The organism is Prevotella sp. oral taxon 376, from assembly GCF_003043945.1.
In the GTDB taxonomy this organism is placed as follows: domain Bacteria; phylum Bacteroidota; class Bacteroidia; order Bacteroidales; family Bacteroidaceae; genus Prevotella.
Window position 1 is genome coordinate 1,957,843 of the sequence record NZ_PYXG01000001.1, and the last position, 55,299, is coordinate 2,013,141.

Below are 55,299 nucleotides of genomic sequence, written 5' to 3' on the forward strand. Positions count from 1 at the left end.
GCCTTGAATAAGGCAAGCAAGAAAGATGAGGCGCATTCGGTATATGCCAAACTTATCTATCAGAAAGAACTCTTCAAGAGCGATCTGCCTTTTGAGACATGGAGTCTGGATAAAGCTCTGGATGAGGCAGAAGCCGCCTATAAGATGAATCCTCTTCCTTTCTATTTGCATCAGCAGGCGCAGATTGTTTTCTCAAAACAGGACTACCAGAAGGCTTATGACATGTTCATGGGACTGGCGAAGACCAATCTGCGTAATGGTGAGCTCTTTTATGAGGCTGCGCAATGTAAAACGCAGATGAAGGCACCTCGTACAGAGATAATGGCACTCCTTGACAGTGCCATCGCTGCCTCGCCGCAACCTCTGAATGCAGTCGGGGCTCCTTATGTTCTGGCTCGTGGCTCTGAATACTTCAATGCCGGGGAGTTCCGGAAAGCCGTAACTGATTTTAACCAATACGACTCCCTGATGCAGGGGCGTCCAATCAGTAGTGAGTTTTATTATACTCGTCAGAAAGCAGAAATGCAGATTCGCCAGTATCAGCAGGCCTTGGATGATATCAATCGGGCAATCCTACTTACCCGTGATAGCCCTACACTCTGGGCGGAAAAGGCTTCACTCCACTTGCGTTTCAACCAATTGGAAGATGCTATTAAGAGTGCTACGGTCTGTACGCAGCTGGAACCAGATTATGCCGATGGTTATATTTTGCTGGGAGTAGCCCAGATGGCTAAGAAGAATAAGCCCGAAGGTGAGAAGGCCTTGCTCAAAGCGAAGGAACTCGGCGATCCGCGTGCGGATGAATATTTGAAGAAATACAGGTGAAAATTTGGTATTATCACGCAAATTGCTTACTTTTGCACACGATTTTGCAGGTTCCGTAGCTCAGTTGGATTAGAGCAACAGCCTTCTAAGCTGTGGGTCTTGGGTTCGAATCCCAACGGAATCACTTTAATAGTTAGAAAATCAGGCTTGTTAAAACGCATAACAAACTGATTATCAGCTGTTAAAATAATTATCAAACAAGATTATCACTTTGTTTACACCCTGCCAAAGGCGGACAAAAACGGACATTAGGGTACATTCTCGTAACAAAATCGTACCAAAGCGTCGTACCAATTTTGAAAGTTAAAGTGATATGAAAAAAATAGCAAATACAAGGATTGTCTTTGATAGGCACAATACTGCATCTAAGAAAGTTGCAGTACCCGTTTATGTTGAAGTTACCTTTGTCAAAGTCAGGAACTTCTATAACACAGGTGTAAAGGTGAAAAAGGATCAGTTTCGCAATGACAGAGTATGTAATTGCGGCCAGCAGGTAGAGTACAACAAGCGCATTGATATTGTTCGTAACACGATTATTGACTATATTAATACAAAATTAGAGAACAATGAGGCGTTTACTCTTGCTGGGCTGAAAGAGTATATGAGTAACAATAGTATTGTAGGTCGCAAGGACGCCTTTCTGTCGTTTATGTATCAACGCATCTATGAGCGCAAAATAACAGATGGAACAAGGAAAGGGCATTTGTCTGTCTATCATGTCCTCAAACGCTGGGGAAGAATAAAGGACTTCTCTGATATTACACAAGGCAACATCCTATTGTGGAATGAGCTTTCGATTACCAACGCCATAAAGACAAAGTCCATTTACAATTATCACAAAGTATTGAAGCTATACATCCGTGAAGCAAAGTTATTCGGTTATGTAAAAGAAAACCCGTATGATGTTCTTCATTTTAAGCGTTCAGAGAACTCTGATAGGCGTTTCCTATCAATAGAGGAGCTTGATAGGCTTAAGGCGGTAAAACTTACAGAATTACCCTTAATTAAGGCGAGGGATTGCTTTCTCTTTCAGTGCTACACCGGACTTGCTTATGTGGATATGTGTAATTTCGATTTTGAGAGTATGGCAAAGGAGGTGGACGGAGCATATAGGGTGAAGAATGAACGTGTAAAAACGGGGAATGCGTATAATATCACACTACTTCCTCCTGCGATGGAAATATTGAAGAAGTATGAGTATCATCTACCTATACAAGAAATGCATGTCTATAATAGGAATTTGCAAGCAATTCAATATCGAGCAGGAATAGAAAAGCATATCAGTTCGCACGTTGGAAGACATACTTTCGGGACTGTGTGCATTAATCAACACATACCTATAGAGGTCGTAAAGGAGTTTATGGGACACAAAGACATCAAGACTACTGCTATATACGCAAAGATATTGGATAAGACGGTGAACAAGGAGTTTGATAAGCTCAAAAACGTATTCTAAAGAACGGAAAGGGTGAACGAATATAGCCCACCCTTTCTCTGTTTAATACATATATTTATATCTTTCTACCCTAAACTCGTTACTCTTATCATAATGACACGAATTTATCTCGGGGCAGAAACCTCGATAACAACAACTTGGGACGCAATACTTTGCAAGTATAGGCTCAATATCGGCTAACTTTGATATTACTCCATTCCAAATCTTTCTCGTTTCCTTAGAAGCATTTATACACAGTCTGACCTTAGAAATATTGATGATTTCCTGCGCATTGAGAGAAAGCATAAGGTTTACCGGCTCGCCTTGCTTCATTTCGTTGCGATCAAGTCCGGACTTGGTTATATCTGGTCGGCTTGTTGATACATACGGCTGTGCGTGAACGTGTCTTACTAAGTGCCCCATTACCCAATAAGGAATATCGAATAAACGTACCTCAAAATGCAATTCCCTTAGCGGACTGTGCTCCGCTCTTATAATCTGTATCTTAAACTTATCACTCGGTTCGTGGTCGAGTGGTGGCAAACGTTGCGTGAATCTTGCAGCATTCACAACGTCGAGCCAAGAGGACTTTCTTTCTACTTCTATCTTCATATTCGCAAATAAATCTTAATCAAAAAACACAGTTTGCTCATTGACTTGTTCATCATCAGTAATCTTAATTGGTACTGGCTTGTCAAGCCTTACCATGACTTTTATTCGTGAGAATTGAGAGGCATCTATTGGCATGAAAGCACAATTGGTGTCTTCTGATACAAGATATTTGCCGTCCCACGACCAGTGTGCTCCATGACAATCTACAAATGTTCCCTTGTTTGGCGTAAGTGTTCTTAAATCAGCCTTTCTGCCAACGTTAGAAACATTACTATACAATTCGTTGTACTCAGGGCGCATTGCTATGACTTCCCTGAATAAATGTAGATTATAATCCTTCAGCTGATTCATAAAAGCCGGCAGGTGTTTTTTAAGATAATCCTCTATAACAGCATTGTCAAACCATGTCCTTGGTCTGAATTGCAGTATATGCTTGTCTATAAACTCTTTTGTGAACTTACTCTTTTCAACCATGACTATCGTTCCACCAAAGCCAAAATCTTCTCGTAAGGCAAAATCAGCATCTTTATTATTGTGAAGAAACGGTATTGGTAAATACACCAAGTCCACAATATTACATACTTTTGAGACACAGCCCAACGAAACGTTAAGGGTTTCCTTATGCTCCGCTTTGAAATCTCTGATAAAAGTACCATAAGATTTAGCCCTCATCGTTGGTCCTGTGCATGAATTTATTTTACCATACTTGCACCTTCGGACATAGTTTCTTAACAGACACATCCCTTGTGCATATAAATTGCATCTTTCTGGACACTCACACAAATACATAAAGCCCCTTGCTCTATCTGTTAATTTTTCTCTACTAAACAAAGAAGAGCCATCGCTAATATACGAATATATTTCTTTCATTATATCTCTGTTTTTGTAATCGGTTTCCTTTTTATCTTATGGAATCATCAAAAGTTTTCCATACGTATTTACAGATAAATTCTTTAGCTTCGCGGTAAGACTTGTAACAAACATTGTCAAATGTTGCAAGACCATTAGAAATAGACATATTACTCCATGATATAAAAAATCTGCGTTGTGGATAAAATAACTTATCTCCATTCGCTAAATTTTCTTTCTTCACTATTCGGTAATGGGGTATATTACAATATATTACCAATACAATTATAGATAACAAGATTGCTACTGTAATTACCAACACCAATATTTCAAATAGATTATTAAATACTATCATATCGTTTTTATTAATGTTTACACATCAGATTAATCGTCTTGTTGGTTTCCTCTTTTAGAAGAGAATCAAACCTTCTACAAATATCACTAAGTCTTGTAACATCGGCTTCGTTATTCAAATCAAGATTTAGCTCTTCTATGATGATGTTTTCAATACCTAATTTTATATTGCTATTATTCATTTCTAACCACATGGCACACACCTCTCGTCTTGGATAGGCAATTCTATCCCAGAACCATTGCTTAAAATCAGACCATGTGTATATAGGTATGTTTATTCTTATGCGTTTCATTGTTATAACATCTTAAATTTTCCACATTTCTTGCACCTAAAGCCAATAGTACCATGTTCATTGTTAATGTACCCCGTTAAATCAGGAGTTGTTTGTACATAATCGTGCTTGCAAAACAAACGCTTTAGTATTTTCATTGTCAGTTCGCTTTATAGTTATATATAGGCTTGATAATCTCTACAATATCCGCTGTAGGCTCTATCGCTTTCATAATTTCATCGATAGGCTTGTAAACCTGTGGAGCTTCGTCTATGGTAGCTTCATTTACAGAAGTAGTATAAATGCCATCCATAGACTTCTCGTAATCATTCATTGATACAGTTTCCTTTGCCTTACTTCGGCTCATTAAACGTCCAGCTCCATGTGGAGCAGAATGATTCCAATCCTCATTACCCTTTCCAATACATATCAGAGAGCCATCACGCATATTGATAGGAACAATGAACTTCTCTCCTTTCTGTGCACTTACAGCACCCTTGCGAAGTATCATATTCTTTGTGTCAATGTAATTGTGAATGGTCTCAAACGTGCTGACAGCGTGCAAGTCCATTTGCCCCAATATCAGTTCAGCAATAGTCTTTCTGTTCAGAGAGGCAAACCGCTGGACAATCTCCATATCGTTGATGTAGTCCTCGAAGTCCTTGCCCTCTAAATATGCAAGTTCTTTTATAAACTTTGGTTGACTTAACTTTTGCAATTCGGAGTTGATATCCTTTTCACGACCTTGTGCCTTTAGGACTGCTATCAACTCTTTCTTTTTATCAGCCAAGCTGTTCAATTTCTCATAAGCAAGATTCTGATAATAGTTACATACACCTACGCCAAGGTTACGACTACCTGAATGGATGACAAGATACAATCTCCCATCTTCGCTCCTGTCCACTTCTATAAAATGATTACCACCGCCGAGAGAGCCAATGGAAAGAATAGCACGCTCCAAATTAACGTGTTCGGCGCATCTTAAATTCTTGAAGCTAAAAGAATGTATAGGAATAAGATGGATATTGAAACCCGATGGCACGTGTTTATGTATCACCATATCCAACTCTTTTAAGTCAACATCTTGCTCTTGTAGTTCTACAACTAACATGCCACATCCAATATCTACCCCCGTGAGATTTGGGGTAATCTTATCAGTGATAGTCATAGTCGTGCCAATCGTACACCCCTTTCCTGCGTGCGAATCGGGCATAATACGAATTTTGGCATTATGATACGGTTCAAAATCAGCTAATGCCTTAACCTGCTCGTAAGCCTCATTTTCAAATGTTTCGGCAAATACTTTTACTTCATTACCGATGCTGTTCTTTATTATCTTCATTATTCTCGCTTAATAATTTCCATGCTTCATACGAAATCGTTTCTGGGTAACGAGTAGCAAGGATTTCTCTCAAGGAAGCCTCTGCAAGAAGAGATATTATCTTTTTACGTTTTGCTTTATTCATATCCCCAACGCTTTCTTTAGTCGTTCCTTGTAATCTTTATTAGCGGCTTGCTGCGCTTCATAGAGCGTTGCAAAGAACTTGTCGCCAATAGAAAATATACCCAATATTTTTACGTCCCAAACATCATTGTAAAAATCTATCCCATAATCAAAAAATGGTGTGCGAGACTTGTACTTTTTCTCGCTGTCCTTTTCCCATTCCAAATTGGGTAAATTCTCAACCACGGTCTGTTTACCTGCACCATAAGCATAGTTAATCGCTCGCTTTACATTAGCAACCGACACCGTGTTTCCGAAGTTTGCCTTACGGTCTACATAGTGCAGAATTCTATCTAATATCTTTTTGTATTCCATATCTACTCCTTTCCTCGGTCTTCAATGTGAAATGTTGTCCATAGTAGCGTCATACTTTCCACACGACATTGACCGTCTTTAATTGTTTTGTCTTTGAAATATTCTTTTAGCTTCGCCATTACCTCATACTGTTCGCAATCTCTTTTGTCAATAAAGAAATCTCCCTTATCGGCAAAGCTCTTGCCATCTTCACGGTTCTCCCACGAACGAGTATTAAAGATTTTCTTCAAGCCGGCTATTGCCTGCTGTTTTGTTATTTCCATACTATCCTTCTATTTTCAAGGTGTTGGTAAGAAAGTCGCTGATGTAATCATTGGATCTCTTCACGGAAGCAAGACAACTATCCCAGTTATTGCAAACTACATCGTCCACTCGCTTTACCATTTCATTTATCAACTCACAATACGCTTTCAGATTCTCAAAGCGTTCTTCGTCAATGGAAGTATCGCCTATAGGCTCTATGTTACCAATCAACTTGTTTACAATGTCTATTAGTTCCATAATCTTGTAACTTTCTTATTATTTGAATATGCTGTTTATTAGCAATACTGCCGCAACTCCCCATCCGCTGAACGCTATTGTATATGCTATACATCTTGTGATAGTAAATCTTCTCAAAGCGTCTGCATAACGGTTCTTGAACTCAATCGCATCGCCAAACTTCCTCTCAAAGGTTTCCGTACAAGCATCGGACAATATCCTTTCTATCTTCCTGCGTCCTTTCTCTGTAATAATTGGGCCAAATTCGTCGTTCTTATATAAGCCATTCTCGTGTGAGAATACATTGGTATAGAAAACTGTATCTCCGTTGTATTTATCTTGGAATCCGACTCTAATATCAATTCGGAACACACCATGTTCTTGGTAATACTTCTTCGCCAAGTCGCGGATTTTTCCATCGTTCAACTCGGCTTTTTCTTGAAGTTCGTTATACTCATACTCGCTTAATTGTACAATTCTGTTTTCCATACTAAATTTCTTTTAGGTTAAACAAATCTGCCTGTGTCATACCCTCAAACCAATCAGGGTTAAAAGGGTTGCAGCAGTAAAGTCTTTTGTACTGATCCTCGGATATTTTCCACAGGCTTTCATTATACTGGAAAGCCCATCCCGTTCCGAACTTCTCTACCATCTTATCACGCGCTTCTTCGTAGCTTTCGGCTTCCTCTATGTGGTAGCAGTTGTGATACTTGGTATCACTCATCATAAATGTAAAATAAAATCGTTCCATATTTCTTTTCTTGTTAGGTTGTATTTCTTCTGTTTCAAACGGATAAGTTGCACGTATTCCTGCCACGCTTCCTTTCCATATAATTGAATAATAATTTTTCTATAGTCCTTTTCTTTCAGGGATGGTAGAATTGATTTGCTCATTTTTATATCTTTTTACGGTTCCTTGAAATAATGCCCAAGTATTTTCTTCTATCACTTTGAGCTTAACCTGCTCTTGTCTTACAATGTAGGCAAAGGCTTTTCTTTGCCACTTAGTATTGCGCCTAACCTTGAACAGTACCTTTGTAAGCGCATATTCTTTGTTATAAACGAGAGTTGCTCCTTTGCAAGCCTTCTTAATCTTGCGTGGAATTAATTTGCTCATAACTTATCTTCTTTATAAAGTTCGCAAGCTGGATTAGTAACTTTTATTTTCAACAGTCCGTTGAAAGTTCGGTTGCTCTTCCGCTTAGCACAATATTGTATCACTTTACTCTCGCATTCCCATCTTTCCCGATATGCGCACGTTCGACAGAATTTTGTCGGTTTCAGGGTGGCTTGTGGCGAGATATCAAATAATCCATTCATAACTGAATTTCAATTTTGTTGTTTTCTAAAATCTTTCTGTAATACTCATTCTCTTCTTCGAGTTTGGTAATGATACATTTCAAGCGTTTAGCCTCTGCATTGTAGCGTTCACGCTCAAAACTCTCATAGGTCGTGTTATGACAGGTGCAGCGTTCAATATCGTTACTTACAGCTACTGCCATACACCCGGGAACAAGCACCTTCCCAACGCCCTTAATATTCTCATAATGGCATTTCATATCATAATATCACCACCTCTCGATTTGGGTATTCTCCCTCGACTTCTATATTTTCAGCTTCTCGCCAGCCGCAGTATTCACCGCCGTAGTCTCCATTTTGGATAGACACTTCAATATCTCCATACTTTTCATATGCCTCTTGAAGCCTTTTCTGTAACTCTGATATTGTCATAATTCTTCTTTTTCAAATTCTGTTTTTAATAATCGGCATGTAAAAAGTCGACCATTGCGACTTCCATCATGGAAAAATGATTTATAATCATTGTAAAGTTTGGAAGACGGATTGAACGAAATAAATATATAGTTATCCGTTCCATTCAAAACATCCATCCCGTTCAAATAGACCTTTCCTGTCTTTGACAAGTTGTTTCCATTCACAAGAGGCTGATAGTACAGTCCCGTTGCCTTGTGTCTAATTCTGTAGGGTTTCATATTGAATATTGTTTATAAATTAATTATCAAACCAAAAAACAAACCTTACCTCTTCCTTTCTAAAAGCTCTCATATAAGCTAAGAGTGCGTCGTAGTCTTCGTTAATATACGACCCAAGAGGTTTTCGTGCTTCTTTTATAGCTGTTTCTAATTCGTCTTGAGTAACCCAGCTGTGAGAGTGTGCATCGTATCGCCATAGTTCATAGTCTTCCTTTGTCTTATAAGATATATCATCAGGCAACCCCTTTGGTTCAAAAGCCTTAATACTTCCATTATTGCGGACGTTTGCCAACGCCGCAAACATTTCATATGCTCGCGATCCATCAAAATCCATGGAATGATTCCAAGAACAATTCCTGCTTCTTGTTTCTACGTGTCCGTGTATATCACAACCCATAATTATTAAATTTTATGTTCTACCATTTGTTTACTTACCCACTCAACGGCATTTTCGTGCATGTCATTGGCTTTTATGTCATCAATCTCATTGAGTTCCCATTCACAGCCAAGACATATTTCTCTCTCGACATCTATATCGTGGAACACCATATCGTTTGGGTCAGAATAGAAGGCCATCGTTTCGTAATAGCGTTCATTTCCGACGGTGTTAAGGGTGAGTCTTCCCCAATATTCGACCATTAGTCTTCCAACTGTGCTAACAACCACTTTTTGGTTTTCGTATTCCAATAAGGTGTTTCTTCTGAAAAGACACCTGTCAGAACAAATGAAATATCCTGCCCAGCCTCTTTCTGTTCTTTTTAATTGTTTCATAGTTATATCGTTTTTTGCACACTCTTTTTCTTGCGAAAATCGTTACTTTTTGACGAGTTTTACTTTCAGTTTCTTGCTCGTGCGCTTACGCTTGCGTGGGTATGCAACATGTACGCCTGCAGTAGGTAGGCTTGAATTATGTAGTATCGTCTCAAAATCTAAATTACTCTTTCTCATAATAAATTAAGCATTAAAATTGTCAAGATAAGCAAGTGGATTAGGTTTCTCAACTTTGTGCGATAGTCTCTTTTTGTGATTGTAGATAACATGCTGGAAGCTCCTACTTACTTTGTTGTCTATGATTGTATATTTGCAACCAAGATTAACCCATCCAGACCAACATCCGCTCTTTGGGTTATACCAAGCAACGAAATGTCTATGATAAGGTTTGTTTGTGTATTCGCTTGCGGTCGTGTCGTTGAGAACGGGGATGACGCACTCTGCTACCATTTCACTCTTGCTTACTTCCTTGTCGTCCACCATTCCTTTTATATATCTGCTTGCAGAAGCCTTGCTCATCCCAAAAGACTTTGCTAAACAACGCATAGATTTCGGTGCTTTAGAACGGTTACACGAAAATTTATTTTCTTGAACCAACTCGTTCCGTTTTTCGGCACTGAAAACATTGTGAAGCAATGTTCTTCGTAAAAGAGTAATGACTTTGCGAAGTGATACTTTCGTTATCTTTTCTCTGTTATTTACAAAGACAGAATCTTCTGACACAACATCAATCTTCCGAACATAATCTTCGGCTGATTTATATTGACCTCGTTTACCTCTTGTGATGATAAACTTACTCTTGAATGGTTTTGCAAAAAGACAGTTCTTCTTCTCATTATAGATAAAGAGCTCACTTTCTTTTGCCATTTCAAGTAAAGACTTCGCTTTGTAATAGGAAACACAGAACAACTCACCAAAAGCCTTTATACTCAAATTATTCAAATATAAGGTAGAATTCTCGTGCAAGGCTTTGACTATTGCAGCCAAAGCTATCATTTCAATGGCATGCTTATCAAAGCGATGTCTTTGAAGTAAATTAACCGGCATGTTCAATGTCTTATACATACACAAGTATGAGGTCTTACGCCAAAGGATAGCCTCTACTCTATTCCTTTGGCCGCCTCAATTATCTTTAATGTGAATGTCCTGTTGGCAGCGTTGATGTAGAGGAAATCAACTGCTGCAAAGATACAAATATCTAACAAACATCTATTGTGTTTCGCCATAAATCTATTGTTTGTTAGATATATTTAACAAATATCTAACGAAAATATTATGTGCAATTCTCACCTTTCAATCTGCTTTATCGTTAATTAATAAACTGATTTATAAGGGTTTTGCGGTATGATGTAATATTTTAAAAGTAATTATTATTCCCCAAACAGGCTACATTATCAATCTTAATCTTTCTAAATACAGATAGATTTTTGTTAGATTTTCTTGCACATGTTTAGACTTTTGTGTACTTTTGTCATCGCAATATGATTGCAAGAGGTATTTGACTTATTGGGTCAAGAAGGCCGAAAGGTGGTTGTGTATAGCAGAAATGCCGAGACTACACAAGAGACCAAATAGGTTATATGACGATAGTGCGTACAGTCCTTTAACGCATTGAGTAGCCTGATTGGGCGACAGGAATCGCTAAGTCATACAACGAATATAAAAATAGCCCACACTGTCATTTATGTGGCTGCAATCGAATTGGGTGTGGGTACATATAATATATAAATAAACTATTAAATGAACACGGAAAGTAAATTTTTGAACATCAAAGAAGCTGCAGAGTATTTAGGTTACTCCGCTGGCTATTTATACAAGTTGGCAAGTCTAAAGAAAATCCCGTCATACCAGCCAACGGGAAACAAAATTCTTTTTGATAAGGAGGAAATAGAGAAATGGGCAAAGAACGGAAGCCATGAAAATCAAAGATGACACAGAGCCAGTCTACCTTATTGACTTCTGCCGAAGAAAAGAATGTCAACAAATCAAAGTAGTAGAGACAAACGACGAGGAAATCCATGCGTTCCTAACAGGTATCTTTTCCAGCAAGCGAAAGAAAGGCAATGCAAGAATAGAAGATGGGACATTAGTAAGGGTACGCAAAATAGCAAAAGACGGCTCTTGTTGTGAAAGATTGCTTAACATGCCAATCTATAACATAAGCCCTTTACAGGCGAGAATTTACACACAAAAATGTATTAGATATTATTTTGAAAAACAATGAACATAGATTTTACAGAAAACAAATACGGGCACTTCGCATTAAGCGGAATATATCTGCTAAGGTGTTTCAAACATCTTGGCTTAGGGGCATGGGGGCTTGCAAGACTCTTTCACGAAAGAGTGATTAAACGCTACCCTCTTGCTATCATATTAGCCGTAATACTCTCTTCTATAGTCTTGTGTGCCGTACAGATAGGTAAAGCAAGGGCAGAGAGGGATAATGTTAGCCATGAACTGTATGTAACCCAACAGAAACTTGATAGCTTGAGTGCAAGATGAACGTACTAAGCCTTTTCGACGGCATGTCGTGCGGCAGGATAGCCCCGAAAGAGTTAGGTATCACGCCTAATATCTATTACGCTTCCGAGATAGACAAACATGCCATAGCGCAGACACAGCTCAACTTTCCCGACACGGTGCAACTCGGAAGTGTTACAGATGTTGATGTAAGCAAACTCGAACCGATAGACCTGCTTATCGGCGGAAGTCCCTGCCAGTCTTTCAGCTTCGCTGGCAGGCGCAACGGAATGACTACTACCGAACACGAGGAGGTATTAACGCTTGAACGCTATCTCGAATTGAAAGAACAGAGCTTCGAGTTCGAGGGGCAGAGCTATCTGTTTTGGGAGTATATGCGTATTCTGACCGACATTCGCAAATACAACCCGAATGTTTTGTTCTTCCTTGAAAACGTGGAAATGGGAAAGAAGTGGGAGTCAGTGTTAAGCCACGCTATCGGTCTGTACGGCGTGCATATCAACTCGGCTTTGGTTTCAGCACAGAATAGAAAGCGCATCTACTGGACAAATATACGTACACGTAAGGAAGGCTTGTTCGGGGAGATTTATACCGATATTCCCCAACCCGAAGACAGAGGTTTGCTATTGAAAGATATTCTCGAACAGGAAGTAGACGAGAAATATTACCTAAGCGACAAAGCTGTTAGTGCTTTGATTGCACATAGAGAACGCAACAAAGAAAACGGCAATGGCTTCGGGGCTGTATTTCACGAGCCGCAAGAGAAAATGGGTGCACTGAATGTTGGAGGTAAAGGTATGTATGATTTGGTAAGCATATACCAGCGCCCGAGAGGCTTCAATGCAGGTGCAGAATATACGGACAAATCACCGACATTAAGCACCCGTTCATGGGAGCAGAATAATCTATTGTGTATCTCTTCCAACCAAAAGCATGCTACTATCTCCGAAAACAAAAGCACGCCGCTTGTTGCAGCTGGTGGAATGGGTGGTGGACATGTGCCGATGGTGTCGTATATAGAAAAGAATATCAGACATGCGGACGAGAAAGCTCACGCCATGTTGGCGACAATGCACAAAGGCGTACAGGCTAACGGAACCACATTAATAGCAAACGAACGGGACTTTATGCGCATCCGCCGCCTGACGCCCACCGAGTGCGCCCGCTTGCAGACTATCCCCGAATGGTATAAGTGGGAGTGCTCCGAGACGCAACAGTACAAGATGCTCGGCAACGGGTGGAATATAGAGACTATTAAACACATTTTCAGTTTTATGAGCTTATAAACAATATGACAATGGAAAAAGAAAAGAAAATAATTGCCTATAAGGGCTTTGACAAAGATTTGAAATGTCGCGGATTTCAGTATGAAGTCGGCAAGGAGTATGAAATTGATGGCGACATCAAAGTTTGCGAACGAGGCTTTCATGCCTGCGAAAGTCCTTTGGAAGTGTTTGACCACTATGACATGTTGAACTCTCGATTTGCAGAGGTGGAACAGTCAGGGGAAATGGACAGAGAAGATACCTCTACTAAAGTCTGCTCCTCTAAGATTAAGGTAAAGGCAGAATTGAAACTTGCAGATATTATCAAACTCGGTGTCGAGTGGCTAAAAGAAACGACCTTACCGGGAAAGGTGGCGACCAAAGGTAAGCTGAATGATAATGGCGGGGACTATGCCCAGATTGGTTCCAGCGGGGACTCTGCCAAGATTGGTTCCAGCGGGGACTCTGCCAAGATTGGTTCCAGCGGGGACTCTGCCAAGATTGGTTCCAGCGGGGACTATGCCAAGATTGGTTCCAGCGGGGACTATGCCAAGATTGGTTCCAGCGGGGACTATGCCCAGATTGGTTCCAGCGGGGACTATGCCAAGATTGGTTCCAGCGGGGACTCTGCCAAGATTGGTTCCAGCGGGGACTATGCCAAGATTGGTTCCAGCGGGGACTCTGCCAAGATTGGTTCCAGCGGGGACTCTGCCAAGATTGGTTCCAGCGGGGACTCTGCCAAGATTGGTTCCAGCGGGGACTATGCCAAGATTGGTTCCAGCGGGGACTATGCCAAGATTGGTTCCAGCGGGGACTCTGCCAAGATTGGTTCCAGCGGGGACTATGCCCAGATTGAAAGTACAGGAGAAGACTCTGTTATAATGGCCGCTGGCTACAACTCTATTGCGAAAGCAAAAAAGGGGAGTTGGATAACACTTGCCGAATGGAAGAAAGACCGTGAAGACGGAAAATGGAAACCTGTCTGTGTAAAGACCGAGCAAGTTGACGGGAAACGCGTCAAGGCTGACACTTGGTACGAGTTGGTTGACGGAGAGTTTGTAGAGCAACAAGAATATTAAATTAATTAAAAACAATGGAAGCAATTAAAAAATTAATCGGAAAGAAAGTGATTGTACGCTCTTACGGAGCAGGTGTGTTTTTCGGAACATTAAATGAAGTCGAAAAATGCGAAGACAAGTACACGGTAGAGTTACTTAACTGCCGTAGGCTTTGGCAATGGGCTGGAGCGTGCAGCATTACACAACTCGCAGTAGATGGCACGAAAAAGCCCAACGAATGTCGTTTTACAATTACAGAGAAAAGCATTGTTGTTGCATCTGTTATCGAAATACACGAGTGTTCAAAAGATGCTGTTAAGTCAATCGAAAGTGTAGACGAATGGAAGCAATAGATAAGATTAATGCGTTTTTGCGCATAGACGAATTTCCTTCTGGCTCTGGCTATGGCTCTGGCTCTGGCTCTGGCTCTGGCTCTGGCTATGGCTCTGGCTATGGCGGTGGCTATGGCTCTGGCTCTGGCTATGGCTCTGGCTCTGGCTCTGGCTCTGGCTCTGGCGATGGCTCTGGCTATGGCTATGGCTATGGCGATGGCTCTGGCTATGGCGATGGCTCTGGCTCTGGCTCTGGCTCTGGCTCTGGCGATGGCTCTGGCGATAATATTAATTCAATAAACGGGAGTGCTGTCCACACAATAGACGGCATTCAAACTATAATAGCTCAAGTTGTTGGGCAGTATGCTAAAGGGTTTATATTGGGCGGCGACCTCACGATGACGCCTTGCTATATTGCTAAATGTGGCAATTCCTTTGCGCATGGAGAAACGCTAAATGATGCCTTTAGGGATGCAAGGGTGAAATTTGAAGAGCGTGCCCCTCTTGAAGAACGAATTGCACGATTCAACACTTTGTTTCCAGAAAATGACAAGCCCATTTCTGGTAGGGAATTATTTTCGTGGCACCATATCCTTACAGGCTCCTGCCTGATGGGGCGTGAGAATTTTTGTAGAGAACACGGGCTTGACATTGATGCCGAATATACTATTGCAGAGTTTATTCGCCTCACGGAGAAGGCTTACGGAAAGGAAGCCATTAAACAACTCAAGGAGAGCCGTGGCATTTAGCCACGCTCTTCTTGTATATCTTAAGAATTAAAACAATGAAACATAAAGATTTAGCAAAAGAGTACGCTACAGCAAGATTACAAGGTAGGCTTAGCGGAAACGAGGTGTCCTTTTCTGACAACAAAGTCTTCACCGAAGAAGATATCAAGGCAGCTTTCAACGCAGGGCGTGAGAGCGTGGTGGAGAATATGCCAAAGTTGAAATGGGAATGTGAATACCCATATACGGCAGACGAGGCTCGCACTCCAATAACCATTTTTCATATCTTTCATAATGACGATGGTTTCCATCTGGCTGGATATGGACTTGGACTTAGTAAAATGTTCGGCACATTGGACGAAGCTAAGCGTTTCGCTAACGAGGACTACAAGAAACGTATTAAACAAGCATTAGGGTTATGAAAAGAATATTAGATGCTTGTTGTGGCAGTCGTATGTGTTGGTTTGACAAACATAACTCCGAAGCACTGTTTATGGATATTCGCAAAGAAACAACGACACTATGTGACGGGCGTACATTGGAAGTCAATCCTGATGTTGTTGGCGATTTTCGTAATATGCCATTTGATAATGATAGTTTCCATATCGTGTTGTTTGACCCGCCACATTTGAAAAACATTGGCAAATCATCATGGCTTGCAAAGAAATACGGTCGGCTATTCCCAACATGGGAGGACGACATTAAACAGGGCTTTGACGAGTGTATGCGAGTTCTTAAGCCAAGCGGTACGCTTGTGTTTAAGTGGAACGAGCAGCAAATACCGACAGATAGAATTATCGAGATTATAGGGAGGAAACCGCTGTTCGGACACACATCAGGCAAAGGGCAGCATACCATTTGGATGTGTTTCATTAAGCAAATTAAGATATTAGTATAGAATAGCATGAAAATTAAGAAAATAATATCACAGTATCGCAGAGATTTTCAAGCGATATATGAGTGTGAGCATTGCGGATATACGAAGAAAGGTTACGGATATGATGATGATTTTTTCCATAACGAAGTTATCCCAAACAAAGTATGCCCTAAATGCGGTAAGAAAGCGGCAGACGATTACCGTCCGTTAGCAACGAAATATCCTGACGGAATGCAAGTGTGAAAACTTATACGCAATAAAAACAATACTGCACTAAGCCAGATAGGTTACGCCCGTCTGTGCCTCGCTTCAAGAACCTGAGAAGTTCTGGCGAATGTCGGAGGCTGCGCTATCGGCCATACGGGCATTTATTAAAACTCAATATTAAAAAGATGAAAACATATGTAATCACATTATCAAGGTATTTCCCCGCTAATCATAGTAAGGCGGGAATGCCTACTGATTTCAAAGAAAAATTCCTTAAGGGAGAAAAGATACACACCATTCGTTTGAACTACCCTCTGTGGGAAAAGCGCATTGAGGAAGTGCAAGGAGGCAAAGCCGTGCTATCAATAAGGCAGTGGGCAGGCAAGCCAGGACACAGCAAGCAAATCGAAATCGCACGGCTGACAGCTAAAGACGGAGCAGGAATACAGAAACTTTGCTTCCCTAACCGCTTAACAGCGTGGGTTGATTATCCCGAAAGAACATTATCCGTTGATTTCAAACACCTTGCAAAGAACGACGGACTTTCCCTCGCCGACTGGTGCGACTGGTTCAGACTCTATGACCTGTCAAAGCCCCTCGCGATTATTCACTTTACGAAATTCAGATACTAAGATGAAGATACTCGTACAATTTAGCGGAGGCAAGGATAGTCAAGCATGCCTCATAAAAGCTGTGAACGATTATGGTAAAGATAAAGTAACAGCCGTGTTTTGCGATACCGGCTGGGAGCATGCGGTAACCTACGACCACATACATAGTGTTGTGGAGCAACTCGGCGTACCACTCGTTACGCTCAAAAGCAAGAAGTACAAAGACTTCGTAGACATGAGTATCAAAAAAGGGCGTTTTCCATCATCGCAGAGACGGTTCTGCACCTCGGAACTGAAAGTTATACCGATGATAGATTATATTCTTTCGCAAGATGAGAGTTTCATTATCATTCAAGGCATCAGAGCAAGAGAGAGTAAGGCGAGAGCAGGCTACGCCATGGAATGCTCATATTTCCTGGAATATTTCAACGATGAAGTAAAAGGCTTGTATCACAAGAAAGCAGTACTCGAATGGTGCAAGACGCACGATGCGAGTGTGCTTCGACCTATATTCAAATGGTCGGCACAGGAGGTCATCGATTACATCCTCGCCAATGGCCAGCGACCGAACCCTCTATACGAGCGTGGCTTTGCACGTGTAGGCTGTTTTCCGTGCATTATGTGCCGCAAGCGTGAAGTCCAACTTATTTCAAAAGATAAATGGGCTTCTGAACGCCTAATAAAAGCGGAGCAAAGAATGAAAGATGAAACGAAGTGTGGCTCGTCGTTCTTTTCGCCTGGTTACATTCCTGCACGTTTCTGCTCCAACGGGCAATATCCAACAGTGCAGGAAGTGTTCAAATATGTGAACCGCAACGACGCCCAGCTTGATATGTTCGAGCTGGAGGAAGGATATAGTTGCATGAGCCTTTATCATGGATTATGTGAATAAAAAATAAAATTATGAAACAGATTTGTACAACAATGGAGCAGAGCAAGAAGCTCCAAGAGTTAGGTATATCGGTAGATACCGCTGATATGTTTTATCCTTTAGGTTCGTCATTTCCTGAAGTGTGTGATAGCGGAGATAATTTACAAGTGGATTATCCCGCTTGGTCGCTCGGAGCATTGATTGCGATACTTCCTGATACTATCATTCGGGACGACAAGTCCTGTTGTGGCTTGTCAATCCTCAACATGGGTGTTTATTATCAATCCTTGAACGGGAAAGAGATTGTGCACGGCTGTGAAAAAGACAGCATTTTTGAGAATTGCATTGATATGGTAGTGTGGCTGGTAAATGAACGACATATAAAAACTAAATGATCATGAAGCGAGAAATTAAATTTAGGGGAAAACGAATCGACAATGGAGAGTGGGTATATGGAGACTTACTGCACGTTAAAGACAAAACGCACATACTATTTGCCGATGAGGAATCAATGGCTATAGATTGTTTGAAAAATTACAAAGTCAGCCCCGAAACCGTTGGACAGTACACTGGGCTAAAAGACAAGAACGGCAAGGAAATCTACGAGGGGGATATTATTGGCCTTTCATACCGGGATGGTTGCCTTATTGCAGAGGTTGTATATAATGAAGAAGAAACAGCCTTTTGCCTTAAATTAATAGATCGTAAGGCTATTGGCACTCGCTCTTTGGGTAATTGGTTAAGTTTAGGCTATGAGTGTGCGATTATAGGAAATGCACACGATAATCCAGAGATGGTGAAAGGAGGTACAAAAATGAGAAAGATATTTACAATGTGCACCTCTATAGAAGAAGCTGACGAAATTGGGCACTTCATAATGTCGAAAGGATATGAGGGTGTACAAAATGACAGTTACAGATACTGTCGAGAGGAAATGGAATTTTATCTAAAAAGGAATAGAGCTGTACATAATAGGAATTTCGTTTTTGTTGGGGCTAATAGAGATATGATGATAGTATCTTATTGTAAAAAGATTATGAAGAAAATGGGACTTAAATATATCGAAAAGCCTCGTGTCTTCAAAGAGTTGTTAGAAGAAAATGAGTATGTACAAAAGATTAACATGAGGGGAAAATAAAGATATTATGACACGAGAAGAAATAATACGGCAAGGCGCACCTGTCGGGCCTAACTGCTTTGAAACTGACAGGGAGGAACAATGGTACAAGGCAGGGCTGCACGAGGGGGCAACAGCCACTCCCTGGCATGATGTGAAAGAGGAATTGCCGGATATTAATATTCCTATTTTGGCATTAACACACAGTGGGAATGTTGTAACTACATCGATGTACATTCCAAGAGACGTTAATGGAAACATTTTAGGTGATAAAGAATGGAAAGGAAATCACGCTTTCAAACGAAGCATTACGCATTGGATGGAGATTCCGCAATTACCAGAGAAAGGAGGCAAATGATGACAAAGGTAAGAATTGTCCCCGCAGGAATATGCTCCTACGAAGTATAGGTGAAACGCAAGTGGTATCTGCCGTGGCAGACGGTCTATGACCGAGGTCTCGGTCTCCCATGGCGAGGCTCGTTCGCAGATGCAAAGAGGATGAAAGCTGGAATTTTGGATGAGTATGGATGAAAGGACTGTTATAGCCGTTCGTCAACGAAGACAGGAGAAGTCGGCGCAGTCCGCTTAGTCTCTACAAAGTCCACGATATATCCGACTGCTTCCGCAATCAGCTCCAGCGTGTCAAGACCTGCCGAGTAGGACCCCTGCTCAATACGGCTTATGTGCTGCTGCCTTAATCCCGTAAGCGTCGCAAGCCTGGACTGGCTAAGACCTCGTGCAGCCCGTATCTCGGCAATGCGACGGCCTATGCGTTTTCTTGTCTCTTCCTTGTCTGTCATATCAGTTCCTTGTGATTTTCGTACATATATTCGCCTATCTCTCTCATGATCCTCGCAATCTGCATGTAGTCGCTTACGGGCTCGTCATTGAGCCATGTTATCTTCTGGGTCTCGTTGAACTTGCCCTGCTCAAAGCGAACCACGATTCCGTTCCTGGTATCAGTGAGCACCCACCATCCCGGGCGGGTGCTCTTCTGTAGGATAAATCGACTCATCAATAATACACCTTTTCTGTACGGTGTACCATATCGCCTACAGGGTCATCCTCTGTTGCCGTAGAGGTATCGTAGACTTCATACCAAAAATTCGTATTTCTATAATCGCATTCGTTATCTCTTTCGTCAAGAGGGGTTTTACCTTTAACCTGGCCGTCAGACCAAGCTATGGCATCAGCTTTGTCTTCAAACATGGCAACCGAAGAACTTTCAACAGGATTGCAAACGAATACCAAATACTTCATAATTCTGACTTGACCGTGATGTCGAGGGCTGAAAACATTTTCTTGTTTGTATAAATCAACTCTTCATAAAAAACTAAACGGAGGCTGGGACTAAATGTCCCAGACCATGATTTGCATTTTGAAGCCGTCAGGTTTTTCAAACTCTACGCAGGCATCGAAGTCTTCGGCCGGGGTCTGCGCAAAGCCCACACAGAAGTCTTCTGCGGGCTCTACCGTGCCGTTGTATGTCATTTCTTCAAGTTCGGCGAGCAAGGAGTCGACAGCGTCCTCGTCGGCCAAATTGTATGTGCCATACCCTGCGCCGCCTTGACCCAGGGTTACGATCATCGGTGTATCGCCGATGTGGCTCTTGATAAACTCTACTACCTGTTCTCTCGATATCGTGATATTCTTCATATTTTCTGCCCGTCATGCCGATAGCGAAGCGTTAAGATGGTTATTTCAAAGTTCGTTTTTGTAACTCTCGACAAGAGTCAACTCTGGATTCGGTACGATGCACCACCCAGTCTGTGGATTGTATACTGGCTTTTCTAAAGTCTCATTATAGGCAAGGCAGTCGAAAATGTCGAAATCTTCTTCAATCTTTACTTTGTTCATGTCAACCTCTACAGTATATATATAGCTGTGGTCGTAATAGTTACCGCAATCATCAAGCCCAAGCGCAAAAGCCTTGGCTTCTTCAATATTTTTCGAGAAATACAAGTAACTCGGGTTGACTGTCTCTTGGTGTGTGCCGTGAAAGAATTTCATTTTCTCGTGCCGCTTATAGGTTGCCGCCCTTTCTAAATGGTTATTGTTTTATACTGCAAAGATATAAAATATTTCCAAATACACCAAATATTATGTAGATTATTTTTGTTTTTAACCAAGATTTAACGCTTTTGGCGTTGTTTGTTAACTAAATTAACGATAATCCCCGCCTATCCATCACGGACGGGTGGGGCAAGAAAATAAACTAAACCTATGAAAAACTATGAAGAAAACTATATGATGCGTCTTGCCTTTAGCAGCAGCCAGACAGTCGCACCGATTATGGCAGCAGCCAGACAGCCCATGGCGATGCCCCCCAGGTCCATCTTCAGTTGCTGCCATTTTGTGAGCCTTTTCTCGTGCGTTGTTTCAGCATCCACTTTGTTCCGGATTCCATTGGCTTGCCGGTTGCTTACACGGGTACTGTCATTGGTAATGGAACTCTCTTTCTTCTCGCTTTCGTGGTGTGCACGCCGCCGTCTATATGCCTTGACACCATGAGCTTTAATGTTCCCGTCCGGGTCTATCATCAGTTCTCCTCCCTCGTTGGCGAACTCAACAATCCCAAAGTCCGTAGTGTATTGCAGCTTTTCAGTACTCTCGACAACAGAATGTATTGTGCGCGCGCTGTCAGCTTCCGTCTTTGTCGTGTCAACACTCTCTATCGACATTCGCTCCGTTATGGCTTTCTTCGTGCGACACCCCGAAAGCATGGAGATAAGCATGCACACGAGCAATCCCCACGCAAGTCCCGTAATCCTTTCTTTCAATTTTTTGTCCATACGCATAAAATTAGCGGCAATCTCAACAAATGTGGGACTGCCGCTAATTTTTCTACAAGTTCACTGTTACAATATCTCCATTGAGATATCTTCACTTATCATAGAGGCCACATTGATAGGTGGTAAGATGAGTGCCCAAAAAGGGGTGCCCTCCGTCTTGCAATACAGCACGCCACGAGCAACGCCCACGGTCTGTGCCGCCAGATAAGACAGGGTTTCCTTTGGAATGGTTACGACCGTGCCTTTGAGCATGGCTTTCCAGTCTTCGGGGTGTATGTCAAATTCACAACAGACTTCTATAACAAGAATAGGCTGATTCTTGTTTGCAAACAAGAATCGTGCAACCGGAGCTATTTTATGTTCGTCCGAAATCTTGAACTGAAGCCGTGTCTCCAGCGAAAAGGCATCTTGCCCCTGCGGCATATCCTCCACGAATATGGCGAACTGCTCGACATTTATCTTGAACATTCTGAATCGTATCATCACGCAGCCCCTTTCTGATTTGTCGTTACCTCCCAAGGCTGCATGTCCCGCAAGCAAGTCTTATTGCCAAACTTCTCATTATATAAATGGTATTCGCTTGCCATGGGAAGGTTTGCAATACAGACCCCCTGCTCATTGACGATATACTGCTCTATAGGAATGAACTCTATAGACGGTACATAGCCGAATGCCAAGGACAGCTCCGTAAGCTTGCTGAGCTTATGGTCATAATCGCCGTTCAGAAGTTGCGTAACATATCCGCTCGAAACGCCAAGATGCTCCGCTAACTGCTTTCTGTTCCTACGGGTCCTTTTCATAAAGGATTCTGCGCAGTTATACAACGAGATCTGGATTCTTGCTTTCCAATAATCCGGTGATTTCAATAATTCTGCTCGTGTCATAGCTTTAAGTATTAAAATTCCTAATCTGCTTTACTAATTTGCCAATATCCCTTTTTTGGTCTTTCTTGAATCCTCCAGCAACGACATATACGCTTGGTTGCTGGAGAATGACATAAACGCGGATATTGTCTTTCTTGAACTCAAAGATGTCTTTCCTTTCCACATTCTTAATACTCCTAAATTTACTTCTTGGAAGCAATGTCTTTGAAAACATATCCATATATGCATAAATTGAATCAAGACTTTTCAAGTCCCTTGGGAGATTCTTTAGCTTTTCTACGAAGATGTCAAAATGACATATATCATCTATTAGCAATTTGTAGAAAACGAAACCGTTCTCATTATTTACAATTTCCAATATTTCCGTGGAAAATGAGGTCATAACTTTTTAGCTGTAACTAAATTCGTTTGCAAATATAGCCATTATTTTCAAACATGCAACCATTTTCGCCTTTGATTAAATCATTATTAACAGATTTAACATTTACACGGCAACGACATCTATATTAAAAACGCCAGTCCCACAATGTCAAAGAACGCCTTTGTTATTAATAATATGTTAAACTATTCTATCGTTATATAGATCTTTTCCTTTCGGGCGTTAGCCGCTTTCAGGAGATCATACAGCCTGAAAAATGTCTCTTTCGAGTCCACCACCATGCCGACCTTTTTGTTTTTTCCCACCAACAAACACCCTTCAGTGTCTGCGGGAGTGTTGCCCACATGAATGAGTACTCCTGCGTACCCTGGGACACCACCCAATCGGGGGAGTCTCCCGCCAATCTCCTTGTACATTGGCTTTTTGGAAAATCTATTTGACACGATATCGATGCTCACGGGGTATCTTCCCGTAGGTATTGCCGTCATCCCGTGTACTTTTATCTTCGCAATTTCCGTTTCCGTCATATCAGACCGTAATCCTCGGTCTGTATCTTCAAGTACATCGCAAAAATACTTTCCGTCTACATACAAGTTGCTGACCCTGTATGCCGGATTTCTCGCAACTATTTTACTTACCAGCTCCATTGTTTACCTCCTTTTTATCTATTGTTACTTTTGTCATTTTGGCCACCGCAGCCATTCCGGCTGGCACGCCGATGAGATATGGGTATATATCCGTCCACCATGCAGGCTCCACCGCACCGCCGCTGACCAATGCCACATGGATAGCCACGGCTGTACCGCTAACAGCGACACCAAGCCTTACAATCCATTTAAAAAATGTCGGCGTTGTTGCTTTCCACCGGGACGCAATAACCTTCCACCACAGAGATACATTTTTCATTTTTTATCCTCCTGTACTTTTACTGCTAATTCAGTAACCTTCACCTGTATGTCATTTACCTTGTTCATAAGCTCGTTCATCTGCTTGTCCGCTTTCTCCGAGTTCCTTTGATACAGATCTTTGTCATTCTGAACTTGCACCTCGAGCACGGCTATCCGGGAGTTTACTTGTATCCACCCTGTCAGTGCCATCAAGAATACGGCAGATGTAAAGCTCACCATTACCTTGTTAAACCATTTTTCCATTTTCTCCTATCAAAATTAATATTTAAATTTTAATTATTTTTGTGAAATTACTCCATGAAGCTCAACAGCTGGCAGTAGTAACCCGTCTCAGGGGTGAAGCATAGGGCGAACTGCGCCGTGTCGCCGCTGGCCATGGCGTGCGACGACCCCTTCCACTCGTCGCCGTTGTTGTCGACGATGATGCCAGACTCCGAGGACGCCGGGGGCGTGGTTGCATGCTTCCTCGAGGAGAACCAGAAAGTGTTCGAGCCTCTGCGGGCTATCACCCTGAACGGCATGCAGAACGGTTCTGTCGTACTCTTGATGCCCAGCTGCTTCCTTACATCCGAGAGCGTGGGGTAGAACGCCCGCACATTACTCCCCAAGGGGCTGTAGAGCAGGAATGTCGTGCCGAAAGAGAAGTCCAGGACATTCGCCTTCGAGAGGTCCTCATAATCGCCTTTCTCCATCACGCCGCCGTGCACCTGCAATCCGCCCACGACCCGAATCCCGATGTTTCGGTTTATCACATTGTCGGAGATAATCTGCGCTGCGGGGAAGTACATGTTATTCCAGTAGGACGCAGACATCCTGCGGTAGACATACATGGCGGAAGCGCAGTTGGTATCGTCCTGGAGCGTGGGGTCGCTGCCGCGTCCGAGCCCCACCTTGAGGTCGGCTGCAAGAGAGCCGGCGTATGACTCCCATTGTTCGAGCTTCATTGACGAGCGGTTCACATACATATAGTTCGCCCGGTTGTTCATGCTCGTCTGCGTCCACTTCGAGTAGTCGCCGACAAAGAAGCCGTTGTTTCCGATTTCAAAAGGCCCGATCTTACCCTCCTTGGCGGTTACCTTACCGCTGACTTCCGAGTCCACGAATTTTGCGTGCTTCGCCTCCAGATAGTCTGCGTCTATATGGTCCGAGGTTATTTTCCCGTCCTTGAAAAGAGCGACCGATTTACCCTCGGAATCTATCATCTGTGTGTTGCCCTTGAGGGTTATGGACTTGTTCGGTCCGTCTATGTGTACTCCTGCCCTTTCAAGCCCCGTCTTCATGTCAACTACGGAAGAGTCTACACGACCTATGGAAAGGTTTACTTCCGCAAGGTACGCCTCCGCGTCCTCCGGTGCGGGCTGCCAGTCGGAGAGCATGTTCCCGGAGGTAAGCATCGGCTCGGCAATATGCATGCCGCCGTTGCGGATATTATAGGTATTGCACTCTATCTCCGAGACCCCGGACGGAACGGTAAAGGTCTTGGAGAAACGCTGCCAGGTATTTGTCAGCGCCGGCTTGACACTCTCCACGGCGATATGCTGCCGCTGCCCTTGCTGGTCTGTATATACTATCTCAAGAGAGGCGCCACGGTCCATCGTGGCGGGGTCGCCATGTACCCACACGGAGGCGGTGTACTCCTTGCCAGGCTCCACGGCCGCTTTGAAAAATACGCCCTTGTATAGGTCTTCTTGCACGCCTGTCAGTGAGCAATCCACGCTGTTGTGTCCACCATGCTTGTTGGCGGGGTCGATTATCGCTCCCGAGCTCAGCCTGTAACAGTCCTCCCGCAACTTGTCGAACGCCGTGCCCTTGAGCAGGTTCCGACCGCCCCCGGCCATGCCCTGCACCCTGGCGGTTATCTCGCCCAGCTGCCCGTTGATGTCCAGGGCGGCCATGGTCGAGAAGGTAACGGGCACCGTGCGGCGGTCGAGGACAGAGCCGTCAGCTCCGAGTAGCTCAACGATGAGGTTGTCCGGGTGGGGCACATGCGAGTAGTCCTCCAGCACATAGGTGGCGGTAGAGATGCTCCCGTAGCCCATCACGGTGTCAGCGGGGGTGCCCGTGTCTCCCCGGTAGCGTATCTTCATGCCATCGGGCGATGTGTCCCGCAGCTCGATGTCGGCCCCCGTTACATGCTCAACCTGGTAGGAGAGGCTTGCCGTGAGCTTTCCGCTGCTGTCGACCACGGCCTTTTCGGTAACGGCTCTCAATCGATGAAACTCGGCGGCCTTGCCAGGCTTGCCGTCCGGTCCCTGTACCTTACTCCAAGTGTAGGCGGAGGGCTCCAGGGGTGGATAGGGCTTGTCCCAGACGGCCACGCCGATCCATTTTCCGGGGGTCGTTCCGGCGACCATGTCTTCCGGGGCTGGCATATAATCGGTCAATGGTCCGTACTCTATCTGTATGTCATACCAGTAGGAGTCAGGGTCTTTGGTGATGCCATCCTCGAGATAGACAAACGCCCGCAGCCATATTCCCGGCATGGCGGCTATCCGACCGTTGATTTTCTTCGAGAACGACGCCTCCCCGTCCTTTTCCGTGCCGTCGGCCTTTAGCGTAGATTTTCCATCGGCAAACAGGAGATTCGACCAGACCGTGGTCCCGTTCTCCAATTTGGGGGATATGTTCGATTTCATCTCACCACTTTTGGCGGCGGCGCTGATATGGTATTTTGCCCGGGCGGAGAGGATAAACGGGACCTCTGCGGGCTGGTTCTCGATAAACCCGTCGTACAGCGTGATGACTTTCTCGTTCTTGTAGGCGGGCGGCTGGTTGGCATAGTTCCTGTCGACGCCCTGTATCTTTCTCGCCTCGGCGAGCTTTCCGGCTTCCGCTGGCGTAAAGGTCTGCCCGCCATCGTCGGAATAACGGATGAAGGTGTATGAGCTTATGGCATCCCCCTGGTCGCCCTTGTCGCCCTTGTCGCCTTTCTCTCCCTTGCTGACCTGCTTCCGCCAGACAGTCGATCCGTCGGAGGGTATATCCGTGGGCTTCGCCCCGGCCGGATTCGCGCAGAGCCACAGGGACCCATCCTTGCTCACCCGGGCGTAGTAGGGGTAGGGCCTTGCCGTCCACGCTCCCATGTCGCACGGGACAGGGTAGGACTCCGGCGTGCCGTCGGGGGCTTCCGAGATAATGGTGATCCGGTTTACCTCCAGCTCCACCGTGTCGCCGATGTGCTGCTTGCGCTTACCCTCGTAGGAAAAGGAGTCGATGCCCTTGTACTTGCTGATGCCGTCGTCAGCGTCAAGGACCATCAGCCCTTGCCGGTCCTTGTCGGTCTGCGAGCCCTCCTGCACGATGTCGTCGCCCGTATGCGGCGTGTCGTTCGCCACGGAGAGGTCATAGCCCGTGCAGGTGCGGAGTCCTGGAGAGACTTCCACCCACAGGTCGCTGTTGTAGTCGAGGTCGGCACGGTAGTACTTTCCGGCCGCCGTTCGGTAGATGTCATCCTGCTTGGGGACGAGGATCGTATGCTCCGCCGCCGTGGTATAGATGATGACCTCGGGTTGCGAGCCCGCCCCGTCGGTATGGGCAAACAGGTACACATCCCCGGCCTGGGGCTCGACAGGATATGTCGCCGTGTACTCCTCCCATGACAGGGTCGCCTCTCCGTCTACGCTCTTGTACAGTCTTGACGCCGAGCCGGCGACCCTCGGGGGTATCTCAACGACCGGGGCTTTCTCGTTCGAGAGGTCCACATAGTGATATTGCCTGCCGTCCTCGAGCGTCTCCGTGCCCTTGCCGACCACGAGCCGCCAGTAGTAGCGGTTGGCGGCGTTGGCCGTCGTGCCCTCCACGAGGTTGCTGGTCTGGCACTTCGCCTGGTCGCCGATGCGCCAACAATTGTCTACCGTGCGGTCGCCGTCCGTGCTGATGAAATAACAGCGATAATAGGACGGAGTCTCATATTCACTCCGCTTGCCGAGCACCTCGACGCTGCCGTCCCGCACGGCGATGGCCACGGCACCGACGGCGAAGACCATGTCCCCAATGGGCGTGCCGTCCTTGCCGAACGGGCGCACGGCGAATATCGTGTTGCCCGCCTTGCCCAGCGAGAGGTTGCCCGAGGTATATGTCTTCTTCCTGACTTCCAGCTCGGCGACGGTCATCTTCTTACGCACTTTGAGATTGTCCACCTCGAGCGTGCCCGTGCCGTCTTCATCCTCATAGAGGGAGTAGCCATTCCCTTCGTCGCCCGCCGTATAGCGGCTGCTCGTTACGGAGGACACCACGAGGCGGTAGAGACGACCGAAGCCGTCGCCGTCGAGATAGTACCTGCCGCTATCCTCCCCGAGGGCGATGCCTTTCAGGAAGCGTATCACCTCCCGTGCCGTGTCGGGGGTGTCCTTATAGAGATACCGCTCGTCGCCAAGCCTTTTTACAAGCATGGCGACATCACTTGCCGACATTCCACCACCGATTCCAAGTTGTGCGAACAGACTTCCATTATAGATACGGTCTATTGCTGTTGTGATTTTCTGATAGGTAGTCTGTTCTATTTTTTCATTGAGCGATATTTCAACCTTTGGGGTAATACCCTCGCCCTCCTTAATGGATAGGCTCTCAATAGTAATATTGATGATGGGTAGAATCTCGTCTTTGTTGCCCGTTTCTGGAATTCCAAAGAAAGGAAATCGCAAACCTGCGTACAGATTCCAATAAACTGATTTTGTTACATCGCCGGCTTTCTCGCATCTGTCATAGTTGCGGGCGAGATATATGTCATCCAAATGAGGCTCGTATATGTATTTTGTCTCACAATTATCTGCGAGATACTGCGTAGCTGCCACAAGCAAGCGCACCTCTGCAGCCTTGATATAAGCCTCTGGCATTGCTATACCCACCAGGACGAAGTGGTCTCCGGCTTGCAGCCGATCTGTTTCGTTTGGATAGTAAACATGAAGAGAGGTGTCGTTCGCCCTGCTTAGCCGAAGCTGCCATCCCTTGTATGTTTTTCCGTCTTTTGTATATGTAACGCTCTGCACATTGTCCCCAACCTCAAACTCTCTTGTCACACACCTTCCGTCGGTCATGACGATCGCAGGCTTGTCTTTGCCACTGAACTGTGCCCTCCAATCTTTGATGCCTAAATCTTTGATAATAACATTAAAAGGTGTATTCAGGAAGTTGTTGGCATATTGTGCCTTAGCCCATCTGTATTGCGACTTATAATTTAGGGGCAAATCGGCAGTTTTCTGCGATTTTCCCACAAAGTATGTAAGGGAACTGTCGGCGTCCAAATACATGCTCCGCAGAAAGAAAGGGGCAAAACTAACTCTCACATCGGAAGTCTCGCTTAATGTGATTGCGTTTATTTGTGGGACGGAAGAAGCTACGTCCGGAAGGTTGGGTAGCTCAAACTCACAAAAATCGTCTCCATTGCTTATTTCTTGCAGCTTTGAAACATATACACCAGTTAGCTTTTCTTTGCCTGTTGATTTTGGCGTTATGTATATGTACATTTTAAATCCAACAAGAATGGTTGTTTTCTTCTCGGCGTCGACTTTCGCCCCAAACCAAATATTACCAAAGCTTGCAGACATAAAGTAACTTGCGGCAGGTTGGTTTTTTATCTCACACAGCGTCTTCTCGTTAAACTCCAGATGTACGCCAGTATCTGTTGCCAAACTACACTTTTCGGTGTTTTCAGATATTGCGGCATCTACATCTATGTATGGATAAGGGGCGTTTTCTTGTGGTACTATTCCACTACCAACATGTGCGTTGTCTATGAGCCTTCCGTCTGACAAATAACCGACGGCGAGAATTTCGTCAATTCGCTCTTCGTCCTCGTAGTTCAAAAATGACTTATGCCCATTTTGGTCTGGACCGACACCGTTAGCTTCCGTGTGCCCGTCCATGTCCTCGCATTCCGCGGCACGAAGCTCTCCGTATGTGGATTCTTTGATAGTAGGGTAAATCTCCTCCAAATCTTGGTTGGAGCCGTCCCACATCCCAACCCCCTCCCGCAAGCCATCAATAGAAGACATGCAGTCGTCGTTCTTGTCAATATAGGCATCATTCGTGTCTCCGAGCACAGAGCGCAAGAATGGAAATTTCTCCTTGCGGGCAATGTTGCGCTTAGCCTTTACTTCTGGAATCTCGAATGTGTCGGGAAGCTGAAGATTTTGAGGGAACAAAGACTGCGACAGTTTGTATTTGTCGTTGTAGTACCTATACGGAAGATTCTTTGTAGACCCCATTGCCCGCAAGCGAGTGATTATTTGCTGAGACCGATTGGCAATTTTCTTTATTTCAAAAAGAGCCTTGCCTTGGTTTTCTGCATCTGCATATCCTTTGCCGTACCCAAGATAAAAATAACCATTATCTCCATTATTGGCTCCAACTGTAGAGTTGTCTCCGGTTATAGCACCAAGCGTATATCCAATATAAATTTCCCGTCCCTTAATGAAGTAGTCGAGCTTGAAAGTTGTCTGTACCTCTGATAAGGCTGCGGCAACTGTGGTGTCATTGAAAGAGAGAACCTTGTCGTCCGTGTGTGTAACGAGCTGAGCTTTCCCCTTTTTCTCTTTCGTTGAAGTTAGGTTCACATAAATATGCCAGCCATCTTTCGGGAAGGCTCGGTCAAGGTTAGCTTGTATCTTACCTGCGAGCGTGCAGACGGGAGTATATATAATCTCCTTTCCCAATATGGTGGTCTTAGTCTCTCCGCAATATAACTGAAAGTTTGAGCTGCCGGTGTAGTTAGTTCCTACTGCGGCAATATAGTCCCCGGTAGTAGGGGTTATATCAAGCATAATAACCCTTCCGAGGTCGTTAGACACGCTGTCAAACCTTACATTGTCATACTTGAAAGCATTGCCGGTCTGCTTTGGCTTTGCGCTTTGGTTTACACTTGGCAGATTGTTCAGATAGAAGTCTTGCCCACGATATACGCAACGGTCGCCAACAGCGAATGGGATGGGGGTTTCTGACGAAATGCTGAATTGCAGGAACTGCTCCCCAACACTCATCGCCTTGTCATGGAACTCCCATTTTTCAACCAGACAACGAACTTTCTCCGTTCCGTCCGTATCTTTGTATAAGATAGCAAGTTTTCCACTTTTCATTACGCATCAAAAATTAGGTCGCTGACGGACTGGTGCCCGCCGGCGACGGTTGAGAACTTAGGGGTAATATCTGTTGTCGGATCTTCAACCCCGAACTTTACCTTGAAAGACGCAACAGCGTCAGGGTCGCTATCGCCATAAACATAAACATCGTTATCGACAGAAAGAACATGAATGTCTTTTCGTCCCGTCTTTGTATATTCGTCATAGATAGCAAGTCTCCCGCCAACGGCGTTAGCATTGCGACCATAAACAAAATCAATAAAACTCGAAATGTCATTGGATATGTTTTTTTCTGTCCCCTTATAAAGAAACTCCACTTCCAGATCATAATTCTTCATGGGGATCACATCTGGAATGTATACATCCCTTCCGTCTTCCCCCGGCCAGTCTCTTGCCGCCAACTCCTTTGCTTCTGGGTTCTTTTTAAAAGGAAATTCCTTGGCGGCAATTTTGAACATAGACAGCAAGTCTACGACAGGACCTTTTGTATAGGTCGTGCCATCAAAACTCAACTGTTGAATATATACTTTCTTTATTGCCATAAAATGCAAAATATTTTCAACAAATGTAGTAAAATATATTTACAAAATACAAGTGCGAAAACAAAAATGTTACCAACATTAGTTGATTTTTGCCACGATGTTTTGAATATAGGCCTTTGATTGGTATATTTGCAAGAAGAAAAAGCGTTAAAACATGAACAGAAATGATTTAAGTGGGCACCTCAAAAGTTCTGCAATAAAGCTGGGACTTTGCAAGCAATGGCAAGAGGAGTGGAAAGACAATACGGACAAACAATCACTTATTGATAAATATTTTTCCGGACTTGATTTCCCAATGAGATTCCATTGGCCGTCAAATGATTTTATCAAAGAAAACTTCGAACAAAGATTGCTTAGAGATAACAATATTCTCGTTGACGACACGAGGAGTCTGCTCAATCCAAAAGAGGCGGTGATTCTTGGAACATCAAAGTCTATCGTCAGAGTAAATAGTGACAATTATTCCACTATCTACATAAGAGATAGTTCCCATGTAGAGATAATTGTTAAAAACAAAGCATTTGTTATAGTGCATTTGTTTGAGAAAGCCAATATAAAGGTGCAAACGGAAGATTTTCCAAATGTACTCATTCTGAAACATTCAAAGGAAGTCGTAATTGAAGCGACATCGAATGTAAAAATCAAAGAAGATCTTGATTACCTAAAATAATGTAGTTCTATTATTTCCATAAAGAGAAGACTGCCTGGGAAGATAGTTTTCTCTTTTTTTATACAAAAAGCGGAGCCTGCCTTTTCAGACAAGCCCCATCCGCAAACATATATGAAAATAACAAACCTAAGCCACCTGTAATTTTTGATTACCAAATATAACGCTGTGCAGGTCGTCTGAAAGTTGCTCTATTTTCCCATATAAAGCTCCGTTCTCACTGATAATAGCCCGTATCGCCGCAACATTTGCGTCAATCTTGCCGAGCGTCGTAGCCATTCCCGTAATTTGCTTGAGATAGTCGGGCCATGCCTCGTTGATGAACTGCGTCTGCATAATCCGGATGACAGAAACATCTTGCCGAAGCGCATTGATATACCCAGCAAGCAAAGCGCTTGTCTCTTCGGAGGTTCCCTGTATTCCGCTGCTCAAAGTCGAATTGCTGGAATTTCTTAGTGTAAGCCCAGCGTTATTTATCCCAGCTTCGTATGCGGTCATAAACTCTTGTGCGGCCATTATGGCCTTTGAACCTTCTCCGTTTGTGCCAAAATAATCTGCAATAATCTTAGACATGCTTCTTGCGCTTCCCGTAATGTCTTCGGGATTAAACACTCCTTTGTTGCCGCCGCCGTCTCCAAAAAGCTTCGTTCGCAATTTCTCAAACATGGGCTGCATGATCTCCATTTGCATCATCTTGGAGGCGATACTTTGCAAGATGCCCCTAACGGTGTCTCCATAGGCGTTGGCCATGTTCTCTCCATTTTCAAATGCAGAGGCAAGGGCGTCGGAAATCTGGTCCGCCCAACCTTTTACATCAATATCCCAAAGTCTCTTTGCCAAGTCTTCCGAGAAGAACCTTATCTGGTCGTCAAGTTCAGCAATTTTTTGCTTGGTTTCAATAAGAGCCGATTGCGATTTCTTCTTCTTGGCATCCTCCTTGTTATATATGTCAACATAGTCTTTCCGCTTCTGCATCAATAAGTTGTACTGTTGCTGATAGCCATTTATATCTCCTGCACCCGCTGCATTGTAATAATCGGACATTGCTTTTCCTGCGGAACCCTCTTTGTTGGCAGTGTAGATGCGCCCGAAAATTTTCATATTGTAGTTATTTGCTGCGTATTGCTTTTGGTATGCCCGTATCAAGTCGCCATAGTCATATCCAAGCGTCCTTTCTTGCGCCTTGGCAATAGTTTCCGTATAGCCTTCTATTTTGGAAACATCTTCTTTCAGACCTGAAATTTGCCGTTCAAGTTTATTATCGTGATGTTGAGCAAACCCGGTGTACCACCCTGTCCACGACTTAATGACACCACGGGCAGTCCCCATTATGTCTCCATTCTTCAAAGAGTTCCAGCCGTCAGCCGCACCTTGCGATGCCTGTGAGAAAGCACTCATAAAGCCATAACCGTTGCTATCCCTTAGCTTATCACCTTTTCCGTTTACATAATCCAAAGTGTTAGCCAAGTCGTCTAAGATACCATTTAATTGTTGCACAGCATCATTAATACCGTTAACGATTTTGTCAATAACGGCGACAGCACTCATGGCTCCTTGGGTACCTTTCATCATGTCATCGAACTTTTGCTTTTGGGCAGACGCCGCCCCCATCTGCTTGATGTCGCCAACACTTTTTGCACGGTCATAGATGTCAGCCGCTTTCGCATATTGTCCGCTCGCATAGTCATATTTGTTTTGAAACAACCCCTGTAATCCACCGCTCATAAAAGCCGCCACGTCGCTCTTCCTTTCATTAATCTTCCGCATCTGAGCATTAACCTCCTCTATTTTTTTAGAATAGTCTTTTGCTGAAATGATTCCGTTCTTAAACTGTTCGTTCAGTCCTTCTTTTATAATTTTGGCCATTTCGGTTGCGGACTTTATAGATTGTCCCCATACAGAAGCAAAGAAGTTTTTGTAACCAGCGCTACTTTCAAGCACCTTCGCATCTCTCTTTGCCCTTGCGATTCTTTCTCCATCGTCGTATTGTGATTGCGTAAGTTTGCCGTTCTTTAGTCCGTTGTTGAGCTTACGCAAGGTCTCCTTGTACTCGCTATTAATCTTATCTAATTCGACACCAAAGTCAACAAGGCCTCCTTTAAGATTGGCGTAAGTTTCGATGGCTTCCTTGTCTATTTCCTGCTGCAGGTCTCTCCATTTTTGTATTTCATTAGAAATGCTTTTAATCTTTTCTGCATCAGCACTTTCTCCAAGCATTTTTTGCACAGACTTTTCTATGCTCTCGTTCGATTCATTTGCGTCAAATGCATACGGGGTTTCAATGCCAAGCCCTTTCAATCCACGTGAAATTTCATCTTTTAATGCGTCAGCCACATTTTGATACTTTTCAGCATTGAAGCCCGACAAAGACATGGCAAGCTGTTTATCTCCTGTAGCTGTGAGGACTTTGTTGTACATCTCCCATTTCTTAGTTAAGCGGTCAAGATACAACGAAACCTTAGAAGCCCACTTCTCAGTTGCATCATCAAAATTGTCTGATTTTACCTGAAGCCTAGCCTTGTTTATTTCTTCCTGCAAGGCTGCTACAACTTCCTTATTTGCTTTCTTTGTTCCGTAATGCTTGATAACCTTTTCGTTTAACTTATCCAAAGTTTCCAAATAGTTGGGAATATTCTCAAAAGAGTACCCTTGTTTTTTTAGCAAAGAGTCTTTCCCGAAGAACTGTTCCTTGACTTTTTTTAGCGCACCTCCTGAACCAATCTTCTTCTCCCATTGCCTGTACACATTATAGGCATCAGAGAGTGCGCGAATTTCTCGGCGCAAGCTTTCTGCATAGACATCTTTCTTGTTACCACTTTTCCCTTTCTTTTTACTCTCGTCAGTCCAAGAGAGGTGCTCTCCGGTGAGAAACAAAGCCGGGTCTCTAAACGCCTCCGTTTCTTCCAGTCCGAGCTTTAGAGCCTCCTGTTTCCTCTTATACTCATTGTGTAACTTAATATCTTCTTTGTCAGTTAGAAAACCATCTTTATTTCTTTTTGACCTTACCAATCTATTATCAGCGTCGCTTACAGCTTTCAATTGGTTTTTGAAGAGCTTTATCATAGCGTTAACTTGTTTCATATTTGTGAAGTTCAAGTTAAGCTTTACACCGACCGCCCACTCAAGTTGATCTTTCTTGGAGTTTAACAAGTCTTGATGTTTTTTGAGTTGCTTGCGCTGTTTATCAATAAATTCGTTATAGTCATTGTCGGTGTCAAAACTAACAGACAACTTAGCCGCTCTCGCCCTGTCTTGCCAAGACCTTATACGGCGGGTCTCTTCGGCCAATCTTTTTCCAGCTTCTGCAACATTCTTAATGGTGGCATTCTTCATTTCCGTGCTAAGTTTTCCCCATTTCTTTTTTAGCTCTTCATTACCAGACAGAAGGGCGTTCAGCCATGCCTTTGAGGATTTGTTGACAATCTGGGCGACATCCCTACCACTTGTGTTGCGATTAACTTTCATCTCCACATCCTTTGTAACGTGTGCACCAACCTGCCTTTCTATAAACTTTTGAAAGAAGGCATTCGCGTCGCCAAGATCCATTTGTTCCATCGCCGCAACGACCGTAGCGGCCATGTGCTCTGAAAGCACAGCCTGCGTCTCTGGGGAGCCAATGCCATGCTCGGAATACATCTTGTTCATTACGTCATCAAAGAATGTCATAGCCCCCTCCATGTCTCCGTTAAACCGATCTTTGAAGATGGCGGCGAAACTGTCTGCGACTTTCGGCATGTCCTTTGTTGCCTCTTCAAGTTGTTCTTCTGCCTTTTTCCCATACGAATATTTGTAGGAGCTAATATCGCTTGGCAATCCGGAAACCTTATTAGGATTGTCGTGCATGTATTTCCGGATGGCCTCATCCCGAGATAACCCCAACTCGCGGATATACTTCTCTATCGCTTCCTTATCCTCCGGTTCCACGGCATTCCATGCTGTCTCTGATATTCTGAAATTGTTTGCGTATTCCGCCTGTGCTTCGGCGAAATCTTTCATGTTTGTTCCCAAACTCTCTCCACGTCTCCATGTAAGCGGATTCCAATGCGCACCCGTATCATCATATGCTTTTTCTATTTGATCCGCGCTCGTCAGTTCTACTTGTTTTACATACGATATGTTTTCAAGTTTCCGAAATATGGCTTCGACTTGTTTTGCTTGATCCCCGGCCTTTAATACATCAAAATAATCTCCCTCGTAAAACGGGGACTGAACTTGTAGTGCTCTTTTCAACTCGTCAAAAACAGCATCAATGCCATGTGCCATTAATTCCTGCACGTTGACATCAACGTGTTTCTTGACCGCAGTTTCCCCGTTTCGGCTTGTTGACGACTTGCCCTTTATATTCAGCACGCCATTCTTTTCATAGGGTTCAAGTAGCTGGTTTAGGCCTTGAATATCGGTCTGTGCAGCGTCCTTTATTGAGTTTTTCAAATTCTCTGCTTGCTCTGAAGTCTGCCCAAGTTTATCCGCAAGAGCGGTAACAGCAGTAACCGCGGCAAACAACCAAGTCATTGGGTTGGACAACAAGGCAACAGCCATAGCTTTTGCCGATTGGGCTACAGCAATCATACTAAGACGAACGCTCATTAAACCACGCTTCCATGCAGAAAAGCCTGCAATCTGTGCAGCTCTCGCCTTACCTATGCCGCTTTCAACAAGCAATAACTCTCTTTGTGCAGCGGTTAGTCTTCCCAATAGCGCAATCCTTTGCTTTGTCAGGTTGTTTATTTCCTTATTTGCAGCTAAATTTAGAACAGCATTATCGTTATCTACGGAAGCCCTGTCTGTGCCGAACCAACGCAACCCTCGCAATCTTCCTTGGAAAAACTTTCGACTGCTTCCCATGGCGCCCCACATGCCCATCGTCCCATTAAGGTACGCTGTAGTTCCTGACAGACTATTTCTTGCGACAGAAGAGGCCACAATTTCCTTGTTGGCGGCCATCACGGCTTTGTTTGAGGCCAAGCCCGCCAATTTCAGGGAGGCATAGGCCAAAGCAACGCCTTTAATGACACGAGCGTATTTCTCCCAATGCTCTGTAAGGTCGTTAATGATACCTACAGTACCCATTAAGAAACTTTGGTTACTATTCCCAAGTTCCGACATCATGATGCGGTAGTTATTGCGCAAGTTTCGCAACTTACCTCCGAGCGTCTCGAACTGCCGTATCTGCATGTTGTAGAACTTTCCGCCAGGCTTGTCAAGGTCAAGCACAACATCCTGTACATCTTCAAAAGGAATACTCCTTGCCCTCATTCGCTTGAAAATGTCTGCACGAGTAACATAGTTTGCTTCTCTTCCTGCACGTTTTTCGGCATCAGCTAATTCATTGTATTTGGCAGCAAGTCCGCCAATCATGTCAATGCCGGCGTTCTCAAACTGCCTGTTCTGAATACCCGAAAGATAGCCGTATGAGCGTGTATGTCCGAATGCAAGGATAAGACGAGAAATATCGACATCAAGACCAGCGCCAATGTCCGCAAGGGATTTCATAGTAGAGAACATGTCTTTTGGCTCAATGCCAAAAGCGGCCAACTGTCTATGAGATTTCAACAGGTCTTCAAATGTATATGGAGACATCTGTGATAAGTCCCGGATTTCTCCATACATCTGCTTAGCGGCAGAAGCATTATTCAATATGACTTCAAGAGACTTTGCCTGCAACTGCAACTCTCCCGTAATCTGCGCCATATTAGTCACAAAGTTCTGGACACCATAGATTGACAGGTATTGGAACGCCATGCTTTTCAAGTCAGATAACACCTGCGACTGGCCATGTGCGCTATTGGTTGTCTGCTGTATGGCTTGCGACAATCGAGACTCCTCTTGTGTAAGCTGCGCATTAGTAGCTGCGGCTTGTCTTTTTGCTTGCTCACTCTCTTTCTGTGCCTGCGCTTCGTTCTTCAAGGCTTGCGCATTGGCTTGGCTCTGTGTTGCAAGGTCGTTCCGAGCAGTAACAAGGTGCTCTCTGTAAACAGACATAAGCTGCGAGGTGTTAAGCCCGCTTAGTCCCTCGATTTTAGAAACGGACAGACCGCCACTCATAGTAATACTTGACAATAGCTGCTGCAAGTGTTGCACCCTTTGTATGGTGGCATCAATATTTGCGGTGTCAAGCCCGAGGTTTTTCGATAAGAGTTGCTGCGTCTTCAGTTTTTCAACCAAAGGAACAAGTTTCTCTAATTCAGCCCTTGCCTGTAAGACACTTTTGGCATTATCCTGCATGGTCTTTCCCCAATTCAAATTTTCCTGACCTTGCTGCAATTGGCTCATAGATAATTTAACATTGCGAATAATCTCACCCATTCCGGTCATCATATTCACCATATTCTTGTCACCGCCAATTGTGCCGTTGAACCTTGTGAATGCGTCAGATAATTTGTTAAGAGACTCTGCCGTTTTATCAATATTGTCACTTATCTTCCCGAAGTCAAGGGCTTTTGAGGACAGTAATGCTTTGGTTGCTTCAATAGAGTTTCTGACCTCATTAATAGTGTTTATGATAGTAGCCTTAATCTGCTCTGCTTGGGCTTGATACTCTCTTAACAATGAGTTGTTGCCGGCCAACCCTCCCATTGCATTCATTCTGCCGCCTATATCGGCAACTTCTTTAGGAATAGTTCTGCTATTTCCCATTTTGGAGAGGAAATCATTGTAGGCCTTGCTCAATTGATTGAAGTAACTCGTAAAGGAGTTTACATTTACATTCGGAATTTCAGCAAACACCCCATTGATAGACCTTTTTACCCGATCCAACTCCCCGCTCAAAGTGTTTTTGCCAATAAAGTTTTGAAGCTGTTGCATTTGCTCCAAAGTATTCTTGAATATAGGAATATCTCCGACATTCTTTTTTGAGACGGTATCTTGTAAATTATTCAACTGACCAACCATCTTTGAAAGGTCTGGCATGTTGAAAGATACTCCTCCGATATTCTTCAATTCCTTGTTGATGTTCCTCACGACAGTAACCGCTTGATTACTTAATCCGAGAAACTTCTTCTCTATCTCATCAAGTCCTTTGGTCGCATTATCCTGAATTGCTACCTGAAACTTCAAAACTTTATCGCTTGCCATAATCTATTCTTTTTGTGCTTGTGTATTGTTATCCCCGTTATCCCCTGTTGCCCGCTTCAAGAGGTCTTCCATTTTCCATTTTCGCTTTTTCTTCCGCTCTTTCCAATTTCTAACAGTCTCATTGAGTTCTTCTGCCGTTGGTGGAGTATTCTTATCCCTTTCTCGTGCCTTGTAGCAAGTAAGAGGAGCATCTATATTCATCAATTCAAGTTGTGCAATGGTGTAAACCGTCCTATACTCGTACATTTTCACGGGTATCAGTCCGAAGAAGAAGTATCTTGTTCTAAGGAGGAACTCTCTGTGTTTTGCGCTTGCGAAGGCTGCTCCATACTTAGTCCTTGAAGGATATGTTCTGCTTCCATCATCGTCATTTGCAGAAGCGTATCCTTTGCCCCTATCAACGATGTGGTAGCTGCGAAGAACTGCATCAGCGGTACTTTTTTTTTACCCTCCGCAAGGATGGGCTGTAACTGTATATCATCGTACTGCCTGATGTAATAGAACCATCGCCAACGAAACCAATAGCAAAGATGCAACTTGAACAACCCGTTCAGCGTATAGATGGCGGCAGCCTTGCATGAAAGTTTTGCGTCGCTCGAAATCACATCCAACAAGCTAACTTCATCTTCATTGCGGTCTTTATCATCTGTTTTCTGCTTGTGTATAAGAAGCCTCGTGAGGTATTCGAGCTGGCAATGTTTGAGCCAACGGACAAGGTATTTTTTCTTTGTCCGCGGAATGGCCACTTCTGTGGGCGTGTTGTTCTCTAACGATTTGTACTGCCGCTGCTCTTCTAATGTCGGCTGGTTTACTATAGGTTCTTTAGACTTTCCCATATATGTGTTGCTTTGTTTTTGTGTTGAATTTGAAAAAGGGCAGCGGTGATATTGTTTTCACCACCGCCCCTTGGTTGATATATATGAGTGAAGTAGCCGCTTATGCAGAAGGCTCCAGGATGCCAAAAGCATCAGACTCGGCACCTGCGGCAATACTGCCGGTCAGGGTTACGACAAAAGGCTTGTTTGACCCGTCAAATGTTGCCTGTGCCATGAACTTCGTCTTCTTGATATAGAGCACTTTTGTCTCTGTCTCATCAAGAACCAACAGACCCAAATAGATAGCCTTTTGGATAGACGAGTAGGACTTACCTTTCAGCTTGCCCTTGCCACCAACGGTAGTGCCCGTGGGGAGGGTAAGAGTCGTGTCTACGCCGTCTTGTCCGAAACAGAACTTGAAAATATCGGTACCGTTACAAGGTATCTCCAGCTTCACCTCGCCATCGCCCGGAGTAAATGTGTTCACCCAGTCGGCGTTCATGCCATGGACCTTGAAATGGTTTACGCTCGGAGCGCCGGTATCGAAGTTAAAACCTGAATCCTGCGACACGGGGAATTCAAGCATATCCCCATCGGTGAGGGTTGCGGCGGTTCCGCTTCCACCTCCGCCAACGGCTGTGGTTATACCACCTTTTACAGCAAATACACACGAGATACCACTGAAGACATCTCCTTGCATATCAATTTTCTTCTTAAATGCCATAATCTTAATTTTTAAAGTTTGTATGAATTGATTTTTGTGCGGATGTTAAACGAAATGGTAGTTATCTGAAAGCCCGCCTTGTCGTCGCCCCTCATCAATATGCTTGGACCGGAAGCGACAATGAAGTCGTCCTCAATAGGAAAGAGATCCATGAACTTCTGCACCAGATCTGTTTGCTTGCCGATGTTCGGAGTATTGTCAGACTTTGCTTTCACGCCGATATAAAAGACGCCTTCTGTCCTTACGATAAAGTCATCATTACCTTTTACAGCCCGATATTGTTCTGTCGGAAGGTCTATGACAACAAACTCGGACATTTCCTTGGCTACTTTCGGGCGGTTCGACAGATAGATATTTGCCAATCCTATCGTTTTTGCGGCAGAAACAAGAGAGTTGAATATGTTGTACATCGTTGGTCTCGGCATATCTCTAAATCTGTAAGAATGTTATACCCGTTCTGTCTGCGTATTGAAGCGTCATCATGAAACCCGCCGTGCTACGCTTCATTTCAATAAATTCTGCATATTCCACAGGATAGGCAACCACAATATCAAACATGTTATTTCCATCGGGACGGTAAGAAGAGAAGAACATCTTTGCGTCATAGGCGCCAAGACCTTCGTCTGCCTTAATCTTTGGAGAATAATGACTTTCTTTCCCCTCGTAGTCTTTCTTGAAACGATATTTCTTGGGAAAGGTCATCTTTACAACAGTAGCGGAGTTTGTCTCGTTCGAAGCGTAATAACATGCGACAGGATTACCTCTTTTGTATAGGCAAACAACGATACTATTAAGCAGATTGCCTGTAAAGTCATGCTTACGAGGGGCGGTCTCACGATTCTTGATAGCCTCTTTCAATAGGTCTCTGCAGAATGTCTTGCAATTCTGCTCAATGCTATTTTCAATGTCCGACTTGAACTCCGAAAAAGCTGACTTGATGATGCTATCAATTCCTGACATACTTCCAAAGTAAATGTGTGCCTAAATTCCCGGGCATTCTGTCTATCACTTCTCCATATTCTACAAAAGAACCTTTATTCAGAACCACCTTGTCTCCCTCCTGCGGTGTGGTATCATTTTCCCACTCATCCTGTTTTAAAGGCAGCGCGAGCCCTCTGTAAGAAGAGATTACTTCTCCGCTGGCTGATGTAGTGAGCTTGCTATATCCTCTGCAGGAACCGCTGTAAAGCACAATGCCAGCATCCTCGTCAGACATGGGGTCTTCTGACTTTGCAAAGCGTGTGATTACGCAAGTGTGTGGAAATCTCGGATTGTCTACGGTCATTATAAATTCCTCCCTCTTCCTCCGTAATTGCGAATATCATGGAAACCACGACCAACCATGCCCCAGCGGTTATTCCCAATAAGGGGCATTTTGTATTTGTCGTAAATTTCGTTGGCCATTCGCAAAAACCGATTAAGGACATTTGCCGACATGGTTTCGCCACCCTCACTATGCTCCCAGTCGGCGTCCTTATCGGAAACTTTCTGGGAGGTTGTCGGAGACATGGCCACCCAGACATAGAGTCCCGCTAACGCCAAGTCTCTCTGTTTTTGGGTAAGCTCGCCATAAGCAGTACCTTCTTCTATGTCGTTTTCAGCGAGGATAGATAAAAGGGCTTCGTCAGGAACGGTGATGTTCCTGACTTTGCCTTTAAGGTATTGCTCTATCGTGTAAGATGTCGGCATAGTTCAATTCAGATTATCCTTTCCATGCGGTCAAGTAAGCTATCTCACGGATATTATTGAATACCGGAGAAGCGTACAACTCGCAGTCAATGATATTCTTAACCGGGCGTTCCTGCCAAGAGTTTTGCACCATGATGCGCCCCTCAACCAAATGGTAGTTCTCCGACTGGCTGACGCCGCCGTAAGCAAGGCGATCAAGGTAGATGGAGTTGGTGCACTTCATCTCGAACGGAACGATGTCAGAACTGCAAGCTACGAGGTTGTGCTCGTCGAAAGCAGGAGAGTCCGGAACGGAAAGACCGTCCTCCTCATGCGCAGACTTGTAGTCTACAACATCGAACATCCATACGCCCATGTCGTGCAAGGCGGTCAGAATTTCATTGTTGGAGAGCTTGACATTCTCCGGCTTGCAGTAATTCATCTTGCCGGTGCAATACTTGATTACCACAGGATGTAGCATCAAGCGGTCAAACAGTTCCTTTGAAATCTTCCAATGATCCACATTCAGGCGGAGAGAATCAGTGAGGTATTTCTGTGCGTCAAGCATATCCTGAACGGGATCAGCCGTATCGTCGGCCTGAACCTTACCGCCTACAACCTTGAACCACTCTTTGGCAACCTTGATGTAGTGGCTGTCCGCAATGGGGAACTTGTAGTCATATAGCACGCCATCAACCGAAAACTCCTTTATGCCACCCGTCGAAAGGGCTTGCATGGCGAGGTAATTTAACTCGTTATGTACGCCACCAATCATCATGTCCGATCGCGTCTGTACGTCGTCGGCCATAAGAATAGCCATCGGCACATGGGTCATGTTATGGTTGCGGCGCATCTGAAACAGGTCGTCCTCGTCAATCGAGAAGCCGTGTCCGAGTTTCAGGATAGAGCCGCCATAGTATTCCCATCCTCCGGTGTTGCGCTGCGGCTTGTTTGAATGAGTGTCGAGGATAGAAGCACGCACCATGATTGGCGTTTCCTTTTGTCCCTGGATCCACGCTTTGTCGTCTGAGGGTGTACCCCAGGTGGCGTAACGCCTCCAAATTGCCTCGTTGTATTTAGCGTTGCTGTTGTCCAGAATTACGCCGAAGTTCTCTGCGCCGATATAACGGCGCAAGTCATTGATCGAATATTGATTAAAGTCTCTCATGTGTTATCCTCCCTTATTTGCTCTGTGAAAAACGGAAGAAGCAACCTGCATCGGCAAGGGCTTTCTTCACTGCGTCATTAATAGGCGGCATACGGCGCTCATAAACAGGGCGCGCGCTAAAGAACGCAGCCTCTCCGTAAGCCTCATACGCATTCTCGTCAAGACACTTGTCATAGGCGAGCAAGGCATTTGGGGCACAATATGGCTTGCCGTCTGATTGCGCCATAGCCAAGATGGTCGTCTCGGAAACGCCTGTTGCGGCATCTACCGTCAGCACATCATACTCCTCGTTACTGCTATCCACAGCCGACACCTTGATAGCTGTACCTGCCGCAGTTAAATCATTTCCAAGGATTACAAGGGTATCACCTGCCTTGATGCGAGTGCCGGTAGAAACGCCACCCACAGCCTTGATAACCTTAATAGTTGTTCCGCTCACCTCCTTTACGGCGAAAGTCTGCAAAGGTTTAATGGTGCGCTTCTGCTCATCCACGCATACAGGGGTCCCCGCAGGCAACACATGACCTGCTTTGGGGAGGTCTTTCAAATCAAAATTGAAGCCACCCGTCAGGAGTTCTGGCTTTCCCTCAAACACCCTACGTGAGCCTCCTATCTTGCCATTGAACTTTATGTTCTGGCTAAAAGTTCCACTAATCATGTCTTTTTTTTGTTTTTTTTGTTTTACTTAGCCGCTTACCGTAGCAGACTTTTGGTCTTTGCGGTAAGTTCGGCCTGTTTGGCAGCAGCCTCTCCTCGCTTCTTGAGATATTCTGTAACTTCGTCGCTACCACCGCCGTTACCTGTTCCGCCTGCGGAGTCACCTCCGAACGGCTTTCCACTATCTCCATAGAAGTCTTTGTAACGCTCTTCGTAGATTTTTTCTACCTTGATTTTCAACTCGTCTATATCGGAATCGGAGACGACCTCCAGCTCCTTAATGGACAAGTTGACCACGGCGTCACGGGATGCCTTGCGTTCTTCCACAAGGTAATCCTTTAGTTGCTTTTTGATGTTGCTGATTTTTTCAGCTTCGATGGCTTTCTTGGAGCTTGCGATAAAATCAGAGGTTTCATTGAGCTTTCCGCCAATAAGTCCTCCTTTTCCATCTTCACCGAAAAGTTTGATGTTGTAAGCCTCAAGCGCCTTTTCCACAGCAGACTTTTCTTCACCATCGTCTTTTTTACCATTAGCAGGATTCGTCTGGTGTGTCTTGTCCCACTCCGCCTTGAACTCCGCAATCTGTTTTTCAGCGAGAGCCTTAGCGGCACTTTCATTCTCCTTTGCCAGACGAGTCTTTTCCTCCGCCGTCTTAGTTGCCAAGTCATGCCGGTATTGCCCAGCATAATTTTTGACAACCTCAACAGGCAGTTTCCAAGTGTCATCTGTCACCTTATCGTCATCCGCAAACGATGGTAGGAATGTTGCGACAAGTGCATCTACAGTTTGTCCTGATAATACTCCAAAGTCGTTCTCTCCGACTCTGTTTTTCAATTCTTCAACAAGAGCTTCTTTCTCCATTGTATTTTGTTTTTTGTAAATTATTTTCGCAAATATAAGCATAGTTTTGATATGTAAAAACAATTTACGCAAAAATCTTTTACATTTTTGAAAAAATAATTTATTATAGAATGTATAATTGGTATATTTGCGAAAAATAATGTAAATAATTATTCGATGTCAGGAGATACAATAAAACTATCTGCGCTTTCAAAAAAGAAGATTTATACAAATGAATATATCCAGAATTTGAGAAAGCAAGAAGAGAAAAACAAGAACTCAAAAGTGTTTATAGCACAAGAGGGGCCGCAAGAAGACGACTTGCATAGCAATGTAGATATTCTCGTAACCGGGGGGAACCGTGGAGGAGGAAAGGCGAATCCATATTCTACGCCTATTGCAACACCTAACGGCTTTGTTAAAATGGGAGACCTGGAAGTCGGAGAGTATATCTGCACACCGTATAATGGTATTCAGAAAGTAAGCCAGATTTTTGAACAAGGGGAGCAAACGATATACACATTTCATTTCAATGACGGGACGCAGTTGCAATGCATGGACAACCACCGTTTTTGGGCAAGACTTGGTGCGGATGGCGACTTTCAGGAATATACCGCAAGGGAAATATTGGACCAATACAAAATAGACTCGAATTTCCCGAATTCTCTTCGCACTGGAAAAACGGACTACTTTGAGATACCATTACCGGGCGAAGTGGAAATGAATGAGAACAAAACAGAGGTTGATCTTCCTATCCATCCTTTCCTTTTGGGTTATATGAGTGGAAGTGGATATACCGAGTTTCCTAAAAAAGGCATTGACCTTGGTACGCACATGACCATATCAAGAAAGGTTTCCGGAGCAGGTTATCGTGTACTGAAAAGACATGGGAGATATGTCCTCAAGGGGCTTCCCGACGAGGCGAGGCGGCAGATCACAAAGAAGAGGGGAAGGCAGTTCGCCCGTATTCCAAAAGAATACATGACGGCAAGCATATCGGCCAGATGGCAGTTTTTGCGTGGCGTGTTTTTTCAAAACGGTTTTTCAAAGAGAAAGCATCCACACCTTGTGTTGCCCAATAAACCGTTGATAGAGGACATTGCGATGCTTGCGCGTTCATTGGGAATATGGGCGAAGATTTATGAGGTCGTAGACGAACCTAAATATATCGGATGGTGGGGGATTGTGTTTGTTTGCCCGAATGACGCCGAAATATATTGCAAAGTGTGTTATCAGAAAATGGCACATGTCAACGGAGAAAAACCCAAAAATCCGAAAACCCCTAACACGCTTACGAAACAGATAATGTGGGTGCAAAAGATGAAAGACAAGAAGCCCTGTAGATGTATTACGGTTACGGGGAAAGACCACCTGTACTTATCTGATGCCTACACGGTGAACCACAATACATTCACCCTGTTAATGGAACCGATGTATGACATTTCCAATCCAGACTTTAATGGTATCATTCTCCGAAAGAATAAAGACGACTTTAACAACATTATTCGAGACAGCAGAAGATTATATTCAAAATTCGGTAGATACAATAAGTCAAAAGACGACATGGCTTGGTATTTCTACTCTGGGGCAGACTTGAACTTTGGAATCTATGACATGCCCTACGATGACTTTGACGACAAGTATCGGGGACAGCAATTTGCGTATATTGGAATTGACGAATTGCCTCAGATGTCATTTCAAATGTTCAAATTCCTACTGACCAGCAACCGTAATGGTTCGGGCATAAGGTCTCGAATATTGGGAACATGCAACCCTGACCCGCTATCTTGGCTTAGAGTGTTTATTGATTGGTTCATTGGGAAAGACGGCTTACCTATACCCGAGCGGAATGGTGTAATAAGGTATTGTTATATGAAAGGAGATTCTGTTGATGATACCGTATGGGGTAATACACCCGAAGAGGTTTACGAGCAATGCAAGGAAGAAATTGACAGCCGATGGGATCCGTCGTATGAAGAAATGGGGTACGACAAGAAATCTTTTTTTGTAAAGTCTATGACTTTCATAAAAGCCGACCTTAAATACAATAAGAAACTCCTTAAATCTGACCCGGGTTATTTGGCGGGACTTCACAACCAAACAGAAGAAGTAAAGGCTCGTGAATTGGACGGAAACTGGAACTTCATGGAAATGGGAGACGACATGGTAAAGATGTCGCACATGGAAAGATGTTTTCGCAATGACCAAATGCTTGGCGATCATGTTCATAGAGCGACTTGTGACGTGGCTTTTACCGGAGGAGACAATTGTGTCCTGTGGCACTGGATAGGATGGCATCTTGCGGACATATTTGTCTGTAAACTCGACTCTATGTCTACCTGTCAAGCGACAGAGGCAAAACTGACAGAATGGGGTGTTACGGAAAAGAATTTTTGTTACGACCTAAATGGGTTGGGGCAAACCTTTAAAGGGTACTTCAAGCATGCCGTTCCGTTCAACAACATAGAAGCTGTGCAGGCAAAATACAAGAATGTCTATGACAATGTAAAGAGCCAGTGTGCCTACATGTTCGCAATGAAACTCCAACAGGCGGGAATAAGCTTTGAACCGACATTGCTTGAACGGAAGTTCTCAGGAAAAGGATATGACGGGAAACTGTTGAAAGATGTTTTGCAGGTTGAACGAAAGTGCATCAGGCAAGACATAAGCAAATTGGATAAAGGCTGGTGCCTAATAAAAAAAGAGCAAATGAAACGCCTTGTAAAACATTCCCCCGACTTCTTTGAAGCGTTGATTATGAGAATGTATTTTGAGATAAACAGACAATCTGTAAAGATACCGTCTTGGGTGAGAAATTTTTAACACACAAACACAAAAGGATAACAAAATATGGATTTGACACAATTTGCAACGAGAACAGAGGAAACTTCCTTGCCAAAGGTGAGAGATCTGTTGACAAAGAAACCGTTTACGAGAGTAATGCCGAATGGACATTATGACCACGGCGTAAGATATGGCGACCCTATGGAAGAGTCGCCGACAAATGATTATCTCTACCGGAAGATAGTAACCCAAGAGGATTTTGCAAGGGAATTAGATCCTTATGGGCATCTTATCAACGATCGAGAGTATTATCACGATATTTGGAGACAGGACACTCGAGAGGACGGAACGGGACTTTGGTATCTGGAAGAAGTTCCACGCTACGCATTTAGTTTCCAATATGTTATACTGCACAAGCAACTTACACATCTTACTGGTAATGACATTCAGTTTGAGCTTGCCGATAAAAAGGATGATGATAAATCGAGAGAGACTTATAATGCTTTCAAAAGAGGCTGGCAAGAGCGCAACATGGAGACGGCGTGGTACAAGTTAGCTAAGTCTGTTAAATCTACAGGCGACGGAGCAATGGTAGGCTATCTTGACAGAGGAAAGTTCGGATGGAAAGTGTTGTCTTTCTCAAATGGCGATAAGCTCTTCCCGCACTATGATTTGCGAACAGGGGAGCTGAACGCTTTTGCTCGTACTTACTGCAACTATGATGAAGACGGACGAATTATCAACCGCTATGTGGATGTTTGGGATAACAAATACTACTATCGTTTCAAGGCTGCCGGAGACGCCTCCACCGCAATCGGGAAGTTCAAGCAGACCGTCCTCAATCTTTTTAATGTAAATGGTTACGCACTTGACGAAAGGGAGGTGCACGGATTTGAGTTTATTCCTGTCGCATACCATCGTGATGATATGGGGGCGTGTTGGACGTTCTCACAAGAAACTATTGACAATTACGAAATGGCCTTTTCCCGCATGGCGCAGAGCAATCACGACTTCGGCTTACCGATTATGTATGTAAAAGGTGAGGGTTCGGAAGAGGTATCAAAGCAAGATATGAGCCATGCGTCAAAAATCTTCTTCTTGCCGTCAGATGGCGATATGGGGTTCCTCAACAAACAAGACGCAAGCACGGCATATAAGACCGAGCTTGAGGTTTTGGAGAAACAGATATATACGCAATCATTTACCGTCATTCCTCCAGAGTTAAAATCAGGAGACCTGCCCGGAGTGGCCATTAAACTTCTCTACTCCCCTGCTTATGAGAAAGCGATGTCTGATGCCAATGAGTATGACGCTGTTGTAGACGAAATGGTTAAAATCTTCTCGTTTGGATATGGGGTAGAAACGGAAAATCAACTCGACTTTAAGAACACACCCATTTCCCACTACATCAAGCCGTATGTTCACCTCAACGAGACAGAGCTAACCAACAACCTTGCTATTCAGGTTCAGAACGGCTTCTTGTCAAAGCAAACAGCAAGCGAAAAGTCTGTATATGCGACACCACAAGAATGGGATAGAATACTTGCGGAGAAAAAGCATGAGCAAGAAATGGACCTAATTCTTGAGGAACAGAAACTCGAAATACAAACCGAGAATACAGTTGAGCAGACGAAAGAACTGAACGAGGTTAACGAAAGTGGCGACAACGATGCTCCAAAGGAGGGTGCAAGCGCAAAAGGCGATACAACGGCGACAGGTGTAAGTTCAGGGAAAGGCGAGTTCATGTGGGACAAATGGGGCAATAAAATAGACCCTAAGACGGGAAAGACCTATTCTAAATGGGACAAATTTAATCAGACCAAACGATAGTGTTTCTTGAATAAATAGACGACCGTTAAATTTTGGAAATAGACTTTAGAAATGAGTAGTGCTATCAGCATAAATTTAGATACCTCAAAGTATCGCATGCCCACACAAGAAGATATAAACAACGCCAAGAAGTTTATAGTAAGAAGAAGCTACCATGCCTCTATACTCGAAAGCAGGGTAAATGCTATTCTTGTTGAAGCGGCAGGCGAGATTGCTGAAATATGCCTTAAATACAACATTCCAGCCCGAGACTTCACGATGAATGCAAACAAACAGATGTTTGCGGAAGTAGAAGAAGTTATGGACAGGATAGATGAGCAGATTATGAGCCTTATTGAGCAGTTTTCAACAATGGTAACAGATAACCAAGCAAGGAAAAAGCTATTGGCTCTCTACATTGCTTCTCTTGGCCGTGGGAACAACAACCTGCAACAGACGCTTGACGGCTACTTGTATAGGTACCTATATGACTTAGAGGCTATCATTGCCTCCATGAAACTCGCAAAAGAAAATGAAAGTAAACTGACAACCGTAGCAATCGTGTCCAAAGTCAAGTCTTCCCAACATGCTATATATACCACCCAAGAGGTAAAACAAGCCATGTCGGCTAAAAATGTAGCATCTATGCAAGCCATGTACATTCGGTCGCATGGCAGACATATAGACAACACGGGCTTGTCTTATGTGGGTAGTAGCAATTCCAATGCGAATAACATTCTTCGCATGGCACGCACCACTATGGATATGGCGTGGATGCGGAACTTGTCCATTGATTATCAGGAGAATGCTGAAATAGTCGGTTTCTTTGTGTCTCGTGGAAGCTCATACGACTGTAAAATCTGCGATTCACAGGTTGGTTTTCATGTAAAAGGCGATTTGGAAGAGTTGCCATTGTACCATCCGAATTGTAAATGTTGGGTGATGCCAATTTATTCAAACAAAGACAAATACAATATTTAGAATATGGATTTTTCAAAAAGAATAGAAAAAGAAGCGAAGAAATACGGCGTCGAGGCTCAACAGCTAATAATGGCGGACTTGATAAGTATAGGATATACTACAAACGAGGCTTACGAGATAGTATATCAAGAGAACTCGGTGCTGAACTTTCAACAAAATCAAAGCATACGAGATGGGAAAACCAAGTCAGGGCGTTTCAAGGAGATGCTGAGCGACCGTATAGAAAAACTAAGTTCAAGAATAGTATTGCCTAATGGGGAGGATATAGAACTTATAAGTACGGAAGACGCAGCAAAGCAGGTTTTGAGAGCTGCGCAAGCTCTTCCCGAGGGCTCAAAGGAACGTGGTGAAATGTTTGTGAAATACACCGATCTTTTACGTCGCAATACAACCGTGGATGCAGAACCTGAAGAAGACAACATTCGCATTTACCTGCCTTTGAAGTGTAACGACTGTCCATTACTTCAAGAATACAATGAGAAACAGAAAGAGATAGAGGAGGCGAGAAAGGCTAAAATGCAAGAAGATAGTACTAATTCGTTGGAATAATCTATTTTTCCGCTATTGGCGTAAGCTAAATAATGAGTCTGCAGTCTTTTAACACTTTATGTTTGGAAGATTGCAGTTTTATTTGTATCTTTGCAGTGTTCAAAAATTGTAGCGGCATTGAAAGTCGCTAATCCTTATTGATTAAGCGGCATTTTTTATGCCTACCAAGAAAGAAAATATAAAATTTGCCGCACCGAGTCGTGAAACGGAAACGTTCACGCTGCTTTGCTACAAGGCAGGAACAACTCGTAGTGCGGCTTTATAAAATACAGTTCAAAAATTGTAGATAATGGAAAATTTAGTTTTCAAAGGAGAGAACAGCCAAGCACTGACAAACAGTTTGTTAGTTGCTGAAAAGTTCGGTAAAGAGCATCGCAATGTATTGCAGTCAATTAGGGACTTAATGGGGACTGCTGAATTTTCAGCATACCCCCAAATGTTTGTAGAAACGGTCTATTACAATCAGCAGAACGGGCAGGAATATCCAATGTTCGTTATGAACCGTGACGGCTTCACTCTCCTTGCTATGGGGTTCACGGGTAAAAAGGCTATGAAGTTCAAACTTGACTACATTGCAGCTTTTAACAAAATGGAGAAAGCCCTAAAAGATGGTCAAAAGAATCTGTCGGGTGCAGAATATCTGTTACAGCAGGCGCAACTCATGGTTGAACAGGAACGCAGGTTGAAGACATTGGAGAACCGTATGGACACCCTCGACAAGGAGCGAGAGGAAAACGGTCGTAAGTTACTCAGCGTGAAACTATCTAACGAACGAGCACCACAACAGACGATGAAATCAAAAATAAGGGAACTCGTTAACCAATATTCATCGGCAACAAACACAAGCCAACAAAACGTGTGGCATCTGGTGTACAAAAAGCTATACTATGTGTATCACATTTCCATAAACAGCTACCACAAACTCACTCCAAAAGAAAGTAAACTTGATGTGGCAGAGAGAAATGAGTTACTCGGAAAGATATTCAATATCGTGTCAGATTTGATTAGAGACACAAAAGCTGCATAATACAATAAGAGGGGGTGAACAAAATAAGCACCCCCTCTAAAGCAAGTGTCGCATCAAAAACATACGACGCCGTAACTCTTTCTACACATGGCAGGCGAGTTGAAATATTCACATAGAAACAAGCCACCATGAAACTACAAAAAACTCTATGTATGAGGCTACTGTCAATCTGAAAAGAAAAACGAGTATTCCCCAGTACCACAAGTCTATCTTGGTTGCACGGTAAACCCAGTATGACAAAAAGACTGAAACCAGAATTACAAGCCAGACCATGGCTACTGTCCTTTCATTTCTTCTCTCAACTTGTCGGCAAGCACCATCTGCTCAAACTCTTTATTGGATAGTTCTTGTTTTTCTTTCTTGGGAACATAATCCTCCAAGTCTTTAAGCATGTCGGCAAGAATAGATTCCACAATAGCGCGATATTCCTTCTTCTTGTCTTCCTTTGAACTTACCTCGTCCCTTCTATTAATAAAGGCACGTGCGCCGTGAAGGACAATATCATGATATAGGCCATCAGCAATAGAGGTTGTATTAACCATGTTTGTTAAAAGAGTACTCAATATCTCATCGCACTCCTTTGTGTTTTCCTCGAAAAGGTCAATGATAGATTGGTACATCATTCTATTTTGTGGAATACATACACTCCACAATTCTTCTAACGAAGCAATCTTTATCGCTTCTATCTCCGAAAGCCCATTCTTCTCAAGATATTTCTGGGTAATCTTAACGTTTGCATTTTCCTCTCGTGCCGTTCCTTTGTCGGAAATCAGCAACCTTACTCGCTTTATCTTGAAATTGCCGAATCGAGCGTATGCCCCCAATGGCATTATTCGTTTTTCCTTTTTCTCTTCGCTCATATTAATTATTTGATAAAGCCTTAAACCTTAAGGCATAATTTTCAAAAAGTCTGCAACTTTCTTACACCGGTAGAACAACTCCAAGTCAGACGACAAGCCGTTGTCTTTCATAGTAACTGGATCTATACCTTTTTCTCCGTTCAAAACTCTCACACAAAGTTCCATCTGTTGGTAAGCAAGGGATAATTGTTCCCTTGCTTCCTTTTCAGATAAACTTGCTACAAAATAATTAATGACTTTTACATCTTCTTTTTTCATATAGCAATCAATTTAAGATTTCTTTGGACGTCCACCCTTTTTGGGCTTATTCGGTTCAGTATCACCAGCGTTGTCCTGAGTCTTCTCGTCACCATTTTCGTCCTCTTCTGGAGACGGCAAGTCGTCAGTGTTTTCTTCTTTCGAGCCTTGTTTTTCAGCGAGCTTTACAGAAAGTTCTGCGGCTTCTTCCTCAAAACCTGCCTCCAACAAAGCGGCGACTTGCTCTTCTTCGGGCAGCTTACCAATTTCTTCGAGTTTTACCTTTCGCTCTGCGGCGGCCTTTTCTTCCGCTTCTTTTTCCTGCTGCGCTTTCAACGCTTCCGCAGCCTGCTTGGCTGTATCTTCTTCCTCGTTCTTAGCATCATTCTGCTCACCGATAGCAGTGCCAACTTCTGGCTTGCCATAGCTTGCACGTACCAAATTCCCGATGTCTCCACTCTCAACCCTCTTAGGGTTCTTTTCTCCAATAATTAATGCCATAATTTTCTTTTTTTGATGTTAGTATTATTTTACATTGTATATCGGCGTTGCGCCGTTTCCCATAAGCATGGTAACATTTACATTTGCCTTTCCACGCACCATGTCAACTTTCTCTTTCTCAATTTCCAAAGAGCGTAGCTTGATATACTGGTCCGGCGTAAGCCCCATTTTAAGGCGGTAAGCATCGTCTGCTTCAGCACGCTTACTTTCAGAAACCTTGCGCACCTCCTGCATGCGTGCGTTAGCTTCTTCTGTCTGTAATTTTTGAATTGCCGACGCCGTATGGTTATATTCTTCCATGACCTCCTCATTAGGTTTAGCCTTGTCAATAATGACCTTGATGAGTTTAATAGGAATTTTCTCGGAGCTGATTTTCTTGTTCAAAACCTCCTCGATGTGTTTGGAGATATTATCATAAATGGACCGTTTAGACGTAAGCTGCACCATTGGGTATTTGCTAATCTCATTGCGCACCTCGTTACAAAAATCTTTCTGTATAATATTCTCGTACCACTGCGTTCCAAAATTCTCATATAAATCAGGCGTCTTTCCTTTCTCTATCTGTATAAGAGCGTGAGCAGTTAGCGATATGGGCGTGTTATCCAAAGAGATAATGTCCTTGAAGTTTTCGTTATACTGTACAGGAATAACCTTAAATGTCTCGCTTGAAGTTGACCACCAGCACCATGTAAGACCTGTCTGAACAGGCGTTTTATCAACCCCTCCGTGTCCAAAGAACCAAGGTTTATAAATCAACACTGATTCCTCGCCTGCTCCGGGGCGTACTCCGTGGCATGAAGTCATTAAAACGACCAATGCCACTAAACTCAAAATAGATAAGATTTTCTTCATAAAAAGTTGAATTAAATATTAATATATTGTTTTGGGGTTACCCCATTACCAACTCCCAATCCTCTGCAAATACATCAGATATAGATGGTACCCAACTGTTAGCAACACCCGTCTCACGATTATAGATAAGACACTGACTGGTGTAGTCAATGAAGTTCTTACCTTTGCCAATCAAATCCTTGGCACTCTGTGGAAGTGATTGCATCTTGGGGATAATATCTCCCTCAATGTGAGCGGAGACTTGTTTGAACACCATCAAGCTCTTTCCGTTCCAACCGCTTCTGCGGATTGCAAGACCGAACTTCAATGCTTGGATAGCCTCGCCGAAGTTGTACTTTGTGTCTGGTTTAGTCTTTGCGCCATTTGCATACTCAATACGATTGTGCAAGGTGCCGAGGTAGCTCCCCATAGCCTCTCGCTGAAGGTACAAGAGGAAAGCTGGGTAACTTTCCTTGATAGTATCTCTGAACTTGTCAGACTTGACAAAAGCACTGCACTTTTCATACTTCTCGGAAAGGTCAGCATCTTCGATTTTCAGTCTATCAAGGAA

General features: G+C 43.8%; 68 protein-coding genes, 1 tRNA gene and 1 pseudogene (2 of these 70 cut by a window edge). 24 read left to right on the top strand and 46 right to left on the bottom strand.

From position 1 onward, the window contains the following. From C7120_RS08595 to C7120_RS08605, 3 genes are all read left to right on the top strand, one after another. On the top strand, positions 1-825 hold the final stretch of the coding sequence (locus tag C7120_RS08595) for a serine protease (RefSeq protein WP_107621192.1). The gene continues 834 nt to the left of window position 1, outside the view; the window shows 825 of its 1,659 coding nt (coding positions 835-1,659); its start codon lies off the left edge, out of view; it ends in the stop codon at positions 823-825. Between the two features lie 49 nt (positions 826-874). Continuing rightward, positions 875-949: transfer RNA gene (locus C7120_RS08600), tRNA-Arg, on the top strand. Between the two features lie 189 nt (positions 950-1,138). Continuing rightward, entirely contained in the window at positions 1,139-2,281 is a 1,143-nt protein-coding gene (locus C7120_RS08605; RefSeq protein WP_107621193.1) for a site-specific integrase, read from the top strand. 42 nt (positions 2,282-2,323) lie between these two features. Here the strand turns inward: C7120_RS08605 and C7120_RS08610 are convergent, their stop codons facing one another. From C7120_RS08610 to C7120_RS08680, 16 genes are all read right to left on the bottom strand, one after another. Beyond that, positions 2,324-2,872, bottom strand: coding sequence for a thymidylate synthase ThyX (locus tag C7120_RS08610; protein WP_107621194.1), 549 nt, complete (start codon positions 2,870-2,872; stop codon positions 2,324-2,326). A gap of 15 nt (positions 2,873-2,887) precedes the next feature. Then, positions 2,888-3,742: a hypothetical protein gene (locus tag C7120_RS08615; protein WP_146154228.1), complete on the bottom strand. Its 855-nt coding sequence runs from the start codon at positions 3,740-3,742 to the stop codon at positions 2,888-2,890. A gap of 344 nt (positions 3,743-4,086) precedes the next feature. After that, entirely contained in the window at positions 4,087-4,368 is a 282-nt protein-coding gene (locus C7120_RS13785) for a hypothetical protein (protein ID WP_146154229.1), read from the bottom strand. Positions 4,369-4,507: 139 nt separating this feature from the next. Continuing rightward, entirely contained in the window at positions 4,508-5,689 is a 1,182-nt protein-coding gene (locus C7120_RS08625) for an RtcB family protein (RefSeq protein WP_107621197.1), read from the bottom strand. Further along, entirely contained in the window at positions 5,661-5,813 is a 153-nt protein-coding gene (locus C7120_RS13925; RefSeq protein WP_158267361.1) for a hypothetical protein, read from the bottom strand. The genes C7120_RS08625 and C7120_RS13925 overlap by 29 nt, the downstream gene beginning before the upstream one ends. Continuing rightward, positions 5,810-6,166: a hypothetical protein gene (locus C7120_RS08630; RefSeq protein WP_107621198.1), complete on the bottom strand. Its 357-nt coding sequence runs from the start codon at positions 6,164-6,166 to the stop codon at positions 5,810-5,812. The genes C7120_RS13925 and C7120_RS08630 overlap by 4 nt, the downstream gene beginning before the upstream one ends. 2 nt (positions 6,167-6,168) lie before the next feature. Next, positions 6,169-6,429 (bottom strand): hypothetical protein, encoded by a 261-nt coding sequence (locus C7120_RS08635; protein ID WP_107621199.1) that lies wholly within the window; start codon positions 6,427-6,429, stop codon positions 6,169-6,171. Between the two features lies 1 nt (position 6,430). Beyond that, on the bottom strand, positions 6,431-6,667 hold the full coding sequence (locus tag C7120_RS08640) for a hypothetical protein (RefSeq protein WP_107621200.1): 237 nt from the start codon (positions 6,665-6,667) through the stop codon (positions 6,431-6,433). 18 nt (positions 6,668-6,685) lie between these two features. After that, the gene (locus C7120_RS08645; RefSeq protein ID WP_107621201.1) at positions 6,686-7,135 is read right to left on the bottom strand and encodes a hypothetical protein; all 450 of its coding nucleotides are present in this window, start codon (positions 7,133-7,135) and stop codon (positions 6,686-6,688) included. Position 7,136: 1 nt separating this feature from the next. Next, a complete protein-coding gene (locus tag C7120_RS08650) occupies positions 7,137-7,397 on the bottom strand; it encodes a hypothetical protein (RefSeq protein WP_146154230.1) in 261 nt (86 codons plus the stop codon). Between the two features lie 99 nt (positions 7,398-7,496). Then, on the bottom strand, positions 7,497-7,763 hold the full coding sequence (locus C7120_RS08655) for a hypothetical protein (protein WP_107621203.1): 267 nt from the start codon (positions 7,761-7,763) through the stop codon (positions 7,497-7,499). 199 nt (positions 7,764-7,962) lie between these two features. Continuing rightward, on the bottom strand, positions 7,963-8,148 hold the full coding sequence (locus C7120_RS08660; protein ID WP_233247050.1) for a hypothetical protein: 186 nt from the start codon (positions 8,146-8,148) through the stop codon (positions 7,963-7,965). 58 nt (positions 8,149-8,206) lie between these two features. Then, on the bottom strand, positions 8,207-8,377 hold the full coding sequence (locus C7120_RS13930) for a hypothetical protein (RefSeq protein WP_158267362.1): 171 nt from the start codon (positions 8,375-8,377) through the stop codon (positions 8,207-8,209). 279 nt (positions 8,378-8,656) lie between these two features. Continuing rightward, positions 8,657-8,971: a hypothetical protein gene (locus tag C7120_RS08670; RefSeq protein ID WP_146154250.1), complete on the bottom strand. Its 315-nt coding sequence runs from the start codon at positions 8,969-8,971 to the stop codon at positions 8,657-8,659. A 68-nt stretch (positions 8,972-9,039) separates the two neighbouring features. Continuing rightward, positions 9,040-9,408, bottom strand: a complete 369-nt coding sequence (locus tag C7120_RS08675; RefSeq protein ID WP_107621207.1) for a hypothetical protein — start codon at positions 9,406-9,408, stop codon at positions 9,040-9,042. Between the two features lie 183 nt (positions 9,409-9,591). After that, on the bottom strand, positions 9,592-10,461 hold the full coding sequence (locus C7120_RS08680) for a hypothetical protein (protein ID WP_233247051.1): 870 nt from the start codon (positions 10,459-10,461) through the stop codon (positions 9,592-9,594). Between the two features lie 687 nt (positions 10,462-11,148). On the opposite strand from C7120_RS08680, the gene C7120_RS08685 reads away from it, so the two are divergent. The 15 genes and pseudogenes from C7120_RS08685 (at position 11,149) to C7120_RS08755 (ending at position 19,313) form a co-directional block, all read left to right on the top strand. Next, on the top strand, positions 11,149-11,340 hold the full coding sequence (locus C7120_RS08685) for a helix-turn-helix domain-containing protein (RefSeq protein WP_107621209.1): 192 nt from the start codon (positions 11,149-11,151) through the stop codon (positions 11,338-11,340). Continuing rightward, on the top strand, positions 11,324-11,632 hold the full coding sequence (locus tag C7120_RS13790; protein ID WP_146154232.1) for a hypothetical protein: 309 nt from the start codon (positions 11,324-11,326) through the stop codon (positions 11,630-11,632). Before C7120_RS08685 ends, C7120_RS13790 begins: the two co-directional genes overlap by 17 nt. Further along, positions 11,629-11,910 carry a hypothetical protein gene (locus C7120_RS14155; protein ID WP_107621210.1) on the top strand — a complete coding sequence of 94 codons (282 nt, stop codon included), beginning with the start codon at positions 11,629-11,631 and terminating at the stop codon, positions 11,908-11,910. Before C7120_RS13790 ends, C7120_RS14155 begins: the two co-directional genes overlap by 4 nt. Further along, positions 11,907-13,175 carry a DNA (cytosine-5-)-methyltransferase gene (gene dcm / locus C7120_RS08695; protein ID WP_107621211.1) on the top strand — a complete coding sequence of 423 codons (1,269 nt, stop codon included), beginning with the start codon at positions 11,907-11,909 and terminating at the stop codon, positions 13,173-13,175. Before C7120_RS14155 ends, dcm begins: the two co-directional genes overlap by 4 nt. A gap of 11 nt (positions 13,176-13,186) precedes the next feature. Then, positions 13,187-14,233 carry a hypothetical protein gene (locus C7120_RS08700; protein WP_107621212.1) on the top strand — a complete coding sequence of 349 codons (1,047 nt, stop codon included), beginning with the start codon at positions 13,187-13,189 and terminating at the stop codon, positions 14,231-14,233. 14 nt (positions 14,234-14,247) lie between these two features. Next, a complete protein-coding gene (locus C7120_RS08705) occupies positions 14,248-14,565 on the top strand; it encodes a hypothetical protein (RefSeq protein WP_107621213.1) in 318 nt (105 codons plus the stop codon). Continuing rightward, positions 14,553-15,293, top strand: a complete 741-nt coding sequence (locus C7120_RS13935; RefSeq protein ID WP_158267363.1) for a hypothetical protein — start codon at positions 14,553-14,555, stop codon at positions 15,291-15,293. The genes C7120_RS08705 and C7120_RS13935 overlap by 13 nt, the downstream gene beginning before the upstream one ends. Before the next feature lie 35 nt (positions 15,294-15,328). Further along, on the top strand, positions 15,329-15,694 hold the full coding sequence (locus C7120_RS08715; RefSeq protein ID WP_107621214.1) for a hypothetical protein: 366 nt from the start codon (positions 15,329-15,331) through the stop codon (positions 15,692-15,694). After that, positions 15,691-16,170 carry a class I SAM-dependent methyltransferase gene (locus C7120_RS08720; RefSeq protein ID WP_369916856.1) on the top strand — a complete coding sequence of 160 codons (480 nt, stop codon included), beginning with the start codon at positions 15,691-15,693 and terminating at the stop codon, positions 16,168-16,170. Before C7120_RS08715 ends, C7120_RS08720 begins: the two co-directional genes overlap by 4 nt. Positions 16,171-16,176: 6 nt before the next feature. Further along, positions 16,177-16,392: a hypothetical protein gene (locus C7120_RS08725; RefSeq protein WP_107621216.1), complete on the top strand. Its 216-nt coding sequence runs from the start codon at positions 16,177-16,179 to the stop codon at positions 16,390-16,392. A gap of 149 nt (positions 16,393-16,541) precedes the next feature. After that, positions 16,542-16,988 (top strand): hypothetical protein, encoded by a 447-nt coding sequence (locus C7120_RS08730; protein WP_107621217.1) that lies wholly within the window; start codon positions 16,542-16,544, stop codon positions 16,986-16,988. A 1-nt stretch (position 16,989) separates the two neighbouring features. Beyond that, positions 16,990-17,859, top strand: coding sequence for a phosphoadenosine phosphosulfate reductase family protein (locus C7120_RS08735; protein ID WP_107621218.1), 870 nt, complete (start codon positions 16,990-16,992; stop codon positions 17,857-17,859). 11 nt (positions 17,860-17,870) lie between these two features. Further along, positions 17,871-18,233, top strand: coding sequence for a hypothetical protein (locus C7120_RS08740; RefSeq protein ID WP_146154233.1), 363 nt, complete (start codon positions 17,871-17,873; stop codon positions 18,231-18,233). A gap of 2 nt (positions 18,234-18,235) precedes the next feature. Next, positions 18,236-18,640, top strand: a pseudogene (locus C7120_RS14360) (YopX family protein); the annotation flags it as partial. Positions 18,641-18,983: 343 nt separating this feature from the next. Next, entirely contained in the window at positions 18,984-19,313 is a 330-nt protein-coding gene (locus C7120_RS08755; RefSeq protein WP_107621220.1) for a DUF551 domain-containing protein, read from the top strand. A gap of 181 nt (positions 19,314-19,494) precedes the next feature. On the opposite strand, the gene C7120_RS08760 is transcribed toward C7120_RS08755, so the two are convergent. The 14 genes from C7120_RS08760 to C7120_RS08825 form a co-directional block, all read right to left on the bottom strand. Further along, complete coding sequence (locus tag C7120_RS08760) at positions 19,495-19,755, bottom strand: helix-turn-helix domain-containing protein (RefSeq protein WP_107621221.1); 261 nt, start codon at positions 19,753-19,755, stop codon at positions 19,495-19,497. After that, entirely contained in the window at positions 19,752-19,970 is a 219-nt protein-coding gene (locus C7120_RS08765) for a hypothetical protein (protein ID WP_107621222.1), read from the bottom strand. The genes C7120_RS08760 and C7120_RS08765 overlap by 4 nt, the downstream gene beginning before the upstream one ends. Next, positions 19,970-20,215 carry a hypothetical protein gene (locus C7120_RS08770; RefSeq protein ID WP_146154234.1) on the bottom strand — a complete coding sequence of 82 codons (246 nt, stop codon included), beginning with the start codon at positions 20,213-20,215 and terminating at the stop codon, positions 19,970-19,972. Before C7120_RS08770 ends, C7120_RS08765 begins: the two co-directional genes overlap by 1 nt. 90 nt (positions 20,216-20,305) lie before the next feature. Further along, positions 20,306-20,611 (bottom strand): hypothetical protein, encoded by a 306-nt coding sequence (locus tag C7120_RS08775; RefSeq protein ID WP_107621224.1) that lies wholly within the window; start codon positions 20,609-20,611, stop codon positions 20,306-20,308. A 45-nt stretch (positions 20,612-20,656) separates the two neighbouring features. Then, complete coding sequence (locus C7120_RS08780; protein ID WP_107621225.1) at positions 20,657-20,965, bottom strand: hypothetical protein; 309 nt, start codon at positions 20,963-20,965, stop codon at positions 20,657-20,659. A gap of 233 nt (positions 20,966-21,198) precedes the next feature. Then, entirely contained in the window at positions 21,199-21,747 is a 549-nt protein-coding gene (locus C7120_RS08785; RefSeq protein WP_107621226.1) for a hypothetical protein, read from the bottom strand. Between the two features lie 66 nt (positions 21,748-21,813). Further along, positions 21,814-22,230, bottom strand: a complete 417-nt coding sequence (locus C7120_RS08790) for a hypothetical protein (protein WP_107621227.1) — start codon at positions 22,228-22,230, stop codon at positions 21,814-21,816. Continuing rightward, positions 22,230-22,547 (bottom strand): helix-turn-helix transcriptional regulator, encoded by a 318-nt coding sequence (locus C7120_RS08795; protein ID WP_107621228.1) that lies wholly within the window; start codon positions 22,545-22,547, stop codon positions 22,230-22,232. The genes C7120_RS08790 and C7120_RS08795 overlap by 1 nt, the downstream gene beginning before the upstream one ends. A gap of 88 nt (positions 22,548-22,635) precedes the next feature. Further along, complete coding sequence (locus tag C7120_RS08800) at positions 22,636-23,013, bottom strand: hypothetical protein (RefSeq protein WP_107621229.1); 378 nt, start codon at positions 23,011-23,013, stop codon at positions 22,636-22,638. Between the two features lie 182 nt (positions 23,014-23,195). Continuing rightward, positions 23,196-23,657 carry a DUF5675 family protein gene (locus C7120_RS08805; RefSeq protein ID WP_107621230.1) on the bottom strand — a complete coding sequence of 154 codons (462 nt, stop codon included), beginning with the start codon at positions 23,655-23,657 and terminating at the stop codon, positions 23,196-23,198. Beyond that, positions 23,641-23,916, bottom strand: a complete 276-nt coding sequence (locus tag C7120_RS08810; protein WP_107621231.1) for a hypothetical protein — start codon at positions 23,914-23,916, stop codon at positions 23,641-23,643. Before C7120_RS08810 ends, C7120_RS08805 begins: the two co-directional genes overlap by 17 nt. Next, positions 23,913-24,161, bottom strand: a complete 249-nt coding sequence (locus C7120_RS08815) for a hypothetical protein (RefSeq protein WP_107621232.1) — start codon at positions 24,159-24,161, stop codon at positions 23,913-23,915. The genes C7120_RS08810 and C7120_RS08815 overlap by 4 nt, the downstream gene beginning before the upstream one ends. Before the next feature lie 47 nt (positions 24,162-24,208). After that, positions 24,209-30,991, bottom strand: coding sequence for a carbohydrate binding domain-containing protein (locus tag C7120_RS08820; protein ID WP_107621233.1), 6,783 nt, complete (start codon positions 30,989-30,991; stop codon positions 24,209-24,211). After that, positions 30,991-31,536 (bottom strand): hypothetical protein, encoded by a 546-nt coding sequence (locus C7120_RS08825; protein WP_107621234.1) that lies wholly within the window; start codon positions 31,534-31,536, stop codon positions 30,991-30,993. Before C7120_RS08825 ends, C7120_RS08820 begins: the two co-directional genes overlap by 1 nt. A gap of 154 nt (positions 31,537-31,690) precedes the next feature. Here C7120_RS08825 and C7120_RS08830 point away from each other — a divergent pair, with 154 nt between their 5' ends. Continuing rightward, a complete protein-coding gene (locus tag C7120_RS08830; RefSeq protein WP_107621235.1) occupies positions 31,691-32,206 on the top strand; it encodes a hypothetical protein in 516 nt (171 codons plus the stop codon). Positions 32,207-32,332: 126 nt separating this feature from the next. On the opposite strand, the gene C7120_RS08835 is transcribed toward C7120_RS08830, so the two are convergent. The 11 genes from C7120_RS08835 to C7120_RS08885 form a co-directional block, all read right to left on the bottom strand. Further along, entirely contained in the window at positions 32,333-39,277 is a 6,945-nt protein-coding gene (locus C7120_RS08835) for a hypothetical protein (RefSeq protein WP_107621236.1), read from the bottom strand. A 3-nt stretch (positions 39,278-39,280) separates the two neighbouring features. After that, entirely contained in the window at positions 39,281-39,478 is a 198-nt protein-coding gene (locus tag C7120_RS08840) for a hypothetical protein (protein ID WP_233247053.1), read from the bottom strand. Between the two features lie 56 nt (positions 39,479-39,534). Further along, a complete protein-coding gene (locus tag C7120_RS08845) occupies positions 39,535-40,113 on the bottom strand; it encodes a hypothetical protein (RefSeq protein ID WP_107621238.1) in 579 nt (192 codons plus the stop codon). Positions 40,114-40,213: 100 nt separating this feature from the next. Continuing rightward, positions 40,214-40,816 (bottom strand): hypothetical protein, encoded by a 603-nt coding sequence (locus tag C7120_RS08850; protein ID WP_107621239.1) that lies wholly within the window; start codon positions 40,814-40,816, stop codon positions 40,214-40,216. A gap of 11 nt (positions 40,817-40,827) precedes the next feature. Beyond that, the gene (locus C7120_RS08855; RefSeq protein ID WP_233247054.1) at positions 40,828-41,241 is read right to left on the bottom strand and encodes a hypothetical protein; all 414 of its coding nucleotides are present in this window, start codon (positions 41,239-41,241) and stop codon (positions 40,828-40,830) included. A 4-nt stretch (positions 41,242-41,245) separates the two neighbouring features. After that, positions 41,246-41,776, bottom strand: coding sequence for a hypothetical protein (locus C7120_RS08860; protein WP_107621241.1), 531 nt, complete (start codon positions 41,774-41,776; stop codon positions 41,246-41,248). Next, positions 41,763-42,101, bottom strand: coding sequence for a hypothetical protein (locus tag C7120_RS08865; RefSeq protein ID WP_146154236.1), 339 nt, complete (start codon positions 42,099-42,101; stop codon positions 41,763-41,765). The genes C7120_RS08860 and C7120_RS08865 overlap by 14 nt, the downstream gene beginning before the upstream one ends. Next, positions 42,101-42,505: a hypothetical protein gene (locus C7120_RS08870; RefSeq protein ID WP_107621243.1), complete on the bottom strand. Its 405-nt coding sequence runs from the start codon at positions 42,503-42,505 to the stop codon at positions 42,101-42,103. Before C7120_RS08870 ends, C7120_RS08865 begins: the two co-directional genes overlap by 1 nt. A gap of 13 nt (positions 42,506-42,518) precedes the next feature. Continuing rightward, on the bottom strand, positions 42,519-43,652 hold the full coding sequence (locus C7120_RS08875) for a major capsid protein (protein WP_107621244.1): 1,134 nt from the start codon (positions 43,650-43,652) through the stop codon (positions 42,519-42,521). A 13-nt stretch (positions 43,653-43,665) separates the two neighbouring features. Further along, positions 43,666-44,310 (bottom strand): hypothetical protein, encoded by a 645-nt coding sequence (locus C7120_RS08880; RefSeq protein WP_107621245.1) that lies wholly within the window; start codon positions 44,308-44,310, stop codon positions 43,666-43,668. Positions 44,311-44,345: 35 nt separating this feature from the next. Next, positions 44,346-45,170, bottom strand: a complete 825-nt coding sequence (locus C7120_RS08885; protein ID WP_146154237.1) for a hypothetical protein — start codon at positions 45,168-45,170, stop codon at positions 44,346-44,348. 156 nt (positions 45,171-45,326) lie between these two features. Here C7120_RS08885 and C7120_RS14165 point away from each other — a divergent pair, with 156 nt between their 5' ends. From C7120_RS14165 to C7120_RS08910, 5 genes are all read left to right on the top strand, one after another. Next, the gene (locus tag C7120_RS14165; RefSeq protein WP_233247055.1) at positions 45,327-47,972 is read left to right on the top strand and encodes a terminase large subunit domain-containing protein; all 2,646 of its coding nucleotides are present in this window, start codon (positions 45,327-45,329) and stop codon (positions 47,970-47,972) included. A 27-nt stretch (positions 47,973-47,999) separates the two neighbouring features. Further along, positions 48,000-49,763, top strand: coding sequence for a phage portal protein (locus C7120_RS08895; protein ID WP_107621247.1), 1,764 nt, complete (start codon positions 48,000-48,002; stop codon positions 49,761-49,763). Positions 49,764-49,814: 51 nt separating this feature from the next. Beyond that, positions 49,815-50,723, top strand: a complete 909-nt coding sequence (locus tag C7120_RS08900; protein ID WP_107621248.1) for a hypothetical protein — start codon at positions 49,815-49,817, stop codon at positions 50,721-50,723. Between the two features lie 3 nt (positions 50,724-50,726). Beyond that, positions 50,727-51,272: a hypothetical protein gene (locus C7120_RS08905; protein WP_107621249.1), complete on the top strand. Its 546-nt coding sequence runs from the start codon at positions 50,727-50,729 to the stop codon at positions 51,270-51,272. A gap of 289 nt (positions 51,273-51,561) precedes the next feature. Continuing rightward, a complete protein-coding gene (locus C7120_RS08910; RefSeq protein ID WP_107621250.1) occupies positions 51,562-52,299 on the top strand; it encodes a Rha family transcriptional regulator in 738 nt (245 codons plus the stop codon). 275 nt (positions 52,300-52,574) lie between these two features. Here the strand turns inward: C7120_RS08910 and C7120_RS08915 are convergent, their stop codons facing one another. The 5 genes in view from C7120_RS08915 to C7120_RS14040 are tightly spaced (at most 37 nt apart) and all read right to left on the bottom strand, a layout consistent with a single transcriptional unit that may run on beyond the window. Further along, a complete protein-coding gene (locus C7120_RS08915) occupies positions 52,575-53,159 on the bottom strand; it encodes a hypothetical protein (RefSeq protein WP_107621251.1) in 585 nt (194 codons plus the stop codon). A 27-nt stretch (positions 53,160-53,186) separates the two neighbouring features. Continuing rightward, complete coding sequence (locus tag C7120_RS08920; RefSeq protein WP_107621252.1) at positions 53,187-53,417, bottom strand: hypothetical protein; 231 nt, start codon at positions 53,415-53,417, stop codon at positions 53,187-53,189. A 12-nt stretch (positions 53,418-53,429) separates the two neighbouring features. Next, positions 53,430-53,897: a hypothetical protein gene (locus C7120_RS08925; RefSeq protein WP_107621253.1), complete on the bottom strand. Its 468-nt coding sequence runs from the start codon at positions 53,895-53,897 to the stop codon at positions 53,430-53,432. Between the two features lie 24 nt (positions 53,898-53,921). Continuing rightward, complete coding sequence (locus C7120_RS08930; RefSeq protein WP_107621254.1) at positions 53,922-54,749, bottom strand: SPFH domain-containing protein; 828 nt, start codon at positions 54,747-54,749, stop codon at positions 53,922-53,924. A 37-nt stretch (positions 54,750-54,786) separates the two neighbouring features. Then, positions 54,787-55,299 carry the 3' portion of a DUF2829 domain-containing protein gene (locus tag C7120_RS14040; RefSeq protein ID WP_199220677.1) on the bottom strand. 195 nt of this gene lie beyond the right edge of the window, so 513 of the gene's 708 nt are visible here — the last part of the coding sequence; its start codon lies off the right edge, out of view — the gene reads right to left on this strand; it ends in the stop codon at positions 54,787-54,789.

Excerpts from the sequence above, each read along its gene's own strand:
- C7120_RS08865 (WP_146154236.1), bottom strand. The coding sequence starts at position 42,101 with ATGACCGTAGACAATCCGAGATTTCCACACACTTGCGTAATCACACGC.
- C7120_RS08815 (WP_107621232.1), bottom strand. The coding sequence starts at position 24,161 with ATGGAAAAATGGTTTAACAAGGTAATGGTGAGCTTTACATCTGCCGTA.
- C7120_RS08630 (WP_107621198.1), bottom strand. The coding sequence starts at position 6,166 with ATGGAATACAAAAAGATATTAGATAGAATTCTGCACTATGTAGACCGT.
- C7120_RS14165 (WP_233247055.1), top strand. The coding sequence starts at position 45,327 with ATGTCAGGAGATACAATAAAACTATCTGCGCTTTCAAAAAAGAAGATT.
- C7120_RS08905 (WP_107621249.1), top strand. The coding sequence starts at position 50,727 with ATGGATTTTTCAAAAAGAATAGAAAAAGAAGCGAAGAAATACGGCGTC.
- C7120_RS08805 (WP_107621230.1), bottom strand. The coding sequence starts at position 23,657 with ATGGAGCTGGTAAGTAAAATAGTTGCGAGAAATCCGGCATACAGGGTC.
- C7120_RS08795 (WP_107621228.1), bottom strand. The coding sequence starts at position 22,547 with ATGAAAAGGACCCGTAGGAACAGAAAGCAGTTAGCGGAGCATCTTGGC.
- C7120_RS08835 (WP_107621236.1), bottom strand. The coding sequence starts at position 39,277 with ATGGCAAGCGATAAAGTTTTGAAGTTTCAGGTAGCAATTCAGGATAAT.
- dcm (WP_107621211.1), top strand. The coding sequence starts at position 11,907 with ATGAACGTACTAAGCCTTTTCGACGGCATGTCGTGCGGCAGGATAGCC.
- C7120_RS14155 (WP_107621210.1), top strand. The coding sequence starts at position 11,629 with ATGAACATAGATTTTACAGAAAACAAATACGGGCACTTCGCATTAAGC.
- C7120_RS08870 (WP_107621243.1), bottom strand. The coding sequence starts at position 42,505 with ATGCCGACATCTTACACGATAGAGCAATACCTTAAAGGCAAAGTCAGG.
- C7120_RS08720 (WP_369916856.1), top strand. The coding sequence starts at position 15,691 with ATGAAAAGAATATTAGATGCTTGTTGTGGCAGTCGTATGTGTTGGTTT.
- C7120_RS08715 (WP_107621214.1), top strand. The coding sequence starts at position 15,329 with ATGAAACATAAAGATTTAGCAAAAGAGTACGCTACAGCAAGATTACAA.
- C7120_RS08780 (WP_107621225.1), bottom strand. The coding sequence starts at position 20,965 with ATGAAATTCTTTCACGGCACACACCAAGAGACAGTCAACCCGAGTTAC.
- C7120_RS08660 (WP_233247050.1), bottom strand. The coding sequence starts at position 8,148 with ATGGCAGTAGCTGTAAGTAACGATATTGAACGCTGCACCTGTCATAAC.
- C7120_RS08755 (WP_107621220.1), top strand. The coding sequence starts at position 18,984 with ATGACACGAGAAGAAATAATACGGCAAGGCGCACCTGTCGGGCCTAAC.
- C7120_RS08675 (WP_107621207.1), bottom strand. The coding sequence starts at position 9,408 with ATGAAACAATTAAAAAGAACAGAAAGAGGCTGGGCAGGATATTTCATT.
- C7120_RS08830 (WP_107621235.1), top strand. The coding sequence starts at position 31,691 with ATGAACAGAAATGATTTAAGTGGGCACCTCAAAAGTTCTGCAATAAAG.
- C7120_RS08855 (WP_233247054.1), bottom strand. The coding sequence starts at position 41,241 with ATGCCGAGACCAACGATGTACAACATATTCAACTCTCTTGTTTCTGCC.
- C7120_RS08685 (WP_107621209.1), top strand. The coding sequence starts at position 11,149 with ATGAACACGGAAAGTAAATTTTTGAACATCAAAGAAGCTGCAGAGTAT.
- C7120_RS08655 (WP_107621203.1), bottom strand. The coding sequence starts at position 7,763 with ATGAGCAAATTAATTCCACGCAAGATTAAGAAGGCTTGCAAAGGAGCA.
- C7120_RS08605 (WP_107621193.1), top strand. The coding sequence starts at position 1,139 with ATGAAAAAAATAGCAAATACAAGGATTGTCTTTGATAGGCACAATACT.
- C7120_RS08760 (WP_107621221.1), bottom strand. The coding sequence starts at position 19,755 with ATGACAGACAAGGAAGAGACAAGAAAACGCATAGGCCGTCGCATTGCC.
- C7120_RS13790 (WP_146154232.1), top strand. The coding sequence starts at position 11,324 with ATGAAAATCAAAGATGACACAGAGCCAGTCTACCTTATTGACTTCTGC.
- C7120_RS08610 (WP_107621194.1), bottom strand. The coding sequence starts at position 2,872 with ATGAAGATAGAAGTAGAAAGAAAGTCCTCTTGGCTCGACGTTGTGAAT.
- C7120_RS08670 (WP_146154250.1), bottom strand. The coding sequence starts at position 8,971 with ATGGATTTTGATGGATCGCGAGCATATGAAATGTTTGCGGCGTTGGCA.
- C7120_RS08825 (WP_107621234.1), bottom strand. The coding sequence starts at position 31,536 with ATGGCAATAAAGAAAGTATATATTCAACAGTTGAGTTTTGATGGCACG.
- C7120_RS08635 (WP_107621199.1), bottom strand. The coding sequence starts at position 6,429 with ATGGAAATAACAAAACAGCAGGCAATAGCCGGCTTGAAGAAAATCTTT.
- C7120_RS08625 (WP_107621197.1), bottom strand. The coding sequence starts at position 5,689 with ATGAAGATAATAAAGAACAGCATCGGTAATGAAGTAAAAGTATTTGCC.
- C7120_RS08730 (WP_107621217.1), top strand. The coding sequence starts at position 16,542 with ATGAAAACATATGTAATCACATTATCAAGGTATTTCCCCGCTAATCAT.
- C7120_RS08820 (WP_107621233.1), bottom strand. The coding sequence starts at position 30,991 with ATGAAAAGTGGAAAACTTGCTATCTTATACAAAGATACGGACGGAACG.
- C7120_RS08725 (WP_107621216.1), top strand. The coding sequence starts at position 16,177 with ATGAAAATTAAGAAAATAATATCACAGTATCGCAGAGATTTTCAAGCG.
- C7120_RS08790 (WP_107621227.1), bottom strand. The coding sequence starts at position 22,230 with ATGATACGATTCAGAATGTTCAAGATAAATGTCGAGCAGTTCGCCATA.
- C7120_RS08645 (WP_107621201.1), bottom strand. The coding sequence starts at position 7,135 with ATGGAAAACAGAATTGTACAATTAAGCGAGTATGAGTATAACGAACTT.
- C7120_RS08810 (WP_107621231.1), bottom strand. The coding sequence starts at position 23,916 with ATGAAAAATGTATCTCTGTGGTGGAAGGTTATTGCGTCCCGGTGGAAA.
- C7120_RS08840 (WP_233247053.1), bottom strand. The coding sequence starts at position 39,478 with ATGAATATAGATGCTCCTCTTACTTGCTACAAGGCACGAGAAAGGGAT.
- C7120_RS13930 (WP_158267362.1), bottom strand. The coding sequence starts at position 8,377 with ATGACAATATCAGAGTTACAGAAAAGGCTTCAAGAGGCATATGAAAAG.
- C7120_RS08615 (WP_146154228.1), bottom strand. The coding sequence starts at position 3,742 with ATGAAAGAAATATATTCGTATATTAGCGATGGCTCTTCTTTGTTTAGT.
- C7120_RS08650 (WP_146154230.1), bottom strand. The coding sequence starts at position 7,397 with ATGGAACGATTTTATTTTACATTTATGATGAGTGATACCAAGTATCAC.
- C7120_RS13925 (WP_158267361.1), bottom strand. The coding sequence starts at position 5,813 with ATGAATAAAGCAAAACGTAAAAAGATAATATCTCTTCTTGCAGAGGCT.
- C7120_RS08800 (WP_107621229.1), bottom strand. The coding sequence starts at position 23,013 with ATGACCTCATTTTCCACGGAAATATTGGAAATTGTAAATAATGAGAAC.
- C7120_RS08880 (WP_107621245.1), bottom strand. The coding sequence starts at position 44,310 with ATGATTAGTGGAACTTTTAGCCAGAACATAAAGTTCAATGGCAAGATA.
- C7120_RS08930 (WP_107621254.1), bottom strand. The coding sequence starts at position 54,749 with ATGAAGAAAATCTTATCTATTTTGAGTTTAGTGGCATTGGTCGTTTTA.
- C7120_RS08920 (WP_107621252.1), bottom strand. The coding sequence starts at position 53,417 with ATGAAAAAAGAAGATGTAAAAGTCATTAATTATTTTGTAGCAAGTTTA.
- C7120_RS08770 (WP_146154234.1), bottom strand. The coding sequence starts at position 20,215 with ATGAAGTATTTGGTATTCGTTTGCAATCCTGTTGAAAGTTCTTCGGTT.
- C7120_RS08705 (WP_107621213.1), top strand. The coding sequence starts at position 14,248 with ATGGAAGCAATTAAAAAATTAATCGGAAAGAAAGTGATTGTACGCTCT.
- C7120_RS13785 (WP_146154229.1), bottom strand. The coding sequence starts at position 4,368 with ATGAAACGCATAAGAATAAACATACCTATATACACATGGTCTGATTTT.
- C7120_RS08700 (WP_107621212.1), top strand. The coding sequence starts at position 13,187 with ATGGAAAAAGAAAAGAAAATAATTGCCTATAAGGGCTTTGACAAAGAT.
- C7120_RS08875 (WP_107621244.1), bottom strand. The coding sequence starts at position 43,652 with ATGAGAGACTTTAATCAATATTCGATCAATGACTTGCGCCGTTATATC.
- C7120_RS08885 (WP_146154237.1), bottom strand. The coding sequence starts at position 45,170 with ATGGAGAAAGAAGCTCTTGTTGAAGAATTGAAAAACAGAGTCGGAGAG.
- C7120_RS08765 (WP_107621222.1), bottom strand. The coding sequence starts at position 19,970 with ATGAGTCGATTTATCCTACAGAAGAGCACCCGCCCGGGATGGTGGGTG.
- C7120_RS08640 (WP_107621200.1), bottom strand. The coding sequence starts at position 6,667 with ATGGAACTAATAGACATTGTAAACAAGTTGATTGGTAACATAGAGCCT.
- C7120_RS08915 (WP_107621251.1), bottom strand. The coding sequence starts at position 53,159 with ATGAGCGAAGAGAAAAAGGAAAAACGAATAATGCCATTGGGGGCATAC.
- C7120_RS08900 (WP_107621248.1), top strand. The coding sequence starts at position 49,815 with ATGAGTAGTGCTATCAGCATAAATTTAGATACCTCAAAGTATCGCATG.
- C7120_RS13935 (WP_158267363.1), top strand. The coding sequence starts at position 14,553 with ATGGAAGCAATAGATAAGATTAATGCGTTTTTGCGCATAGACGAATTT.
- C7120_RS08845 (WP_107621238.1), bottom strand. The coding sequence starts at position 40,113 with ATGGGAAAGTCTAAAGAACCTATAGTAAACCAGCCGACATTAGAAGAG.
- C7120_RS08775 (WP_107621224.1), bottom strand. The coding sequence starts at position 20,611 with ATGAAGAATATCACGATATCGAGAGAACAGGTAGTAGAGTTTATCAAG.
- C7120_RS08735 (WP_107621218.1), top strand. The coding sequence starts at position 16,990 with ATGAAGATACTCGTACAATTTAGCGGAGGCAAGGATAGTCAAGCATGC.
- C7120_RS08740 (WP_146154233.1), top strand. The coding sequence starts at position 17,871 with ATGAAACAGATTTGTACAACAATGGAGCAGAGCAAGAAGCTCCAAGAG.
- C7120_RS08860 (WP_107621241.1), bottom strand. The coding sequence starts at position 41,776 with ATGTCAGGAATTGATAGCATCATCAAGTCAGCTTTTTCGGAGTTCAAG.
- C7120_RS08910 (WP_107621250.1), top strand. The coding sequence starts at position 51,562 with ATGGAAAATTTAGTTTTCAAAGGAGAGAACAGCCAAGCACTGACAAAC.
- C7120_RS08895 (WP_107621247.1), top strand. The coding sequence starts at position 48,000 with ATGGATTTGACACAATTTGCAACGAGAACAGAGGAAACTTCCTTGCCA.
- C7120_RS08850 (WP_107621239.1), bottom strand. The coding sequence starts at position 40,816 with ATGGCATTTAAGAAGAAAATTGATATGCAAGGAGATGTCTTCAGTGGT.
- C7120_RS08785 (WP_107621226.1), bottom strand. The coding sequence starts at position 21,747 with ATGGACAAAAAATTGAAAGAAAGGATTACGGGACTTGCGTGGGGATTG.
- C7120_RS08925 (WP_107621253.1), bottom strand. The coding sequence starts at position 53,897 with ATGGCATTAATTATTGGAGAAAAGAACCCTAAGAGGGTTGAGAGTGGA.